The following is a 55514-nucleotide window of genomic DNA, read 5'->3' as shown; positions in this document are numbered from 1 at the left end:
AAAATCCTTTATTACAATGCGTTTACCGAAGACCTGTTCTATTGGGATAACGATTTAGAGCGTGATAACGAGCCAAAATTAAAAATTCAGCCTAACGATTTTACAAAATGGGTGCTTCAAGACCAAGGGCAAGATCAAAACATTGTTGCTCATTTTCAGCGCTATACTGATACAAAGTTGTCTCCGCGTTTTAGCCCAGATTTCTCTGAAGTCACATTCTCTTTGAACGCGGCAACGAAGAACAAACCGAAAACATCAAAATTTCAAAAGGTGAAGAAAGCAACTTTATATGGAGTGTATTTTATAGTCTGCTTGTGCAAGTGATTGATGTATTGAATGTCGCTGAACCCAGCGATCGTGAAACAGATCAGTTTGACCAGTTGGAATATGTCTTTATTGATGACCCTGTTAGCTCCTTAGATGAAAACAATTTAATACAATTGGCGGTAGACTTGGCACAACTGAGTCATAGTCGTTCAAAACTTAAATTTATTATCACGACCCATAACCCGCTTTTTTATAATGTGCTGCACAATGAGTTCAAGGACGCTAAATTTAAAAAATATCTTCTGAAAAACGAAGATGGGGAATATGATTTGAAGTCCCCAGGCGATTCACCATGTTTCGTATCATCTTTTCTCAAAGCAGAGATTGAAAAAGCGATTGAGACGGGTCAGCTGCATAAGTACCATTTTAATTTTCTCAGAAATATTTTAGAAAAACTCCACTTTTCTTGGTTATGAAAATGGGGAGATCTATTACCTACAACAGGATGATGGAAACTCTAATCCTTATGAGACACGAATTATTAATATCTCTATTTGAATACAAAGCCATTGCAGAATCGAATAACTTCATCGTCTTAGATAAGTACACCAAAGCCCTGCAGCTCAAGGAATCCTATCAAAGCGAATACGCTTTAGAGGCTGAGTTCCTCATCGATCTACAAAACCAGGGGTATGATTACCTGACCGATTTAACCACCCCCGAAAAAATGCTGGCGAACGTGCGGGTGCAGTTGCAAGCCATCAATCAGATGCAGTTTTCAGATGGGGAATGGCAACGTTTTGTTGAAAGCTATTTAGATAAACCCAGCGATAGCATTATCGATAAAACGCGCAAAATTCACGACGACCATATCCACGATTTTGTCTTTGACGATGGACATATCCAAAATATTTACCTGCTGGATAAGAAAAAACTTGCACGGAATAAAGTGCAGGTGATCAAACAGTTTGAACAAAAAGGTACGCATTCCAATCGCTACGATGTCACCATTTTGGTGAATGGTTTGCCATTGGTGCAAATCGAGCTCAAAAAACGGGGTGTGGCGATTCGTGAAGCATTTAATCAGGTGCATCGTTATAGCAAAGAAAGTTTTAATGCAGATAACTAACTGTTTAAATATTTGCAGCTTTTCGTGATTTCCAACGGAACAGATAGCCGTTACTTTGCCAATACCATCAAGCGTGATAAAAACAGTTTTGATTTCACCATGAATTGGGCAAGAGCAGATAACTCGTTAATTAAAGACTTAAAAGATTTTACTGCCACGTTTTTTCAGAAAAACACCTTATTGAATGTGCTGTTCAACTATTCAGTCTTTGACGTGAACGACACATTGTTGGTCATGCGCCCCTACCAAATTGCCGCGACCGAGCGCATTTTATGGAAAATAAACAGCGCTTATCAAGCAAAAAAATGGAACACCACCGAAGGCGGCGGCTATATTTGGCATACCACAGGCTCAGGCAAAACCTTAACCAGCTTTAAAGCGGCACGCCTTGCAACCGAGCTCGATTTTATTGATAAAGTTTTTTTTGTGGTCGACCGTAAAGATCTCGACTATCAAACCATGAAAGAATACCAACGCTTTTCGCCCGATAGCGTCAATGGTTCAGACAGCACCGCAGGGCTAAAACGTAACCTTGATAAAGATGACAATAAAATCATTGTTACCACAATTCAAAAATTGAATAACTTAATGAAAAGTGAAGGCGACTTGCCCATCTACAACAAGCAAGTGGTGTTTATTTTTGATGAGGCGCACCGTTCTCAATTTGGTGAGGCGCAAAAAAACCTAAAGAAAAAATTCAAAAAATTCTACCAGTTTGGTTTCACGGGTACGCCAATTTTTCCACAAAATGCCTTGGGGGCAGACACCACTGCTAGCGTGTTTGGGCGCGAGTTGCATTCTTATGTAATTACCGATGCCATTCGCGATGAAAAAGTGTTGAAATTCAAAGTGGATTACAACGATGTGCGCCCACAGTTTAAGGCGATTGAAACGGAACAAGACGAGAGAATACTCACGGCGGCCGAAAACAAACAAGCGTTATTACATCCCGTCCGTATTCGAGAAATTGCCCAATACATTTTAGATAAATTCAAGCAAAAAACGCATCGTTTACAGGGGGGGAGCAAAGGCTTTAATGCCATGTTTGCCGTGAGCAGTGTGGATGCCGCCAAACTATACTATGAATCGTTTAAGTATTTACAGAAAGACAGTAACAAGCCGCTTAAGATTGCTACCATCTTCTCTTTTGCGGCTAACGAAGAACAAGATGCCGCAGGGGAAATTCCTGATGAAAGCTTTGAACTCACGGCAATGAATAACAGTGCGAAAGAGTTTTTAAGTGCGGCAATTGATGACTATAACGCGATGTTTAAAACCAATTACGGCGTTGATAGCAATGCGTTTCAAAACTATTACCGCGACTTTGCCAAAAGGGTGATCAATCAAGAAATTGATTTACTGATTGTGGTGGGTATGTTTTTAACAGGCTTTGATGCGCCCACTTTGAACACCATATTCGTGGATAAAAACCTGCGCTACCACGGCTTGATCCAATCCTATTCACGCACCAACCGCATTTATGATGCGACAAAAACGTTTGGCAATATCGTCACCTTCCGCGATTTGGAACAAGCGACCATTGATGCCATTACTTTATTTGGCGATAAGAACACCAAAAACGTGGTGCTGGAAAAAAGCTACAAAGAATACATGGAAGGCTTTACCGATGTGGCGACGGGTGAAGCACGGCGTGGTTATTTGGACGTGGTGGCGGAGTTACAACAACGCTTCCCCAATCCTGATGAACTTGTTAGGGAAATTGATAAAAAAGAGTTCGCTAAATTATTTGGCGAATATTTACGTGTCGAGAATGCGCTGCAAAACTACGACGAATTTGCTGGCTTAAAAGCCTTGCAAAGGCTAGATATGACCGATCCTACAGCGGTAGAGGCGTTTAAAGCGAAGCACTATATAAACGATGAAGACTTAACAGCGATGCAAGCGATTAAGGTGCCAGCCGAGCGCATGATTCAAGATTACCGTTCAACCTATAACGATATTCTCGATTGGCTTCGCCGCGAAAAAGCGGGCGCTGAAACAGAATCCGCCACCATTGATTGGGATGATGTGGTTTTTGAGGTGGATCTGCTCAAATCACAAGAGATTAATCTGGATTACATTCTGGAATTAATATTTGAACACAATAAAAAGCTTAAAGACAAAGTGACATTGGTTGAAGAAGCACGCCGTTTAATTCGCGCCAGCCTTGGCAACCGCGCCAAAGAGAGTTTGATGGTTGATTTTATTAACCAAACCAACTTGGACAACATTCTAGACAAAGCCAGTATTATTGATGCTTTCTTTACCTTTGCTCAAACCGAGCAACAACGTGAAGCAAACGAATTAATTAATGATGAAAACCTAAATGCAGACGCGGCTAAGCGTTATATCCTTGCATCATTAAAGCGTGAATATGCTAGTGAAAACGGCACAGAACTCAATGCGCTTCTGCCTAAAATGAGTCCGCTTAATCCGCAATACTTAATCAAAAAGCAAACTGTTTTTCAAAAAATCGCCGCTTTTGTTGAGAAGTTTAAAGGGGTGTTGGCGGGCAGATTTAATCCATGTATTTATAAAATAAGAGAAGCAACAAGAGTCCGCATGCGGACTCTTTTTGTTGCCTACTACTTCGTAATTCTTCTCGCTTCCATATAAAACCGCTTCTTCTTCGCTTCACCCATCAAGAAGGTCTTGCGGGGCAGGGGCTCTCGCCTTGACTAAATAGAACATGTATTCTAAAATCTTTCACATCTTATAGGAGTGAGAGGAAACAAAAACATGACAACTCAAAACCCTGCACACCCCCAAATTGTAAGTAAAGATGAATGGCTGGCGGCTCGAGAAATATTGCTGACCCACGAGAAAGAACTTACCAAACATCAGGATAAAATCAGCGCTGAGCGCCGTAGATTGCCCATGGTAAAGGTTGAAAAAACATATACATTTAACGGTTCAGAAGGAAAGCGCAGCCTTTACGATCTGTTCGATGGGCATACCCAACTCATTGTGTACCACTTCATGTTCGACCCTTCCTGGACGGATGGTTGTATGGGTTGTACCGGGTTTGTAAATGACCTCGGAGATCTATCTGAACTGCAAGTGCGTAACACACAGTTTGTCATTATCTCGCGTGCCCCACTCGAAAAACTGCTTGCATATAAAACGCGTATGGGCTGGGAACGTCCCTGGTATTCAGCATTTGACACCGATTTCAATCAGGACTTCCAAGTGACAGTGGATGGCGGTGAAAGGCATGGGTTAAGTGTTTTCTTCCGTCTTGATGATGATATATTTCATACATACTCAATCTACAAGCGCGGCTGCGAATCATTAAGTGATGTGTATCGATTACTGGATATGACGCCTTATGGACGACAGGAAGATTGGGAAGACTCTCCCGCTGGCTTTCCGCAACGTCCAACCTACGGATAAAATTTCCCATGAAAAAAGAAATAACCATCACCCCCATCCACGTTGCCGACCTGCTCGCTGAAGGCGAGCGGATGCCGGTCTATGTACATGTTATCGATCATCCCAATGGGCGCGTACTGGTCGACACCGGTATGACGGAGCTGCACCCGGCAGTGGCGGATATGGATCCGCGCCTCAGCCCGCTGAACCAGCAGGACTTCGATCTTACAAGCGTTGATATCGTCGTCAACACACACCTGCACTTCGACCACTGCGGTGGAAACCACCTTTTTGCGGGCAAACCCATCTATGTCCAGCGTTTGGAGTTGGACGATGCGCGCAGCAAGGATGATTATACGATCCGCGAATGGGTCGATGCGCCCGGCGTGCAGTATGTGCCGGTCGATGGCGAGTTCGAACTGCTGCCCGGGCTGCGGCTCGTCCCTGCACCGGGTCACACACGCGGAATGCAAATGGTCGTTATCGAAACTGGCGAACGTCCGATCATTGTGGGTGGTGATGTGGCAGTATGGTTCGGCGAACTTGACGAGCCGCACACCGAAGGTCAGTTGCGAGTGCTTGCACTCGACCCTGAATTGGTCTGGCTCACACACGTAGATGAGCCGTGGCGACCTCATTAAAATGGGTAATGAAAAACAAGCGTAAAGACTAAAAAAGATAGAGTCCACACTGTGGACTCTATCTTTTTTCCTGGGATAAATCTATGGGTTGGGTGCGAGGCACCCTTTTGGGATTCTACTTCGTGATCTTTCTCGCTTCCATGTAGAAGCGTTTCTCTTTCGCTTCACCCATCGAGAAAGTCTTGCGGGGCAGGGCGCCATCCAGGATCACGGTCTTGAACAACTCGTTCTTGTGCATGCCCGCCAGATAAAAGCCGACGTTGCCGCTTTGCAGGGACAATCGCTCCACCACATCTTCGCCGTGGACGTAGTCAATTTTCTCCGCGCCGCCATTCTTCACGAACGGGTCGAGGAAGGCTTGAATGGTTCCCACCGCCAGATTGGTGGAAGGCTCGCTGATCTCAATTACGCCGAATTGCTGTCCGCCGCCGACCACGCCGATGAGTTGCTTTTCACCAGAAGCATTGTCTACGTGTTGAGTCATCTCCGCGCCGCTGGCAACGGGGGTGTATTTGTAATTCTCGCCAAAGAAAGACTTCATCTCGGCGAAGACATCTTTCTTCAAACCGAAGACCACGCGATGGATCGGCTCGAACTCCAACGCCTCATCGTGGACGTTCTCAATTTCAACCAAGGCATAACGCGCCGGGTGATCCATGCCCACTTCGGCTTTGATCTTTTCCCAAATGGCTTTGGCAGTCGCAAGCGAGTGATTGCCATCGCCCATGGCGAAGAGCAGCACCGGCAGATCTTTGCTGACGTCATATTTCGCGGCGAAGGTTTCCGGCTTGGCGAGTCCGCGCAGGGCTTCGACGACTTGATTCTCGAATTCAGCATTCACGGCATAACCCGCGAGATGACCACTGCCGAGCATGGTTTCAAAATCATATAACTTCTCGAACTTCGCTTTCGCCGCTGTCAACGGTTCGATGACGGTCTTGTTCGGGTCGTCGATCAACACCAGAATATGCGGGAATTCAAGCTGAGCGCCTTCGCGGATCTTGATGCGCGGAGGCAGGCGGTCCACGATCGTCCCTTCGGTGGCGCGGATCAGGCTGGAGGAGCCTTTGTTGTAATCATAGCGTTCGAGGTCGAGGCACAGCATCACACCTTTGCGGGTCTTGCCATGCAAAGTCTGGCGCTCGACATACACAAATCCATCATGCGGCTGGAGGATGCCTTCATCCATGTACTTCTTCATCGCCGCCTGAATGTTCTGGATGCGTTCCTCCCCGCCCGGTCCTTCGAGATAGACTTCGGGGAAGGTCAGGCGCAAGGTCGAAGGCGCATCGCCGACGATCTTTTCCACGTCGTTCCAATACTCCGGCTCGGACGTGAACTGGTCACACGCAATCACCGCCCACTTCTGCGGGTCAACGCCGGGTTTGGGAAGAACCACTTGCGGGATCTGAATGCCAATGTCGCTGATGATTTTCATAATAAAGGTCTCCTCTAAAGTATCCTGTCATTGCGAGGAGGGTGCTCTTCCCGACGACACTTGCACCGTAGTGCGGATGCAGTGCGGTGAGCAATCTCATGAGCATGGTTGGAGATTGCTTCGCCGCAAGAACAAGAGCGCGGCTCGCAATGACGGAGGTGGATGTATTATTTCTTCGCGAACGCGATCAACTTCTCTGCCACTTCCGCGCCGACGCGGGCTTGGGCTTCCTTGGTGGCTGCGCCAATATGCGGGGATGCGATGACGTTGTCGAGCTTGGCGAGTTTCCAGTCGGTGGGGGGCTCTTCGTTGAAGACGTCCAACGCGGCTCCTGCGACCTTTCCACTGGTCAGCGCTTCGTAGAGTGCTTCTTCGTTGACGATTCCACCGCGCGCGCAGTTGACGATGCGTACGCCGTTCTTCATCTTGGCGAACTGCTCTTTGCCGATCATGTTGCTGGATTCTTTGGTCTTGGGCAGGTGCAAGCTGATGTAGTCGGACTGGGCGAGCAACTCATCGAGTGAAACCAGTTTGACGCCAGCCATTTCTTTCACATACGGGTCGTAAGCGACCACGGTCATTTCCATGGCGAGGGCGCGTTTGGTGACTTCCTTGCCGATGTTGCCGATGCCGATCAGCCCGAGAGTCTTGCCGCCGATCTCATCGCCGTTGAAAGCTTTCTTTTCCCAGGTTTCTGCTTTCATGGTGGCGCTGGCTTTGTAGAGTGAACGAGCCATCATCAACATATAACCAATCGCAAGCTCCGCCACTGATTTGGAATTGGCGAGGGGAGTGTTCATGACCGTGATGCCTTTTTCCTTGGCATACTCATGGTCAATCGTATCAAGCCCGGCACCGCCGCGCAAAATGACCTTGAGGTTGGGGCACACATCGATCAGGTCTTTGCGGACCTTGGTGCGTGAGCGCACGACCATGCCGTCGTAGTTGGGCAGCTCAATCATCAACTGTTCAGGGGTGATGTCGTCGCGCACGTCAACGGTCAGCCCGGCGGCACGCATCTGTTCGATATATTCTTTTTCAGTCTTGTCGCAGATAATGATCTTCATTGGATTCTCCTGTTAATTTACAGTGTGAGAGTTTTCTCGCGCTGCATTGGTGGAAATTATTTTCGTAGGGGCGACCCTTCCGGTGGGGGAAGATTATCTGTTAAACCCGGGCGGGTCGCCCCTACGTGTACGGTAATTAATAACAGGAACCAAACCGCCGAAGCGGCTATGTTCCTGTTTGTGAATTCATGCGCAACACATCGGTCATTCTAACCATGCAAAATGCCTTTGTCAACGATGGAAATCAGCCCATATGGGTGCTTATTGTTCTTGTAGATTTGTCTGACAACTACTATAATGGGTTAATTGAATTTGTGCAATAATGAATTATCATCGCATAAAATTGTTTAGACATAAGCAAGATCGCAGTGTAGTGAAAAGTTTGTGAACGAAGAATCAAGCCCAAGTCTCAGAATGAGGCGTTTGTCATCCACTAGACTTCTTGTAAAAGTCTATTTTTCGCCCTGCTCAAGGCGGCGAGAGCACTTATGCAAGAGGTCTACTATATAAAACAGGAGTATAAATCCATGTCTGATTTAAAACGTGTCTATAATTTCAATCCTGGTCCTGGTGTGCTTCCTTTGGAAGTGCTGCAGGAGGCACAGGCAGAGTTGCTGAACTTCAAGGGTACTGGCATGTCGGTGATGGAGATCAGCCACCGTTCGAAGGAATTTGAAGCGGTCATTCAAACCGCTGAAGCGGATCTGCGCGAGTTGTTGGGCATTCCCTCAAATTACAAGGTGATGTTCCTGCAAGGCGGCGCGACCCTGCAATTTGCGATGTTGGCGATGAACCTGCGCCCTGCGGGTGCTTCGGCGGATTATGTTGTGACCGGTTCCTGGAGCAAGATCGCGTTGAAGGAATCCAAGAAGCTTGGCACAGCCCGGGCTGCTGCCAATACCGAAGCGGCGAATTTCAATTGCCTGCCCGAGAAATATGATTTTGACCCGAAGGCGGCGTATGTGCATTACACCATGAATGAAACCATTCACGGTGTGGAGTTCTTTTCTGAACCAGTGATCCCCGATGGGGTGCCGCTGGTTTGCGATACTTCGTCCAATTTCATCAGCCGACCGATCGATGTTTCGAAATACGCCTTCCTGTATGCGGGTGCGCAGAAGAATGCCGGACCTTCCGGTGTGACGGTTGTGATCGCCCGCGATGACATGATCGCTCGGACTCCCGAGAACCTGCCCGTGATGCTCGATTACAAAACCCTCGCTGAGAGCGGTTCCCTGCACAACACGCCGCCTTCGTTTGCCATCTACATGGTGGGACTGGTCTTCAAATGGGCCAAGAAAATGGGTGGTTTGGCGGCGATCGAGAAGATCAACCGCGAGAAGGCGGGTATTGTCTACAACGCCATTGATTCCAGCGGCGGCTTCTATCGCGGACACACCGTGCCCGCAGCGCGTTCGTTGATGAACATTCCCTTCCGCTTGCCGACTGAAGAATTGGAAGAGACCTTTGCCAAAGAAGCCAAGAAGAACGATCTGATCGGCTTGAAAGGACATCGTTCTGTGGGCGGCATGCGTGCTTCGGTTTACAATGCGATGAGCATTGAAGGCGCGAATGAATTGAGCAAGTTCATGGCGGAGTTCCAGAGGAAGAACGGCTAGTTATATTATTAAAAGAAAAAACTCCCCCGCGAGATTTAGATTTCGCGGGGGAGTTTTTGTATCCAGGCAGTGTTCATTAACTGGCTGGTGTAATTCGCCCTGCCATGATCTTTTGGAAGATCGGTACGATATCCGGGTCAAATTCCTTGCCTGAATTTTCCACGATGTAATTGAGCGCCATTTCAGGCGACCAGGCTACACGGTAGTCGCGGTCCTGGGTCAGGGCATCCCAACAGTCGGCGATGGAAAAGATGCGCGCGTGTAGGGGGATATCTTCGCCTTTCAAGCCGTTATAGCCGGAGCCGTCCCATTTTTCATGGTGATAACGCGGAATATCCAAAGCTGGGCGTAGAAAATCGATATCCTTCATCCATTGGAAGGCAAACTCGGTGTGCATTTTCATTACATCCCACTCCACTTCGGTGAGTGAACTGGGTTTGTGCAGGACGAAATCCGGGATGGCGATCTTGCCGATATCATGCAAAAGGCTTCCGTAGCGGATGTTCTTGAGTTCGGTTTCATCCTGAATACCCATTGCGAGCGCAATTTTAAGCGCCATTTCTGTGACGCGTTCACTGTGCCCCTCAGTTTCCTTGTCTCGCATTTCGAGCATTCTTGTCCAACCGCGCAGGCTTTCATCATGTGAGGCGATCAGTTGAATGTTCTTTTCCTGCAAGTGCAGGTTTTGAGAGTAGATCAGTTTTAAATCTTTATCGTAAGTGTAAGCGGTAAAGATCAGAATAAGCGCTCCGGTTCCCAGCACTGCCAGCATGCTGCCTAAACCTTCGAACGGCTGCTTATAAAGAAATAGACCCAAAAAGAAAAACGGAATGAGTGACACCCATAACATGGTGCGCCAGGATAGCAGTAATGGCATGGTCAGAAGTGGAAGAACCAGCCAGATCAAAGTGATCTCAGGGTGAGCGTCTCCACGGATGGCGCTAATAAGGGCAGTTTGGTACCCGGCAATGCACATCGTTATAACCAGGAAGATGGACCCAATCGAGTAGTATTTTGTGCGTGTAGTGAAGTAAGCAAAGAAGGATACGCCGAGAACGATCAGGTCAAGGGTAATCTCTAATCCCAGCGCCCAGCGAACCAGGACTGAAATTGAGATAAGGATGATCAAGATCAGGAGCACCTTGCTGGTTAGAGTGGCGCGTTTTTTGCTGAAAAAGGTCCGGGCTGTGTTGGCGATGTCTTCAATTTCTACGATAGTACCGGGCATGGTAGGTGGGTAGCCAGCTTTGTGAAACATATATCTATCCTTGAGTGGATACGAGCTGAACTGGAGTAATAATTCAATGATTTGTCCCCCGTTTTGGGGCTTTGTTTTGAAACTATAACACAAGTCTATATAATTAACTCACTCCCCCCCTGCTTTTTGGCATGTTGTAAAGAAAGCCAAAACCCCCCCAATTTTAGTGTTTTTTTTTGCGCCCCTGCGCCTTTGTAATTATTTCACCTTCTCTATAGCAATTGGGTCAGTTAAAAATCCCCTTGGCACTATTAACCTGATCGGTTAATAGACGACATCATTTCTTGTGTAACATCCTTGCCGCCTGTCAGGTTGGTATAGATCGTTGAGATGGTGTAGATCGGTCCCCAAGGAATACCCCACCACCCCAGAAAAAGCGAAATCAATATGTAACCTATGCCGGAACCCAGTGAACTCTCTCCAGCTTTAATGAAGTATATGCCTGAGTTTCTACGAAAGGTCATGATCAAAATGGAGATGCAATATGGGTAAATGACGAACTTCCCTCCTTGAGCGACCTCAGATTGAACTTGTGAGATCGTCATACCTTCGATGCCGTTGATTTTCATTGGATAGCTCCCTTTTTATTAGATTTGAATGCCAAAACTATCGACAATACGATTGTACTCAATACCAAAGCGAATAGGATCGATCTTGGTGAACCGCCTTGTTCGGGGTTCGTGAAGCCTTCACGTGCAAGGAAAACAACATTGAGAAGTAAATACGAGCCGATTGCACCGAGGGAGGAAATTAAAGGGGCTGAGTTGAAATGCCCGAAGAGCAGAACCGCCATCCATAAAAGGATGATGACATTCGCGGCGACTCGTATAAATTCCAATTGATCGGCGGCAGCGTGGATGAACATGTCTGCCATTTGGATAAGGATGAGGCAGATCCCGATCATTTTTGATGAGGTGGTTCCCATTTTTAATTCCTTTATAAAGTTTTTGCGCCGGTATGCCAATTATTGTTGCCGCATCCTACGCGGTTTGTTCCGCATTCTTTTCAAAAGCCTTCTTCATCAATCTCGAGATCGGAAGCAGGGTAAGCCAGCCCATGAAACCAATCGGGAACATATCCATGCGGCGGATCGTCAGCGTACCTGCGGCTGTCTTTTGGAATTCCCACGTTTCGATAAAGTGTGTGGCAAGGTGTTTCAATGGGGGAGTGAAATCCTGAAATTTCAAAACCACCTTCCGAGCGGTATCCCATTCCATGATCTCTTCCACATGCCCAGAGCCGTCCTTGTTCTGCACCTTTATTCTGGATCCGACATACTCTGGTGTTCGGACTTCAAACTGGGCGTGTTCGATGCCCGGTAAAATGGAATAGCCTTCGAATTCTGACCAACGCTCCGTATCTAGAAAGGCGGAGCATATCTCTTCAGAAGATCGCTTGTTTGTGCGTTGGATCTGGATGCTTATGGGCTTCATATTATTTTCTTTTCTAATCAGACATTGCGACCTGTCCACGGACCTACCCCTTCAATACGGGTAACTTTGACACGAGTGATATAACCAGACGGTGGATTATCCATTGGCGGAAATTTCACGCCGGGTCCGATATACACTTCGGCGAGTTTTTGCAGTAATTGCGGCGCGCCTCCCTGCGTGATGCGGGCTTCACCGTAGATAACAGCATATTCAGTCAATCCCAAGTCGCTTTTTGTGGAGGCTTCGAGTGAGATCACCACTCGCGAGTCACGCTCGATATTCCTTACTTTTTGGTTGCGCGGCAAATGCGCACAGACGATCTCGTCATTTTCCAGTCCGATCCATACAATGGTAACGTGAGGACTGCCGTCCTTGTTCATGGTGACAAGATGCGCGTCGCGTCCTGATTCGATCAAGTCTTTGAGAGGTTGAGGGATTTGCATTTAAACTCCTAATCTACCATGAAAGTATAAGCTGATTTGCTTTCGAAATAAAGCGCTTAAAATGACGGTGACTGCAACCATCCCACTCCCTAATGAAACTGTAATCCTCCCTTTCGAGCCAGCCCAAGCCCGCAGGGTATAATCGCTCGCATGGATTTTTTCTTTCCCGAAGATAACCTTACCCGTGCCGTGCCCGAAGAAACGCACATCACAACCTTATCCGCCGAAGCCTATCCCGACGGACGGCGGCTACGTGTCAACCTCGAAGTGACGCCATTCCAAAAGCGACCTTATATTGAGGTCGCCCTCAATGATGCCAATGGTGACGAGATCGCCTCTACCAGCATCGTTGAGCCGCTGAGCTGGAAGCTCGAATTTACCATGCACATCCGTGGCGAGCTGAACAATCCCTATACCTTGAATGCCCGCTTGTATTACCCTGATGACGGACCTTCCGATCAGCCGCGGCAGTTTTCTTTTGACGTAGTGCCGCCTCAAGATTCCCCTTCACTTGATTCCAATTAATTGACATTGTCCATGCCCTGGCATTTCACAACCTTTCGTTCGAAGACCTGGCTTCTGGCTTCACTTTTGAGTCTTGCACTCATGGGGTGTAACCAAAATCTGGAAGCGCCTCCCGCAACCGAAGCGGTCCAGCCTGTTTCAACCGATACCCCTATTCCAACACCAATCGACCCTGCCAGTGAATCTGCTTTCCTATCCATCGAAGAGAACGGCTACGCCCATCTCTTTCTCTTCCGTTCGCTCAACATGCAATTGACACGCATCACCACCGGCTCATGGAGCGACATCGCCCCTGCGCTCAACCCGCAGCGTACCCGCCTTGCATTCGCCTCCGATCGCGATGGCGACTGGGATCTGTACGTCATGGCATTGGAAACTGGCGAAGTAAAACAAGTCACCAACACGCCGCAATATGACTCGGCTCCATCCTGGTCACCGGATGGACAATGGCTGGCGTTTGAAACCTACGTGAACGACAACCTTGAGATTGCCGTGGTCAATGTTGATTCCGGTGAAACGGTTCCGCTTACACAACACCCTGCCTCAGATCACTCGCCTGCCTGGGCGCCTGATGGACGTAATGTTGCCTTTATCTCTACTCGCGGCGGGGATAGCGACGTCTGGCTGGCGAATCTCGACCTTGCCGGAGAAGATCGCTATAAAAACCTGAGCAACACGCCTTTTGCCTCTGAGAACTTTCCGCTTTGGAACCGCGATGGTTCCCAGTTATTGTGGTCATCCATATCACAGACGATTGGCTACAGCGGCTTGTATGCATGGAATGTTGCCACTCCAGATCGTAATGCATATTGGATTGGGGATGGGAATGTTGGCTCATGGAACGAAGCAGCAAATCGTGTTCTGGCTGCGGTAAGTGCCCCAAATCAGACTTTCCTTACTTCCTATGACCTCGAAGGGAATATTCTTTTCTCTTCCATTCCCTTAACCGGACGTGTCCGCGGCATTGCCTGGGGCAGCCTGGATCTGCCTGCCCAACTGCCTGAGACTTTCATCCAAGCCGCTGCGGATGTCCCGGCTGTATTATGGGCGCCCATTATCACCCCTGCGGGCGATGTGCCCAACCAGCGTTTCGCCGTCGTGCCGATCAATGATGTGCAGGCACCTTTCCCGCAACTGCATGATCTTGTAGATGAATCATATAACGCCTTACGTTTGCGCATTTCACAAGAAGCCGGGTGGGATGCACTTGCCAGTTTGGAAAATGCTTTTGTTCCATTGACGACCAGCCTTGAACCCGGTATGGATGAAGACTGGCTTTACACCGGGCGCGCATTTGCGATCAACTCTTTGATGGCGAATGCAGGTTGGATGGTGACCCTGCGTGAAGATATCGGAGCGCAAACCTATTGGCATGTTTACATTCGCTGCGCCGTGCAAGATGGTTCGATGGGGGAGCCCATTCACAATGTGCCCTGGAATTTGAATGCACGGTATGACCTTGATCCGCGCACCTATGAACAGGGCGGTGATTATGCGCCCGTCCCTGCCGGGTACTGGGTGGATGTGACTTCTCTTGCGTATGCTTACGGTTGGGAGCGTCTCCCTGCCTTGCCAACCTGGCGAACGTATTACAAAGGCGCGCGTTTCACTACTTTTGCCGCGACCGGCGGTTTGACTTGGTACCAAGCCATGCAAGAGTTGTACCCGGTGGCGGCGCTCACCACACCCACGCGTGTTTTGGCGCCTAGTCTGACTCCAACCAACACTCCGACCTTAACACCAACCATCCGCCCTACACGGACGCCGCGTAATACACCAACTCCGGTATATACACCAACGATCACGTTGACGCCCTCTGAAACACCGTTCCCGACTCTGACGCCCACACCTCCAACAGTGATTCCTGGTGGGTAGCCGCTGGCGAGTTATCTACTTTGAATCAAACCATGTCATTTAAAAGAACACTCGCTTCGTTATTCCTCTTATTATTGTTGTCTGCTTGTACTTATGGGGTAAGTAATCCCACGCCTACGCCAGTGATCGCTGTCGAAGCGCAGGACCAGCCTGAAGTCCAATTTGAGGCGTTTGTTACTCCGTCACCTCAACCTTTCCAATTTAGTTTGCCTACGCCAGGGGCGGAACCTATTACAAACTGGCGTCCACCTTTATACCCAGTGCCATGGGCGATCGCGCCATATGATCACTTTTTCTTCAACCGCCCTATTGCTGCAGATCAGACCAACTGGCCCATCGCGGATTATCGTTATGGCGGCGTATTTTTTGGCCGTAACATTGTGCATACCGGTGTAGACATTCCCTCGCCTGAAGGAACACCCATCCTTGCGGCAGGACCCGGTACCGTGGTTTGGGCAGACTGGGGTTTGTTTCTGGAGATCCCCGGTGATGAAACTGACCCCTATGGCATGGCGGTGGCGATCCGCCATGATTTTGGATATAACGATCAGCAGCTTTATACCATCTATGCTCATATGAGCCAGATGAATGTGATCAAAGGTCAGCATGTGGATACGGGCGAAGTAATAGGGTTGGTCGGCTCGACTGGCGCTACCACGGGTCCCCATGTCCACTTTGAGGTGCGCTTCCCATATAATTCCTTCTTTTATACCTATAACCCCGAGCTGTGGATCGCACCACCACAAGGCTGGGGCGTACTGGCTGGGCGCATAATGAATGAAAAAGGGGAGCTGATCCAGCAAATGGAGATCCTGGTTGCACCCGAACGTGCCTCGCGCACCTTCACCGTGCGGACCTACGGAAAGAGAGGCGCTGCCAATTCTGACCCGTATTACCAGGAAAATTTTGTACTTGGTGACCTTCCAGCCGGCATTTATAAAATTTCATTTAAATACGATGATGAACGTGTGCAAACCTGGGTGGAGATCTTTCCCGGACAGGTGACCTATTTCACCTACAAAGACAAAACAGGTTTTAATGTAGCCCACCCGCCCGCACCGACATTGGACTTTTTGCCAGGCAATTTACCTGCCACTCCCACGCTTCAGCCGTGATTCTGTAACCGATGGTTTACCCATCTTTAACCCCTTGACGGTCAGAACATCTGTGCTATACTCTCGAAACCTTAACCCACTCAACCTTTGTTTTGAAAATACCTTTCGTGGTTAAGCATATACAAGGAGATCCACTATGGCTAGAAAACCCCGCGCAGCAGCTTCAGACTCTGCCCCCTCATCAAATATGGATAACGCCAAACGGGCTGTTTTAGACAAAGCCGTTGGCGATATTCTCAAACGCTACGGCGACGGTTCCATCATGCGTCTGGGCGAGGCTCATGCCATGGTTACCGAGATCATCCCAACCGGCTCGCTCTCCCTTGATATTGCCCTCGGCGTCGGCGGTGTTCCGCGTGGACGCGTGGTTGAAATTTATGGACCTGAGTCTTCGGGTAAGACCACCCTTTGTTTACATATTGTTTCTGAAGCTCAAAAGAGCGGCGGTACCGCGGCCTTCATTGATATGGAACATGCGCTCGACCCCGTCTATGCCGCCCGCCTCGGTGTGGACATTGATAACCTGCTCGTTTCCCAGCCCGATACCGGCGAACAGGCGCTCGAAATTACCGAGACCCTCGTCCGCTCCGGTGCTGTCGATGTTGTCATCGTCGACTCCGTAGCTGCCCTGGTTCCGCGCAACGAAATCGAAGGCGATATGGGTGATGCCAGCATGGGTATGCAGGCACGTCTCATGTCTCAGGCGCTCCGCAAACTCAGCGGCGCCATCAACCAGACCAAGACCACTGTCATCTTCACCAACCAACTCCGCCAGAAGATCGGCGTCATGTTCGGCAACCCCGAAACCACCACCGGCGGTCAGGCGCTCAAGTTCTACGCCTCCCTGCGTCTCGATGTGCGTCGCATCCAGTCCATCAAGATGGGCGAGGAAGTCATCGGTAACCGCACTCGTGTTAAAGTCGTCAAGAACAAGGTCGCGCCCCCGTTCCGCACCGCCGAGTTCGACATTATGTTCAACGAAGGCATCTCCAAGAGCGGCGACGTGCTCGACCTGGCGACCAAGTTCGAAGTCATCACGAAGCGCGGCGCATTCTTCTCTTATGGAGATATCCGCATTGGTCAGGGACGTGAGAACGCCAAAGATTATCTGCGCTCCAACCCCGATCTGATGAACGAGATCGAAGGTGTCATTCGCCAGAAATCAATGTCTGGTGAAATCGCCCTGCCGATCGATTTGGGCGATGGCGGCGGTGGTGAAGATGCTGCCGCGGTCGAAGAAGAAGCGTAAAATAGAGTGGACACGGAAACGTGTCCACTTTTTATATGAAAAAACTACGCATCATCTCCCGCCCGGTTCTGTTTCTTCTCTCGGTCTTTTTTCTCGTTGTTGGTTGTGCCCCCCAAGCGGCGCCGACAGCTTTCCGACCACCAACAGCGGCTCCACCGACGCTGATCCTCCCAACAGCGACGCCTCTATCCATTACCGCCACCATCGCGCCGACCCTTACCGCCACAGTGGATGCTGGTCCATGCACGAATCTTCTGACCTTTCTTGACGACCTGACCGTGGAAGACGGTACAACTTTTGCCCCCGGTGCCGACATCGATAAGCAGTGGCTTGTTCAAAACGATGGCACCTGCAACTGGGACTCAACCTATAAATTGAAATGGGTAGGCGGCTATACCCTCGGCGTGACAGAAGAACAACCCCTTTTTCCAGCTGCTTCCGGGGTTCAGGTTACGCTGCGCATTGTCTTCACTGCGCCGGAAGAACCTGGCACATATCAAACCACATGGCAAGCCACAGCCCCGGATGGGACCCTTTTTGGGGATACCGTTTACATGGAAATCGTGGTGCAATAAGAATAGTTTCTGAAATGATCGATCAAGAGATGCATGTAGAGGTACCTGGAGGAGAGTAGTAGTATTTTCCACCCAGCACGGGCGGATAAAATGGAGAAAGTAATGAAAACAGGTGTGCGTTTCCTGGTGCTTAGTTTGGCACTAATACTGGCCGCGTCTCTTACAGCTTGTGGTCCCATCCATTGCGGCAACGATCTCAACGATGACTGTTTACGGGTTTTATTTGTAGGAAACAGTCTGACCTTTGTGAATGATCTCCCCACAACATTTTCAGAGTTGGCGCGTTCAGGCGGTCATAAAGTGGAAGTGGCAATGGTTGTTGAAGGCGGCGCGCATTTGTACGACTTTGTTTCTTCCCCTGAACTTTCCAATACACTTTCCTCGAGTCAATGGGATTATGTTGTCCTCCAGGAACAAAGCCAGCTGCCTTCGGTCGAATACTGGCGGGTTAATGATATGTACCCGGCAGCGAGGACCCTCGTCAAGAAGGTGAGGGCGAATGATGCCCAACCTATTTTTTTCGAAACATGGGGACGCGAGTATGGGTTTCCAGAAAATGGAATGCCAGACTTTGAATCGATGCAATATGAGATCGATATGGGCTATCAGCGGATCGCGAATGAGCTTAACGCTCCCATCGTTCATGTGGGCATGGTCTGGTTCCGGGCTTTGAGGTCAAACCCCGATCTTCAGCTATGGCAGGAAGATGGCAATCATCCCTCTGAGATGGGCACCTATCTTGCAGCTTGTGTTTTTTATGCAACTTTGTTTCAGGAAAGCCCGCTGGGGTTGGCGTATCCCGGGAATATATCGAAAGAGGTCGCACTTAAGTTACAGGAAGCCGCAGCAACAGTATTGATCAAATAATAAAAGGATAAACATATGCCAGCTCAAGATGAATTCCCGCTGATCTTTGAACAGCTAAAAGTCATCCTTGTCCCTTATGGAAAAAAATTGACCATCAAGATAGATGTCCCCGGGCATTATATTCTGGATGGCGCCTACAGCGAAAAGTGGAAGAAGGAACTCTTCTTTGCCTCGGTGCAGATCAAGAAGAATTACATCTCGTTCTATCTCATGCCGGTTTACATGTACCCAGACCTGCTAAAGACTATCTCGCCAGAACTCAAGAAGCACATGCAGGGAAAATCCTGTTTTAATTTTAAGAAGCTGGAAACAGGTCTTTTTGCTGAGTTGGCTGATCTCACGAAGCAAGGGCACGAACGATTTATAAAGGAAAATTATTAATAACATTCCCAGGTCAGCAAAATAAAACTCACCCATGAGTTGTTTTTCAGGGTGAGTTTTATTTATATTGATCGAGCAGCACTAGTTCATGTTCATGAAACCGAACAATTTCCACATGCTGCGCATGAATTTGTGACCACCATCAGGGGTGAGGAATTGGTTGGGGCAGGAGCCGGGAATGACGGAAATGCCGTTGGCATTGCAGACATCGACTGCGGAAGGGGATACACTGGTGGTGCCCGCTGCGAGACCGGGCTTGATGCCCATCATACAGTGCATCCACACGTGTTTGATGCCAAGGTCAACGCATTGGCTGACGATCTGGTCGGTCACTTTGGGGTTGGCGAGGATAAAGACCGCATCCGGCTTGGAAGGCAGAGAGGTCAGGTCGGGGTAACAGATGTCGCCTTGGAAGGAAGCGATACGCGGGTTGACAGCAAATACCTCGTAGCCGCTATCTTTGAAATTCTTATATGCTGCATTACAGCCAGTTTCACGTTTGTCTGAAACACCTACTATGGCGATTTTCTTTTGTGACAGGAAATCCTGTACCAGGTTATCGAGTTTTGACATTGAAACTTCTCCTTTACTTCTGTTACATACGTTCGCATAGGTCGAAGGTAGCGTTCAATGAAGAGTATAAGGAGAAAGGTTACGCCTTCAAGATGACGAATATCATTTATTTGGCATCTTTTTCACGGGCCAGGGAGCCAGTGGGGCAATGACACCATATCCGGCTTGCGTTGCCAGTGTTTCGAACAGGACGCGGGTGGCATCATCAAGGGGGAGATATTGGTTGAGGAACAGCTCTCCGTGTGGAGTTATGGATGTGGTGGTGGAGGTGGCGTAGTAAAGGTGTCCGAAATCTGCGTGAGTGTAAGCAAACAGGTCTACGTTGGCTTCGCGGTCTTGTTCAAAGGATGAGACCATTCGCCAGTATCGTTCGAATAAGGGAAATTCTACCGGGTTACGAAACGCCTTCATGAGATATTGGAAGTAGGGTTTGGGGCGGTATCGCAAACTATTTTCACGGATAAAACGCATAGATCCAACAGCATATTGTTCCCAGTTGTCGAGCACTTTGGAGCGGATGGAAAGATCCTTGCCAAACATCATGCGGGCAGTACTGTATCCTCCGGGGAGGAGGGGAGCGGTTTCAAGAATTTGTGGAGAGACTTGAAAGAACACGGCAGCATTATGGTTGATCGCGAGCACATCCGAGTAAACATCCATAACAAAGGCGGGGACGCGCAGTTTTTCGATGATCTGAACCATTTTCCCGAGCACTTTTTCAGAATTGATCGTGTCAGTTGCCAGGGCTGCAGAAGGCTGGCGGATAATGCGTTCCTCATTAATGCCGCTGGCTGCCAGAAAAAATTCACGGCGCTCAATCGTAGTCAGGTGCAGAGCGTTGGCAAGTTTAAAAAGCAGATCTGGGTCAAAAAATTTTTTTACGCCCCGTTCGATCTGACTGATGACCGCAATATCGATCTCGGCGTATTCTGCCAGTTTAAATTGGGTCAGATCCAGATCCTGCCGGAGTAGGGAGATGAGAAAGCCAAATTCTTTACGATCCATGGGAAATTACACCTTTACGACTCAAAAAAATCTTTGAGTAAAGTGTAAACTCTTTTACTGGACTTTTCAAGTCTAAGTTGTAAAATAATTTAATTATTTTTGATATCTACCCGCCTCATGTAGAGACGAGAGGGGAACTACATTTGGAACCTCAGCCGCACAGGCTGAGGTTTTTCATTCTCTTATAAAATTTTTACGCACACGTACTATAAATAAGAAAAAACCTCGTTTTCAGGAGGCAACATGACAGATACAAGCACCCAGCAATTTACTTTCAAAGCAGAGACCAAACAGCTTCTGCAAATCCTCATCCACTCGCTGTATAAGGACCGCGAGGTCTTTTTGCGCGAGCTGCTCTCGAATGCGTCGGATGCGATCAATCGCCTGCGCTTTGAGATGTTAACGAACCAAAACGTACTTGACCCTGATGTGGAACTAAAGATCCATGTGACAGTGGATAAGGACAATCGCACCATTGTCGTTCAAGACACCGGCATTGGTATGACACAAGATGAGCTTGTGGATCATTTGGGAACCATTGCCCAATCCAGTGCGCGTAAATTTTTGGAAACAGCGAAGGAAAAGAATCAAGACGCCTCCGGCTTGATCGGTCAGTTTGGCGTGGGCTTTTACTCGGTTTTCATGGTGGCGGAGTGGGTACGTGTTACCTCTCGTTCCTTCCGCCCGGATGCTCAGGCGGTGACTTGGTTTGCCACAGGGGATGATACGTACCAAATCAGCCCGGCAGAGATGTCTGAACGCGGTACACGTATTGAAATTAAACTGAAAGAGGATGCGGCGGAATTTGCCGAGGAATACCGCCTGAAGAATATTGTCAATAAACATTCGGATTACATCGGCTTTCCGATCTATGTGGGCGAGGATGAGAAGCCGGTCAATAAGCAGTCTTCGCTGTGGCGTACGGCTCGTAATGAGATTACCCCTGAGCAATATAAGGATTTTTACCGTCAGACCACGCTTGATTTTGAAGACCCGTTGATGCATGTCCACATGGTGACGGATGCACCTGTGCAGTTGTATGCGCTCTTATTCTTCCCTGCCAAATCGGAACGGAATATGTTCTCGCTCCGCAAGGAAGACGGACTAAAGTTGTACTCTCGTAATATTTTGATCGACGAATACAACAAAGACCTGTTGCCCGAATATTTACGCTTTGTACAAGGCGTAGTCGACTCGGAAGACCTGCCGCTCAATGTCTCACGTGAGACGGTGCAATCCAGCGGATTGATGCCAAAGTTGAAAAAGGTGATCACCAACCAGGTCATTAAAGAGCTGGAGACGTTGGCGAAGAAAGATGCGGAGAAATATGCCGCCTTCTGGAGCGAATTTGGTGTTTACCTCAAGCAGGGCATTGCTGCTACTCCTGCGGATACAGACACCATCACGCCATTACTGCGTTTCAAGACCAATACCAACCCCGAAACCTGGTCTTCGCTTGATGAGTATGTTTCAAGAATGAAAGATGGGCAGAAGGTTATTTACTACATTGTAGGTGAAGACCCCAAAGCGGTGTTGCGCAGTCCGCATCTGGATGCGTTCCAGGCGAACGGCACTGAAGTGTTGCTGCTCACCGAGCCGATGGACTCATTCATGTTGATGAGCTTGCGCAAATTCAAGGATTATGAGCTGAAAAGTATCAGCGGGGCAGAGGCGGATGGGACAGAACAGCCCAAGGCAGAGTCTGAGGCGGAGAAAATCCCCGAAGGTGACTTCAATTCTCTCGTTGAAAAATTCAAGCAAGTGCTTGGCGAGCGCGTTACTGATGTTCGTGCCAGCAGCCGTCTGGTTACATCTGTTGCACGCTTGGTGGATGCAGATGAAAATTCCAACCCGGAACTTCAACGTGTGTATAAATATTTGGGCAAGGAATATGAAGTGCCGAAGAAGGTGCTGGAGTTGAATCCCGCACATGCGATGTTAAAGAGCTTATTGAAAACAGATGGAGAGTTGCAGACCATCATTATTGAGCAGGTTTTTGATAGTGCCTTGCTCGTGGAAGGTTTGCATCCTGATCCTTCGAGCATGGCAGCGCGCGTGCAGCAGATTATGGAAGCGGCATTGAAAGGGCAAAAATAACCCCTTACTGGTGAGGTTAATCACGTTTGCAAATACCTATCAAATTATTGCGCTGCAACTATTCTGTAAGGAGAATCAATCGGATGTGCATGTTATAGTACATGCACATCCGATTAAGGCAAAACCGGTGAAAGCCGGTGACGCAAAGCTATGGGTCTACCGTCATCATAATGACCATGACCGCCAGGCCGCCGAAGATACCACTGTTGCATAGTTCTATCAGCCTGGCTTATTCAAGCCAGGCTTTTTTATTCGGATGGCTGTTTCGGACCGTTTTTCATTTGTTTCTGAAAAGGAGAAAAGCCATGTTTAAATTTTTGAAAGTTGTATTTGCAGTTGCCGCTGTTGTTGCGATCGCGGTAGCGTCTTATGCGTTTGCTGCTGCCAATGTAGTTCCTGATACGAAAGCCGGTGAAGGTTTGGGGGATGTCACCGGTTATACCGTGACGGATGTTGCGTACACCCTTAATGCCGCCGACCCGTCCAAGTTGGACAGTGTCGCTTTTGATCTTGGCGCCGCTGCTCTTGCGGGACAGGTTAAGGTTCAACTTGTAGCCAGCGGCACCTGGTATGGTTGTACCCTCGATACCGGCACGGTTTGGGAATGCACCACAACCGGGCTGGATGTTTCCACGATCAATCAGTTGCGTGTGGTCGCTGCCAGTAACTAAGCTCATCTCCTCTTGATGCCGGGCTTGTTCCCAAACGCACCCTTTGCTGGTTGGCAGGGCGGCAGTGGGAACAAGCCCGGTACTTGTAAAAGTTCCCGGCATTCCTCATGATTAAGGTCAGTAAAGAGCAATCCATTCTATTTACAGGGTCAAGCCTGTTTTTCCTTCTGTTGGTGTTTTGGCTTACATTGGCGCCCACCCAGCTTGGCGGACCTCTGACGTACGTGATCGTGAACGGCAATAGTATGGAACCAGGCTTCCTGCTTGGAGACCTTGTGCTTGTGCGGGCAGAAACCGTTTATACGGTGGGGGATGCGGTCGTCTACAAAGATCCGAATATCAGGCAATTCGTTTTCCATCGCATTGTTGGCTTGGAATTCGACCATTTTATTATGCAAGGGGATAACAATAGCTGGCAGGATACGCATCAACCGACACAAAGTGAAGTTGTCGGAAAGCTATGGATACACATCCCTAAACTGGGGAAAGCAGTAGATTGGTTTCGAAAACCGATGAATGCGGCGATAACGACTGGATTGTTTGGAGTGCTGCTTATGTTGGACATGTTCAAAAAAACGCCTCGAACCAAACGGGAGGGCGGATTCCCGTCCATTCAGTTTGGTGAACACTCCCAGGGATTATTTTGGGGATGCGGGTTGATGGCTGCGCTGTTTCTTGCGTTGGGAATCTATTCCTTCGTTCATCCTCTCAACCAGCCCATGGAAAGTATTCCCTATGAACAAACGGGAGATTATTACTATTCTGCCACGGGCACGCCGGGGGTTTACGATCTGGATGTAGTCCGCTCGGGTGAGCCAGTCTTCCCCAAGTTGACATGTTTTCTTAACGTCGGCTTCAACTACAACATTGGCGGCGGACGCCTGCAAGGCATTATCGGCAGCCATAAAATGTATGCCCGCATTCTGGACGAACAAAGCGGCTGGCAGCGGACCATTCCGCTGTATAACGATATGGCTTTTTCCGGCACCTCTTATTTCAGCACTGCTACCTTGGACTTGTGCCAGGTGGAAGCGATCGTTAACCTTGTAGAAGCCGAAGCTGGGTTAAAGCAAACCGCCTACACTCTGGAGATCATTACGGAAGCCTCATTTGTTGCCAATGCAGAAGGGAATCCGGTTCAGGATTCTTTCTCACAAGCATTGCTCTTTCAATACGACAAGATCCATTTTTACCTGAGCGAAGTCCCATCCCAGCCTGACCCTCTGCATTTTTCGAAGACAGGTACTGTTGGAAGTTCCATTCCGCGCTTGAACAGCCTTTCCTTGTTTGGGTTGAGTGTGCCGGTTTGGAGTTTACGGTTTATAGCGGTATTTGGGTTTGCCATATCAGGGTTGATCACCTTTGCTGTGGGTGTTGGTCTATATCAAACCGCCAGCCAAAGTGAAGAAGCATTGATGCGATTAAAGTACAGCGCGATGATCGTCAATATTCATGATCAGACTTTGCCGCCAGCCGCTGCGGTTGTAGATGTTGATAGCATGGATGATCTGGCGCGGCTTGCAGAACGTAACGATACGATGATCCTGCACATGCGGCGAAACTTCCTGCATTTTTATTTTGTGCAAAGCCACGGGGTAACCTATCGCTATGTGATCACAACCGGTAGACAGGGCATTGCCGTGATTGATGAATGTGCAACAGAGATGGAAAGAGCCACTGTTGCAAACGTTGGCATGCCCCTTGTGCTTCCTGTCTCGCGAAATTCTCAGGAAGCTGAAAACCAGCCCATTCGAGTCCGTGATCGCCTGATCTATACGTATCCTCCTCAAAAAGAGATCTTGGGGTTGGATGAACTCCAGCCTGAATCGGAAGCACGATCAGAAAAGACATGGACAGGCAGTAAACCTCCCGAGTATGTAACCGACGCCAGTCAGGTATTTGATGCAGCCCAATTGGATACCACGATGATGCATAAAGTAAAGATATGACCCATGCGAACCCTGCTTCGTTATTCCGTGTTTCTTCTGGCTGTTCTGCTTATCTTTACCTCACTGACTGCGGTGGCGGCAATGAATACCGTGCCGCCCACGCGGCTGGATATTAATGCTATTTCATTTCAAGTGAACCATTTGCGTCCCTCTGCCTGTGCAGGACTGACGGTATCCAATCTTGTTACGGGTTCCGGCACATTGGTTGGCACCGAAGGGAATGACCTGATCCTCGCGAGTTCTGGCATGGATACGATCGATGGGTTGGGCGGCAGTGATTGTATCGTTGGCGGCAGCGGAGACGACATCATCACTGGCGGTAATGACGCTGATATCTGTGTCGGCGGCGATGGCAATGACCTATTCACTGGTTGCGAGGGCGAGCTTCAATAATCTGATATAAACGGGGGCATGAATATTCAAGATGCCTATAACGAATGGTCAACTATATACGACTCGAATATCAACCGCACCCGTGATCTGGATGCTGAAGTGACGCGCCGCACCCTTAAGGGACGGCACTTCTCGTCTATTTTAGAGATCGGCTGCGGGACGGGGAAGAACACCGAGTTCCTGGCAGAGATCGGCGATGCAGTGCTGGCATTCGATTTTTCTGAAAAGATGCTCGCCAAAGCCCGCCAAAAAGTGACGGCGAGTCACGTCCGCTTTGCCTGGGCAGATATCACTCAGCCGTGGAATTGCGAGTCGGATTCGATTGACCTAATCGCTTGTAATTTAGTCTTGGAACATATTGAGGATCTAGATCATATCTTTACCCAAGCCGAGCGGACCTTGCGCAGTGGGGGATGGTTTCTCATCAATGAATTACATCCCTTCAAGCAATATGGCGGGACAAAAGCCCGCTTTGAGCGCGGTGAAAATATTATTGAGGTGGATGTGTTTATCCATCACATTTCAGAATTTATCCACGCAGCCGAGAAGAATGGACTGAAATTATTGAAGCTTGATGAAGTCTGGCATGAGGACGATGCAGGCAAGCCGCCCAGATTGATTTCATTCGTATTTGGCAAGTGAAACCTGACGTAAAATATTCTGAGGGGGGGTGTTTTTCTTGTATAATTTGCCGAGGTAATGGGAAGCAAATCAAAATCCGACTCGATCTTGAGGAATTTACATGGCAAAAGTTTTTATTTCTTATTCACGCAAAGATACCGAGTTTGCCAGGAAACTCACCGATGAACTGAAAAAAAGCGAAATGGATTTTTGGGTGGACTGGGAGGGAATTCCGCCCACTGTGGATTGGTGGAAAGAGATCGAAAAAGGAATTGAAGAGGCGGATGCTTTTCTGTTTTTGATCAGCCCCGATTCTTCTGCTTCCAAAGTCTGCGGGGAGGAGATCGATTGCGCAGTTAAGAATTCGAAGCGCATCATTCCATTGGTAGTACGTGAGGTGAGTGGGGCTGGGGCTCCAAAACAATTGAGTCACCTGAACTGGATCTTTTTTCGAGCCCAGGATGATTTTGATGCAGCCATCCAAAAACTGCTGACTGCCATTCATACCGATTACGAGTGGCTGCAGGCGCACCGTAAATTGCAAAACAAGGCGCTCGAATGGGAACGAGGCGAAAAAAATCAGTCCTATTTATTGCGCGGGGTGAATCTGACTCAGGCGGAAACCAATCTGGCGGTTAATACTTCCACGGCACCGCACCCTACCGATCTGATGCGTGAATATGTTTTTGCCAGCCGCAAGGCGACGGATAGACAACGCGGAATTACCACCGGGCTTTCGATCGCGGCAGGCATTGCACTGGCGTTGCTGGCGGTCTATGGATTTGTGCAAGCTGGGCTGGCAAAAGCAGAGGCGCGTCGTGCCACAGCGGGACAGTTGGCATTGGAGTCTAAAAGTGCGCTGGAGAAATATCCGCAGCGGGCTTTGTTGCTGGCGTTAGAGTCAGTGCGTATTAGTCAGGATGCGGATGAGCCGGTTCTCACGGAAGCGGAAGAGGCGCTGCGCCTGGCGAATGAACGGGTTTCAGGCTATGGATTGGCAACATTTACCAAGGAACCATCGATCATTCAATTTACAAAAGATGGCAAATGGCTGTTGGCAGGTACACAGTATGGTGGCGAAGCAGCCATTTGGAATGTTCAAAAATTACATGAAGACCCTGTATATGAGCCTTTTTCCATTTCATTCGAGGTTGACATGGATGATGACGACTCCTGGAATGTTGAAAACGGACTTATTAAATTCAGCGCGAACGAGACCTGGCTCATGGTAAATGCCACAAAGAGCGGTTCCGGTTTGTGGAAGGTGGATGTAGAGGATGAGAACCGTACTCCCATCCTTTTTGATGGCAAGATCGAATTTCTAAATCCGGATGATGAAATGGTCATCCTGGAAAAACAAGCTGATGCTGTGGTGCTCTGGCAGGTGGACGCTGTGGAAGTATCCAAAAAAGAGATTCAACGATTGCCGGGCAAATATGTTAGGCGCAGTGAAAATGGTCAATATATTTTGACCAATGACCCTGAAACCGGCATACAGATTTGGGATATTTCTACAAGCCCGGCTACTATGATGGCAACACTTACTGAGCCTGGTTTCTTGGCAAAGTCCGCTTTTTTTGACGGTGACTATCGCTGGCTCGTTTTGGTGCAGAACGAGGAACACCCAGATATTCAGGTGGATAATGGATATATGGGTGAGGCGGATACTTGGGTGACTGTGATGGAACCGTGGGCATCGAATAATTTTTTGGTGTACTCCATGGATGATCTCAATGCAAAGCCCGTTCTTCTTGAGATTGGCACGATGCTCTACGAACAGTATTACTCTGATAACGGTGTGGTGTTGAACAGTCCCAACCGCGAAGGGTTCTTCTACTATGGTGAGAAACTGAATGTAAATATGGATCGTTCCGTTGTTGCGGGGTATCTGGATTTAAGCGGTGATATTCCGGTAAACACTACTTTGGGTGAAGGGTTTTCCCCAAGTGGGTTTATTAGCAATAATTTTATACTTGTAGACTTTTTAGAAAATGAAAATGCGAGCTATGAGGAAAAATTTCTAGACTTGCGCGACATGAGTTTGGTGGATAACCCGGGTGAAAATTTCAATCAGTATCTCGAATTTTATGTTTCAAAAGATGGAAGATATGCTGGTACTGGCGTATTAATGCTGGATATTAAGGCGCTAGAGGAAGACCGCGAAGTTAAGATCATGCCCATCCGCCCGGCATTGTTTAACCTGCCTGAAAAAGCAGAGCAAAGCAAATTTGAAACCTCCCTTTGGGCAGACCCGAAGGCTTTCGGGATGGAAGATTCCATTACGATGACTTCCACCAGCCCCGATGGACGCTGGTTCGTGGCAGGCGCCTACGACGGTTCCCTGCGGCTTTGGGATAACAATAGTCCCCTGGGCGATACACAGATCACAATTTCTGTGGAGGAGAAGCTCTGGTCCAGCGTCACTTCATTGAGCAATGATGATCGCTGGCTGTTCATTGATAATACCCTTTGGACGTTGGGGGATGGCAGACCAACCCGTGCCTATTCACCCGCTCCCAAGGATGAAAATATTGTCATGTCAGTCTTCAGCCCGGATGCGCGCTGGCTGGTGACCGGTTCTATGCCCACCGAGTATACGGGCAACGAGAATATTCATTTTTCATTGATTGATTTGCAGAAAACGCTGGAAACCAGTGAATTGGCTCAGGAGGAGGTCAAGTCTATTATTGCTTTGGGTGGGTCGCTTCAATTCTCGGCAGATAGCCGCTGGTTCTTTGTCAACCACGCCACCTCGTTCCTGTACAACCTTGAAACTGGAGCAATGTACGACTTTCCCTATACCCCGTCACAATCGGTTTTCCATGAAGACGGGCGGCATTTTGTTCTTCTTAACCTTGAATATGATGGTGAGGGATATATTGGAAGCGAGGCAAAGATACTTACCCTGCCGGATGAAAGTGGAAATGTTGAAACTGCTGGCAGCCTGAAAACAGATGATCAGTCTCGCTTGTATGCCAGCCAAAATGGACGCTGGTTGGTGGCGGTCCCATACGATTCAGATAGTGTAAGTGACGTCAAGTTATGGAGTGTGGATTGTATTTTGGAAAAATCCGCTTGTGAACCATTGGTCTTCCAAACCAATCGTGCCGCTTTCAGCCGTGACTCACTGACCTTTTTAACTGGGATTGAACAGGGAGATCAACTCAATTACGAGGTTTGGAGCCTTTCCACAAGGACGCCCAAAAGAACTTTTTCCAGCAGTGCCGCATACTCAAGCCTGATGATGGGTAATACTGCCCAATGGATGGTTTTCAGCGATTCTGCCAGCGAAGGCAAGGCATTCCTATCTTCATCGTGGGTTGATACCCCCTATAATTTTATAACCACATACGATGGGTACGGCACATACTCACTGTCTGGTGGCGGCGGAGGAGGAGGAAACATTGGTACTTATCAAAAAGATTATGCGGTTCAAGCTTTCGCACCGTCTGAAGAGCAGTACATCAATTTGCGCGGACACGAATCGAATATTTCTTTGAATGTCATCAGCCCCGATGAACGCTATCTTATTACCTATTCCGGTGGCTTGCAGGACGATGACGGTGCAAGCGAAAACGTTCTTCGTTTGTGGGATATGAACGCCATGCAGGAAAATCCCAAAAAGCGCGGCGTGATTCTGCCGTATGTTGGTGAAGCAAGTGAAGAGTACCCCGATCTAACGTTTGGGTTCTCCTCTTTCTTCGCCCCCGGCGGCGATTGGATCTATACCATCGAGAGCCGCTATTACTATGTGTCTGAAGTCAATAACGGGTATATCGAATCCATTCTTCATTACACACCCACATCCATCGAAGTGCTAAAAGAACAGGCATGCCAGAAGGTTGGACGCAACTTCATCATCAACGAATGGGAGCGTTTCTTCCCGGATGATGCATACCGCAAAACCTGCGAAAACTTTCCAGAACATCCTTCAGCAGTAGCTACGCCCTAAAAGAAAGCTCCCCAGTGATTTATCGCTGGGGAGCTTTCTTTTATAGGATCATTTTTTTCGTTTTGGCAGATCTTTTGCCAGCAACACAGGGTATTCTCTATCTTTCACTTGTTCGCGATACGTACAGTGGAGCATGAACTCTTCGCCAGGGGTCTGCCAGGGGTGAGATAAAAAACCGCCGCTTCGTACAACATTTGGAACGTCTCGCGGCTCCCAAGCGGACCCATCCACTGGGGCATTCTTATAGCCCAAATGCCAGCCGTCTTCCACCCAGGTGCCCCAGCCCAGCCCGCAGACTCCAAATGGATGATCGTCTTCGAGTAGTTTGGCTGAGAGGATGCGGCTTGTATACTCTTGTGGGTCTTCTTCGCCATTGAGCCATGTGCGTACAGCGCCAGCCCGGGCGATGTATTCCCATTCAGCTTCGGTGGGCAATCTGGTAGCGCTTTGTTCGGTGAGTTGGAGGGCGGCTTTTGCGCCATACCAGTAGATGTTGTGGTTGCTTTCCAATAACTCCGCCGACTTGGTGAACTTCTTACCTTGCGCACCCGTGATTGGCGTTTGGGCGCACAAGAACGGCGGGAGTTTTACTTCGTGCGCCGGGCGGGCGGTTTCGGCAATATCACGCGCAAAATATTTGGCTTCTTCAATTCCATGTTTTTTGGCGAGGCGGGTCAGTTCTTTCTTTTCGTCGTCGGTCAGACCCATTGAATACTTCCCGCCGGGGATGGCGATGAAGTGTAGTTTGAAGGCGGTGTGCTGAAAGCGCATCAACTCGTGCGGACCGACCAGATCAACGAAGGTGAAACCATCGCCCAAGGATCTGGCAAGGGATTTCGCAACTTTGGTTTTTTGCGAAGCCTCCAGCTTGGACCAAGCCTTCAGCGAAGCCAGCTCAAGCCACAAGTCTGCATGAGAGGCGTTACGAGCGGACGTCCGCACTGGACGTTGCACAACTCCATAACTTTTGCGGGTCATATCTACAAAGACGGCATGGTCATAATCAAGGTAGGGACGGTTCCATGTTTTGCGGTCGCCAATGGAATTTTTTTGCCCGATGATGTCGAAGTCTTTGGGGGTGAGCAGGGTTTTGAGTTCATCGAAAGATTCGATGTGCTTGAGGATGGATTCAACGATCTGTCCATAAAGACCGGGTTTGATGCTTTTCAGCGAAGCGCCTGCTTTATTTGCGATTTCGATCAGGCGCGCTTCCGGGAGGTGACAAAGCCCGTGATAAACCCGTGGGTACTCTGTAATGTCATAATCCATGCTGGTCTCCGTTGTAAAAATTAAAGTTGGCAGATTGTACCTGTTGGGTAAAAGATTTTTACATCCCCCAATTGTTGGACTGATATAAAAGAGACGGTCACCTTTGCGAGTGACCGTCTCTTTTATGCTGGCAGCGAATCGTTCGCCAATGTTTTAGCGGGTTGCATTGCCCAGAAGAAACCAAGCAGGATGATGCCAGCCACTGGAATGAGCAGACCGAATAACCACCACGGGCTGTTGCCGCTATCACGCAGGCGACGAGCGCCGACTGCCAGAAAAGGCAGCAGGGTGGCGATGGAGTAGATGCTGCCTGCGGTTTCACTTAAGTAGGTGAATGCCGAGGCGGAGAGCAAGATAAAGAGGGCAAACCACCAAAATTCAGGGCGTGAGGCGCGACCTGTAAAATCTGCATATTTGACGAAGCATACACGGATCGCATTTTGAAAGTTGACGGGTTCCGCTTCGTTGAGCGGGGTTTGAGTAGGCGTGTTCATTTCTATCTCCTTGCCGATTCGAAAGACGGCTTCTTTGAACGTGGATTTCGCCCAGCTCCATAGACTGGACGTGCCGCTATTTTCGATGCTTTCGCCTTCCGCCGCAACTGTGGATTGCCTCAGGTGCAGCACCAGCTCCATGCGCGAGTTGACTTGATGCTTGGCGTAGATGTTCTTCAGGTGGAATTCGACCGTGCGTTCGGTGATGCCGAGCGCGTGAGCGATCAGCTTGTTGCTTTTGCCTGCCAGTAAAAGATCGAGCACGTCTTGCTCGCGTTTGCTGAGTGGAGTTTGAGATGTCATATCGATTTCCTTTTAAAAATATGCCAGTACATTTTTAAAAAATGACGAAGTATTTTGCCAGATGGGACGGCAGGGATTTCTGTAGCTGTATTTTGGGATAAGCGCAAGTATCTTTTTTAAATCTTATCGCTGCACTGCCATATGCGCGTCGTACTTATATATTCACAGTAATCCCCATCCATGCTGATGCCTACATCAAAGGAGATCGTGAATTCATCTCCATTCGATAGAAGTTCATACTCATACTGAGCCCCTCTGGCAGGTTGGGGGATGGCGCTTAAATAATTTGGAACAAGTACCTCTAGCTCTGATGGATAGCTCCCTGTATCCGCCTTGTATTGTTCCAGGGCTTTTATCAATTCATTCGCCCTTTCTTGCCCTTCTTCAGCTGTGGGTTGATCGAGCACGTTATATAGCTGAGGAGATACCGTAAAAATACACCCAAGGCATAAACATGTGCCGAGCATAAATGTTGCCAAAACGATAATGATCTTGTTTGTTTTCTTCATTTTATTTGACCCATGTTCTGCTCCACCTGCTATCGCAGGCACCTCCCCCAAATCCGACAATTTAAAATCTTTATTACTATCCTAACTTTTTTGCGTCGGTTTTGGGGGAGGATGGGTGGGGGTGGTTTAAAACCCTTCTGCCACGTACTCGCCCCAAACGCCTCTCAGCGTATTACAAATTTCGCCGAGGGTTATGTCATGTTCCACACATTCAATGAAGAGTGGTTTTACCAAATTACTTCAACTTCATACTTTCGAATTTCTGAGTCTGCAGAAAGCAATGGCATTTGCTCAACTTGACTTTGTGCAATCAGCATTCTGTCAAATGGATCATCGTGATGGTGAGGGAGATCATAGACACGTGCAGCGTGGCTTACCTCAATAAGTAGAGGTTGAAAGCGATAAAGCCCCATGCGATTTGCGATATATTGAGCAGGGGGCTCAGGTAATACAAGTTTTCCTTTGGCGGCTTTAATGGAAATTTCCCAAACGCTGGCGGCAGATAGGAAAATTTCATTCTCCCCATTTGAAATGATTTCTCTTGCAAGTGGCGAAAGCTGTGGGGCTTCCATATTCCACCAAAGGAAAGTGTGAGTATCCAACAATATTCTCATACGTCAAACTCAGGCAAGGGCGCGTCGAAGTCAGGCATGATGAATACCTTACCTTTGTCAATTCCAGGTACACGTGGAGAAAAATCCTGGGACTCAAAAGGCAAAAGCCGCGCTACTGGCTTTCCTGCCTTGGCAATTACCACTTCTTCACCATTCTGCACAAGATCGAGCAGCTTTGAAAAGTGGGTTTTTGCATCATGAACGTTATAAATGGTCATTTTGCACCTCTAAACGCATTGTAGACTAACTAGTGGACTAAGTCAAGCCTAAAATCCTTCCGCCACGTACTCGCCCCATACCCCTCTCAGCGTATTGCAAATCTCGCCGAGGGTCACGTCATTTTCCACACATTCAATGAAGAGCGGCATCAGGTTCTCGGTGCCTTTCGCGGCTTCTACCAATCGTCCGCGCAGCCGTTCTACCGATTCCCGATTTCTCGATTCCCGTAATCTCTTCAACTCCTCACGCTGTCCCAACTCAATAGACGTGTCAACCTTCAAACGTTCCAACGTGAGAACTTCATCCACTGTGAATTGATTGACACCTACGATGATCTCTTCTTTCCTCTCGATCGCCTGCTGTGCCGCATATGCCGCGTTCTGGATTTCGTTCTGCATAAATCCGCGTTCGATGGATTGCATCGCTCCGCCCATTTCGTCGATCTTGGCGATGTACTCCAGCGCGCCTTTTTCAATTTCATCGGTGAGATGTTCAATGAGATACGAACCCGCCAACGGGTCAATCGAGTCCGCTACGCCGGATTCGTGCGCGATGATCTGTTGAGTCCGCAAGGCGACCCGCACCGATTTTTCAGTCGGCAGCCACAGGGCTTCGTCCATGCTATTGGTGTGCAGAGACTGAGTCCCGCCGAGGACGGCGGAAAGAGCCTGTAACGTCACACGCACCACATTATTTTCCGGCTGTTGGGCAGTCAGGGTCGAACCTGCCGTCTGCGTATGGAAGCGTAACTGCCATGAAGACGGCTTCTGTGCTTTGAAGCGTTCGCGCATGATGCGTGCCCACATCCGTCTCGCCGCGCGGAATTTGGCAACTTCTTCCAGCAGATTATTGTGCGCGTTGAAGAAGAACGAAAGCTGACCCGCGAAATCGTCCACGTTCAGTCCGGCTTTGAGCGCGGCTTCCACGTAAGCGATTCCGTTCGCGAGGGTGAACGCCACTTCCTGCACGGCGGTCGAACCGGCTTCGCGGATGTGATAGCCCGAGATCGAGATCGTGTTCCAATACGGCACTTCCTTCGCGCAGAACTGGAAGATGTCGGTGATCAGTCGCATCGACGGCGCAGGCGGGAAGATATACGTCCCACGCGCCACATATTCTTTGAGGATGTCATTCTGGATCGTGCCGCGCAGTCCGCGCATGTCCGCGCCCTGGCGTTTGGCAACCGCAATATACATCGCCAGCAAGACTCCCGCCGGTGCGTTGATGGTCATCGACGTCGAAACTTTATCTAATGGAATCTGATCGAATAACTGCTCCATGTCTTTGATCGACGAAATGGACACGCCGACCTTACCGACCTCTCCCTGCGCGATGGGATCGTCCGCATCATACCCAATTTGAGTTGGCAGGTCGAACGCAACCGATAGCCCCGTTTGACCTTGTTCGAGCAAATAGCGGTAGCGCTTGTTCGATTCTTCTGCCGTCGAAAAGCCCGCATACTGGCGCATCGTCCAAAAGCGCGAACGATACATCGTCGGCTGCACGCCGCGAGTGAAGGGGTATTCTCCGGGGTAGCCCAACTTCTCTTCGTAAGCAGGACCAGGCTCGAGCGGAGTCGCGAGGCGCGGCACTTCGATCCCCGAAGAAAATTCAAAACGTTCCTTGCGCTCTTTGAATTTTTCCAAAGACTTCTTGAGCGTGGTTTCTTTCCATTGGTTGTAGCGATCTTTGGATAGGTCATATAGAAAATTTGTTAAACACAACAATATCCAAAAAAAAAGGGGCGGGGGGGGGAATTTTTTTCCCCGGTTTGGGGGCCGCAGGGTTCAAAATCCTCTAAATTTGAATATGGTAATATGGGAAAAATTAAGTTTTTTTGGCAGACCTTGGCGATGAAGAAGTTGATGCCAGTGAAGTTGCTACAGAGGAATTTGTCACAGACGTTGCAGCAGAAGAGGCTGCGACCGAAGAGGCTGTTTCAACTGAAGCGCCGGTTGAGGTTATAGAAGGTGCAGTCTGTGTTGATGTTACTGGTCCGATCATCGAGTCTGTCAATGCCGTGAGTGAAAGTGATGGCGGGTCGGAAACCGTGTTGGAAGAAACGCCTCTTGTCACCTATGTGGTGAGCGGGGATGAAATTTCTGATCCCGCTTTGGAAACGGTTCCCTCCGAACTAGAAGATCAACAATTGGATGAAGCTACCCAACAGCAGGTTTGGGAGTATTACGCAGCACTGATCCCGGCTGAGAACCGCGATACCATCGTTGAGTATTCCGTCTTTACCGACGGGGTGGATAACACACTGGCAATGGTCACCCAAACCAAGACCGACCCTGCTGCCTGGTCTTTGCAAGTGGATATTGCCGACACAGCTAATTATTACAGCCTGACCTACACTCTTGTTCATGAATATGGTCACTTGCTTACATTGGGACCTGACCAGGTCACTCCCAGCGAAGCTGTGTTCAATGACCCTGAGAATGTTGATGTGTTGAATGAAGAAGTCGCGGCTTGTCCCGATTACTTCCCCGGGGAAGGCTGCTCGAATCCTGATTCCTATATCAACGCTTTTTACAATCAATTCTGGACCGAGATCTACGAAGAGAATCAGGAGATTAGCTACGAGCAGGATCCAGATTTGAATCAGCAGATGTTGACCGAGTTTTACGACAAGTATCAGGATCAATTTGTTACCGAGTACGCCGCTACCAACCCTGAAGAAGATATAACCGAATCCTGGGCATTCTTCGTATTGGGCGATAAGCCAACGGGTGATAGCATTGCTGATCAAAAGGTACTCTTCTTTTATAACTACCCCGAGCTTGTTGAATTGCGTTCTGCCATCCTTGGTAACCTTTGCACAGCCTTTCCTCAATAAGCAGGTCAGGGCAGGGAAAATCTGGCAGGATTTTCAAATAATTGCAAAACTAAAAACAGAACGGGCGATGTGTATACATCGCCCGTTCTGTTTTTGACATCCGGGTCTGTGCTACACTTAAGCAGATACATAAGGAATAGTTTTATGGACATCTGTTATTTGATCGCCTTTCCCGATATCGAATCGAAAATTGCCCCCAAAAAAGAATCCATTCAGGGCTTGAAGGATGCACCGTACTTTCAGCCGGTGGATATTGACGTCATCAGCCTTGGCGATGAGACTGTGTTGATCGAAGGGCATGCGGTCGCTGTGGTGCGTCATCAATACGATGAACGTGTGCAAATGGTTGAGGCTCGGTTTTCATTGAAAAACCCCTTCGACCCTACTGCTTTGCAGGAACGCGCCAAGATCGAGAACGCTTTACAAAGCAAGTTCATTCCAGTTGAGCATCGCCAGAGCGGACTTTATGAGGAATACACCATTCTTTTGGTGGATGATGCGAAACCAACCCCGGATAAATGGATCGACAAGAACGCGCTTGAGATTTCGCGCTTTATCCGTTCTCAGCGTGACAGCTTCGACAAGAACGAGATCAGCGAAATATTGGTCTCGCGCACACGCTACTCCGCCACCGAGTTGACTCTGGTGGATTGGGAAGGCGCAGTCATCATCGCCCCGAGCGGCGATTACGATTCGGATATTGTCCTCCTCAAGATCGGTAATTATCAGCTTTTGCGTTATCGCGTGCTCGACCATTCCATTGAAAAACTGCTCGACAAGATCAATGAATCGTTCTTTGAGAAAAAACGCCGTCCGCGTGCCACACGCGGGTTGATCCGCCAGATCGCCGAGCATAAACTGGAAGTGATGTTAAACTTCGAGCGTACGGAGCAAACCCTGCTGCTCATCGGTGACTGGTACACTGCCAAACTCTATGAAGCCATTCAGTCTGAGTTCTATCTCAAAGACTGGAAAGAAAGCGTGCGCAGCAAGCTGGATAATCTGGAGAGTATCGTCCAGACCATCAAGGATAACCTTTCCATTTCGTGGGAAAACCTGATGGATCAGATCCAATTGTTCCTTTGGATGGTCATGCTGCTTGGATATCTTTATTTGTATTTGTTAGATGCCGGTTGGATCACCATTCCGGCAAATTAGGGTTTCGTGTTGTGGAGGCATCATGTCTGGGAGAGTTACTTTTATTGTTGTTTTGCTGGTGCTTGTTCTGTCACTGTTTGCGGGGTACTTCATGGGAAGAGGGACTGCAAATGATCTCGGCGTTGAATACCATGCGTTTTGCACCATATCTACCGATCAGGTGTTCAAAAGCGGGTTGGGGGATGTATATGATTATGAAGGTGTCACGGATTTTTCCGAACCAGATTTCCATTATCTTGTCTCCTATATCGTTGAAGGGAATGCTCTGAAAGATCCCAGTCTGGTGAACGTCCCAGCTGATCTACAGGATGAGCAAAAAGACATGGCTTTGCAAAATGAGGCATGGGGACTTTTCACCGCTTTGATCCCCGCACAAGATCGCAGCATGGTAACGCAGTTCAATGTCTTTACGGATGGGTATTCAAATACACTTGCAGCGGTCGACCAATCCAGTGTGGAGCCTTCTCAGTGGATGCTCGAAGTGGATATCGCCGACCTCGAAGATAGGAATGCACTCATCTTTACCATGATCCATGAATATGCTCACTTGCTCACGCTCAATGCTTCACAGGTCACACCAGACCTTGAGATCCTGAAGGCTCCTGAAGATATTGAATTGCAAAAAGAAAAATCCGCCGCCTGCCCCAATTATTTTACGGGCACAGGTTGCAGTCATGCGGATTCGTATATTCAGGTTTTTTATACCCGTTTCTGGGTCGATATCAATGATGAGTGGGCGCAGGTCGATGCGATGCAGTATGACTCGGAAGATGATGTGCCCTACTACAACGCCCTCTATGATTTTTATCTGGCGCATCAAGACCAGTTCGTTGGAGATTATGCGGTGACGCACCCCACCGAAGACATAGCCGAGTCCTTCACACATTTTGTCTTCAGCCCCAGACCCAGCGGTAATTCCATTCGGGAGCAAAAGCTCGCCTTTTTTTATGAATTTCCTGAATTGCGTCAATTGCGCGAGGATATTTTGAATGGAGCTTGTAAGCTCAAATAAAAAAAATCTGAATGAGACACTATGGTATCCTTGGAAAAAATTTCCAGGGATATTTTTTATGCCACGCTTGAAACTTTTCTTTGCTGTATCTGCGCTGCTTTTCTCGACCCTTGCCTGTGTCACTCTCTTTGGGGAGCCTTCCAACTCTCAGGGCGTTTCTGCCTCAGGCGAAAGCATACCGGAATTTGTTCTACCCTCCGATGTTCCAGCCGAGGCGGCTTCATGTCCGGCGATCACCGACCAGATCGTTGGCGCGAATACGTCGCTTGACCTTGCCAACGACCTTGCCAAAGATTTTAACTACATCCCGGCAGATGATGGAGAGACCAGATATCTGGTCACTTACCTTGTATCCGGTGACGAGATCCAGGACCCGTATTATGAAAATGTCCCCTCAAGTTTGGAGGATGAACAGAACGACACAGACGCCCATCAACGAATTTGGAACTACTTTACTGCGTTGATCCCGCTTGAGTATCGACAAACCCTGTCAGAATTTTCGATCATGACCGATGGCGAAGACAATATCCTTGCCGCCGTGGCACAGACGTATGATGACCCGAACCGCTGGGGGCTTGAAGTGGATATTGCCGACACCAGTGATTACTACTATCTGTCCTTTACACTGGTTCATGAGTTTGCCCATCTCTTCACACTCGCCCCTGACCAGGTGACCCCAAGCATCGCTATTTTCAATAACCCCGAAGATGAAACCCTGTACATGGATGAAGTGGCGGCTTGTACCACCTTCTTCCCCGGTGAAGGTTGTTCGAACCCTGATTCATATATCAACGCTTTCTACGAAGAATTCTGGACCGATATCTACGACGAATGGAACGAGGTCAACCTCATAGAAGATGAAGATCTTTACTACGAAAAACTCGATGATTTTTATTACAAATACGAAGACCAATTTCTGACAGATTACTCCGTGACGCATCCTGCCGAAGATATCGCCGAGGCATTTGGTTTCTTTGTCTTTGCCGATCAGCCTGATGGTGACACGCTCGCGGAGCAAAAGATCCTGTTCTTCTACCGCTATCCCGAACTTGTTCAATTGCGCTCGGAGATCCTGGCGGGTCTTTGCTTGAATTTCCCGGAATAATGCCGCAAATGCCAAAACTCCCCATTATCGAGTCCTATTGGATTGAAGAAGGTCTTTTCATGGCAGGCGAATATCCCGGCAGCCACCATCCCGAAGATATGCGCAGACGTATGGACGCTTTCCTTGAAAGTGGCATCCGCACCTTCATCGACCTGACCCAACCACATGAGTTAGTGCCCTATGAGCCGATTCTCAAAGAAGAAGCCCGCCTCTACGAATATATGACCGTCTACCATCGCTTCGCCATTCGCGACCACGGCATTCCTTCCGTGCCGACCATGTCCCTCATCCTCGATACGATCGATTCTGCCATTCAAAGCGGCAGCCCGGTGTACGTCCATTGCTGGGGTGGGGTGGGGCGCACAGGCACAGTGGTGGGGTGTTATCTCGTGCGACATGGCATGTCGCACCGGCAGGCACTTGAAAAAGTGGATGCGTTATACAAAACACGCCCTCATAATTATTTTTTGGCTCGTTCGCCAGAGACAGAAGAACAAGCTGATTTTGTGCGCAAATGGCGCGAAACTCCTTCTGGGCATAAGACCAAACAACGCTTTTGCGAAGGTTGATCGATTGACAACGAACGAATACAGCTGAGAAAAAGCTCAAAGTTGTCGAGTCAAATTTTGATATGAACAAGAAGCGCTATATTCGCAAATAAAATGTAAGTAAGTATGGGAGGATAGCCTCAAAATTAGAAGTATAATTTCAGCGTAATCGGAGGCATTTTGGAAACATATAATCAAGAACCGTTGGCAGATGAAAACATGCCTGCGGAGGAGGGGACGAACTGGAAACGATTTTTCCTCGACGTGGTCGAGACGTTGGTCTTGGCTGTCATTTTGTTCGTTGGCATCAATGCCGTTTCAGCTCGTGTACGTGTGGACGGATTCAGTATGCGCCCCACTTTGGAAGATGGCGAGTTTTTACTGGTTAGCAAACTGAGCTATAAATTTGGGGAATTCAACCGCGGTGATATCATTGTGTTTCATTTTCCGCTAAACCCTAAAGAGGAATTGGTCAAACGGATCATAGGTTTGCCCGGCGATAAGATCACGGTACAGGATGGTCAGGTGTTTTTGAACGGTCAGCTGCAGAGTGAAGACTACATTGCCCAATTACCGTTGTACAATGGTGAGTGGACAGTGGCAGAGGGTTTTCTCTTTGTGCTGGGCGACAACCGTAACAACTCGAACGACTCAAAGGATTGGGGTTTGCTTCCTCAAGAGAATGTAGTAGGTAAGGCAGTCTTGATCTATTGGCCTCCGCCCATGTGGGGCACACTCACTCATTCTCAATTGGCAGCCTCTCAATAGGTTTTATGGATACGATCAACGAAGACCCGATTCCCTGTGTTGAATGCCATGCCGGTGTTTTGCAACCGCGCCGGGTAACCTATTTCACCTGGCTGGGCAGGGAATTGATCACAGTGCCACATTTCCCCGCCTGGGTTTGCGATGTATGCGGGCGGCGAGAATATGATGAACGTGCCATTCAGTGGCTGAATATTTTGCTTGACCCGAACGCGGGCAAGCCTACACCTTCAAACCGACGTACCCCGCCTCACCCCCGACCTCAAACTGGCATCCATCCCCCGATGCCAGAATCTTAAATCGGACCTTTTCCTCATGTCTCTCGAATCGTCAACATCACCTCGTACGTATCGTTTTGTCCTAGCCGACATTCTGACATCCGGTTACCGGGTGGCTGGCAAAATGTCTGTGACAGCTCATGGAGCCATGGGGTTTCTCAACGACCCAACTCATTCCACCCTTGAGATTCACGATGCGCGTATGGCACGTCTGCACATGCCGACCAAGTTGGTCGATCATTTTGAACTTGTCCGTACGATGAAGCGACAGATCCACGCGGTTTGCCTGCCGCGGCGTGAAGATCTGGGTCCGCAGGCGATTGTGCGCGGTGGTTACGTTAACGTAACCGAGTATTCAGTGCGCCTGACCACCTCCATGTTCGAAGTAGACGGAACGATGGAATTGCCGGGTCGTTTTGACTTTGCCAGCCTGGTCTCAGAAGGAACGCGTGAGTTTGTGCCTATTTTCAACGCCACACTGACTGCTATTCTCATTCCAAGCCTGCGAGTGCAAAGCGCGGGTATTCTGGTTAATCGTAAAATGATCGATCTTGTGGCGCTTTTAACCCAGCGAGTAAAACCTGAAACGAATTCCTGAAACTTCTTGACGCTTGTACAAGTGGGTGATAAAATTCGCCCGCTTAAGAAATGCCCCCATCGTCTAGTGGACTAGGACGCGGCCCTTTCACGGCCACGACCGGGGTTCGAATCCCCGTGGGGGCACAATTTAGCAGCAATTAACCGCCTGAAAAGGCGGTTTTTGTTTTAATCGTTTAATGTCATGCTGAGCGGTAGCGAAGCATCTCTACAATAATCTTAGAGACCCTCGCCGCTGCGGTGTATGTGTCGCTATCATTTAGGGCGAAAATCTACCCGCTTCATTCTTTCATTGGTATAATCCCGCCAGTTCGATATCAAAGACAAGCGCAAAGACAAGTAATTCAGCAACGGTACAGAGAGCCGCCGGTCAGTGCGAGGCGGACCGCCAGAGAATGAAATCCACTTTGCCCAGTTGTTCTCGGAGAGACGCAAGTCATAAGAGAATCGGGAGCGCCCGTTAGCGCGCATCCAAGGTTATCCCTCACCCTTCCCTCTCCCGGGGGGAGAGGAGATAGCGAAAGCAGGTGGCACCACGAGACGCCCCTCGTCCTGCAAACGGAATGGGGCGTATTTTATTTAACACCTTTCAAGGTGTTACGCACTCGGAGGTGCAACATGCTCGATATCAATTTGCTTCGTGAAAATCCAGACATCGTCCGCAAGGCATTGCAAGACCGCCAGGACAACCCCGCACCTGTCGACTCCATTTTGCAATTGGACGAAAAGCGCCGCGGTCTGCTCAATGAAGTGGAGCAGCTCAAAGCGGAGCGCAACGTCGTCTCGAAAGAGATCGGCAAAATGAAAGACGCAACCGAACGCCAGTCCAAGATCGAGGCGATGCGTGTGGTGGGCGATAAGATCGCAGACTTGGATAAGGTCGTGGCAGAGGTCGAATCCGAATTGAACTACCTCATGTCCACGCTGCCGAACATCCCAGATCCGCGCACGCCTTACGGCAAGGATGACAGCGAGAACATCGTCATCAAGACGGTAGGGGAGCCGCGCACGTTTGACTTCACTCCGCTTCCACACTGGGACCTCGGACCTGCGCTCGGCATCATTGACTTTGAACGCGGCACCAAGCTGACCGGTTCCCGTTTCTATGTACTGCAAAAAGCAGGCGCACGGTTACAACGCGCCCTGATCGCATGGATGCTTGACCTGCACATCCGTCAGGGATATCAGGAAGAGTATCTGCCGTTCATGGTCAAGACCGCCACGGTGTATGGCGCGGGTCAACTGCCCAAGTTTGCCGATAATCTCTACAAAGACCATGAAGAAGATTTATATTTTGTGCCGACGGCAGAAATTCCGCTGACTGGCTTGCACATGGATGAGATCCTTGATGAAGCCGCTTTGCCACGACAGTACACCGCATACACACCTTGTTTCCGCCGTGAGAAGATGAGCGCCGGGCGCGATGTGCGCGGTATCAAACGCGGGCATCAATTCGACAAGGTCGAGATGTACATTTACTGCAAGCCGGAAGAATCCGAGGCGATGCATCAGAAGATGTTGAAAGACGCTGAAGAGACTTGTGCGCAGTTGGGCATTCCGTACCGCGTGAAGCAACTCTGCACCGGTGATATCGGCTTCGGCGCGACCATGACCTACGACCTCGAGTTGTGGGCTCCTGGCTGTAACGAATGGCTCGAAGTTTCATCGGTCTCAAATGACACCGACTTCCAAGCCCGCCGTGCCAACATCAAGTTCCGCCCAAGCGATGGCGGTAAGGTCAAATTCCCGCACACGCTCAATGGCTCCGGCTTGGGCTTGCCGCGTGCTCTCATCGCCGTGATGGAAAACTATCAGCAAGCCGACGGCTCCATCGTGGTCCCAGAAGTTTTGCGTCCGTGGATGGGCGGCATCGACGTCATCAAACCGTGACGGTGAAGAACCAAACGGGTTAATATCCGTACATATATAAACTGTAGGGGCGACCCATCCGTTGGGAGTGAATAATCTCAATGAAATGTGCAGGGTCGCCCTTACTATTTCCGGTGTCTTTTCTTATCAAAGGAGAAACGATATGAATCCCGCCGATTGGGAATTGTTCGGGCAAGTCATGTTGGAAGTGATCACGTTTGCCGTTTTGGTGTTTGGTTTGTTGGGCTTGTTAATGCCAGTTTTCCCCGGTCTGGTTGTGATGTGGATCGCTACTCTGATCTATGCCATCATTCAGGCGGGGCTTGGGAATATGACCTGGGTGGGTTGGACCTTGTTCGTGCTGATCACCTTATTGATGATCGGCGGCAATGTCGTGGATAACATCATCATCGCCAAACATATGCGTGACAAAGATGTGCCATGGAGTTCCATTCTATGGTCTTTCGCTGCCGGGATTCTTGCCAGCCTGATCTTTACTCCCATTATTGGGATCCTTGCCTCACCGGTTGGGCTTTTTCTGGCGGAATGGTACCGCCTCAAAGACCGCCCCGCGGCTTTCTCCAGCACCAAGACCTGGCTTACCGGGTGGGGCTGGTCTGTCGCCGCACGGATCGGTATCGGCATCGTCATGATCGCCTTCTGGGGGCTGTGGGCGTGGAACGCAGGTTAATAAATAGGAGAGTCCCATCATTCCATTTGTGTTGAGTGAGCCTGGTCAACTGCTTTTGAATGGTTTGACATTGATCGCACTCATCTTTAGTTTGCTGAGCTTATTTTTCCCGCTCTTCCCCGGTCTGATCGTGATGTGGCTTGCTCTGTTGCCGTACATTAGCATTCAAGCGCTGATGGGGAACATGCATGGGTCAAGTTGGTTGGTCTTCGCCATCATCACGGTCTTGATGTTAGGCGGCAGTGTCGCGGATATTTTCATTATTGATGATCATTTACGCGAGAAGCAAGTGCCGGGCAGTTCGGTCTTCTGGTCTTTCATGGCGGGGATTATCGTCAGCTTATTCTTTACTGCTTTGATCGGTGTTTTGGCATCGCTTGTTGGTTTTTACATGGCGGAGTTGAGCCGCTTGAAAAATGAAAACAAGGCTTTTGACTCGACCAAAGCCTTGCTGATCGGATGGGGACGTTCGATTGCCTTGCAAATGGGAATCGGGGTTGTAACGATCGTGTTGTGGGGAGTTGTAGTATGGACAGTGACCTAGCATGGTTTTGGATTATCATTCAATAAAAGGAGAAACAAATGGATACCTTTCAACAAGTCCTTTCCACTTTTGGATTTCTACTTCGCGCGCTTGGGTTTCTGGTGTTGGGTTTTGGCGTCACCCGCTTCATGTTAGATGCTTACTACAAAGCCGCCTGGCAGGCGCAGATCGCTCTTGCGGTTGGATTTTTCCTTCTGCTCATTGGGCTGACAAATTATGCCAGCCCTGCTTCCATGGGAACCTTTGCCCTCGCCGCAGGCGCGGCGCTTGTGATGCAGTATATGGGGAAGAAGGAAGAGTCAAAAGAAGAAGAACACGTCAAAGAGACGAAGAAGAAATAGGAAAGATAAATGAAAAAGGCTTGACCTGTACTGGTCAAGCCTTTTTTGTGTTGTACACCACGGTGAGCAATCTCTACTACGTGTATAAGCAACCACTTCGCCTACCCGCTCAGGGTGACAATATGAATTTATACCTTTGCCTTTTGCACCGCCTCGACCAAAGCGGACTTGAACTTTTCTCCCGTCGCGTCTTTCCCTAGCGGCAAAAATATTGAACCCAATTCGCTGGCATCGGTGAAACGTCCATTCACGTTCATCCCGGTATCGGGGATCATTTTGTAGAACGAACTTTTCTCGTAATCTTCCACCGTAATATCTCTTAACTGCATAGACTTGATGTACAGCGCATTCTGGTCCACATTATCGGCGAGGATGAGCCAGCGGTCGGTCAGGATCGCTGTTTGCACAAGTAATTTTGGTCCCGCCCCGCTGAATAGTCCCTTCTTGAGCTTTTCTGAAGTTGAAACGGTACACATCACAGGATTGGCAAGGATATTCCCAAGGTTGTGTTTCTCGATATAGGTCTGAACACTTTTTATCACGTTGACTGGAATTTCCCCAAAATCAATTTCTTTTGTAGCTCGGTTGTAATCACTCATACTTTATGCCCTTAAATCTGTGGGGCGACCCGCCCGGTTTTAGCAAGATGACTTGCTCCCACTGGAAAGGTCGCCCTTACAATAAATTAGAACGAAACCGGTCTACTTAACATGGCGGTGAGCAATTTCACCGAGTTCTTCAAGTCGTCGTAGTCCACCATCTCTGAGGCAGAGTGGATGTAGCGGCAGGGGATGGATAGCGCTCCTGCCATGACACCGGCGCGAGTGACCTGAATGGCACGCGCATCGGTGCTGCCGACGAGCAGGACTTCACGCTGGTAGGGGAGTTTTGCTTTTTCGGCAGTGCTTGCCATCCACTCGACCACACGCAGGTCTGCGAGCATGCCAGGGTCGCGGACCTTTACACACGGACCCTTGCCCAACTCCATGGACATTTTCAACGAAGCGGGGGTGTCACCCGTGCCGGTCACATCAATGGCGATGCCGATCTCGGGGTCAATGCTGAAGGCGGCTGTGCCTGCACCCCGTGTGCCGACTTCCTCCTGAGTGGTGAAGACGAAGTAAAGGTCGTGCGGTGTGGCTTTGATGGACTTCAAGGTTTCGATCAGCACCACCACACCTGCACGGTCATCCATGGATTTGGCAACGAGGCGGTTGCCCATTTCCATGTAGGAACGTTCGAATGCGCCAAAATCGCCGACCTTCACCGGGCAATTGCTGCGGCTGGTTGCGCCAACGTCAATGTACATCTTGCTCAATGAAGGCGCCTGGTCAACTGATTCCAATTTATCGAAACCGACCACACCGGTTACACCGTTCATGAAGCGGATGCGCGCGCCAAGCGTATACCGCCCGAACACGCCGCCGTTGCTGGCAAAACGCACATAGCCGTTCTTATCCACATGGCTGACAATCACGCCGATCTCATCCATGTGAGCTGCGAGCATGATGCGTTTGGAGTTCTTGACCGCCGCTGTCGGTTTTTTGCGCACAATTAAGCTGCCCATCGCATCCACACGGATCTCGTCTGCATACGGTTTGACTTCTTTTTGGATGATCTTGCGCACCGCATCTTCGTACCCGGATGGTGCAAATGTTTCAGTGAGTGTCTTGAGTAATGATTTCATTGGTTATTTTCCCAAAGTGAATTTTTCACCAGCAGCATAACTCTTGCTGTCGTTCTTGGTAAAGACATGTGCTTTTGCTTCGCCCATTACACTCCAGGCTCCATCAGTTTTGCCGATGATGGCAGTGTTCTCGTCGATGCCAAGCATTACTTCTTCGTCATGCAAACGCTTACGGGTGACACTCAACAATGGCTTGCCGAAGATCGGAATGGCGTCAAAGTGAGGCAGGATAAAGGCGGCAGGTACCAGCCCAAAGACCGGATTGGTGCGCGAGCCTAACATCCGAAAATCAGGCACTTCGCGTCCGAGGATCATCGCGCCTGCTGAGCAGCCCGCATAGACTCCGCCGCGAGCCCAAACTTTTTCGGCAGATTTCCAGACCATGCTGTCTTTCATCGTTTGATACAGATACATGGGGTTCCCGCCGGAAAAATAGACGATATCTGCCTCTTCCACTGCGGATGCATGATTCAGGTCGTTGGCGGTTTCATGGTTGATAACGGGCACTGCTTGAACATCAGCGCCGAGTGATGTGAAGTGATCCACGCCCATTTTCATCCAACGGTTGATACTGGAGTCGCCTTCCTGTCCTGCAGCTGTTGGCAGGCAGACAACGCGTGGTTTGCGTCCATTCGCACCGCAATTGGCGAGCAAATAGGCATCCACTTCATTCATTACGGGCAGATATTCGCCGGAACCGAGTAAAGCGATTAGTCCATTCATATTCATCTCTTCAGTAAAGCCGGGGTCATTTCTTGTAGGGCAACGTGTAAAAGATTCAAGGTATTCTTCCAGTCATCCACTCGTGATACGCTGATGGGACTATGCGTGTAGCGATGTGGTACTGAAACTGAAACTACAGGGATGCCTGAACGTGCTTGCTGGATCGCACCGGCGTCTGTGCCGCCGCCGCCGGGTTGGCGGAATTGGTATGGGATGTTGTGTTTGGTGCCAACTTCAGCAAGAAAACCAACGAGACGCGGGTCACTGATAACAGGGGAATGGGCAGGGTAAATGGCTGGTCCCGATCCTAACTTTGTGTTGTAGGTGTAATTTTCCCTGCCTTCATAATCTGGCAGGTCACGTGCGGGTGTTGAGTCTATGGCGATGGCGAGGTCGGGGTTGAAATAATATCCAGCCACGGTTGCGCCGCGTAAGCCGATCTCTTCCTGCACACTAAAGGCGAGGCAAAGCTCGATGGCATCCGGCGCGTTCTTGAGCAGTTCGATCAAGATCGCGACACCGATGCGGTCATCAATTGACTTGGACATTATGGATGGACCGACGCGTTTAAACTTGGTCGCAAAGGTGGCGCGGTCGCCAGCCTTGGCTTTGCCTTCGGGTCCCAGGTCAATGCGCATGGATTCGATATCTACCGGATGGCTGCGCTCGCTGGAATCCGTCAGGTGAATGGGTTTTGCACCGATCACGCCGGGGGTGTGGTCTTTGCCGACGATGACCTGTTTGCCAACGAGATGGCGTTCGTCAATGCCGCCAACGGTTCGAAATTGATAGAAGCCGCCTTCATCATCCTTCACGATCATGAAACCAACTTCATCCATGTGGGCATCGAGCAAAACGCGCAACGGTTTACGCCCTGCACCTTTTTTACGCACAAGCACGCTGCCAAGTGCATCCACTTTTACTTCATCGGCATAGGGCTTGACTTCTTCCAAGACAATACGACGCACTTCGCCTTCGTCGCCGGAAACCGACATGGCGTTGCAAAGTTTTTCGAGTAATTTGATTTGAGGGGAGCCAATGGAAAGCATCAATTAATCCCAAACGATTCTTTCGATAAAATCTTCTTCAAGAGAAGCGACAAACTCTGCCAGTAAACGTCCTGCGCGTTGGATATCTTTCAGGGCAACCAGTTCAACGGCAGTGTGCATGTAACGCTGCGGAATGCTCACGACCATGGTTGGGATCCCTTCTGCGGTCAGTTGCATGGCATCGGCATCTGTGGAGGAATACTCAGGCATCAGATCGTCGGAAACGGGGATCTCAAACCGTTCGGCAACTTCTTTGAAGCGTTTGTAAAGAAATGGATGAACGCTGGGTCCGATGCCCAAGGTTACGCCTTTGCCGAGTGGGAAGGTTTGGTACCCGCTAGCGCCCGCGCCTTTGCCGAAGGTCATATCCAATGCAATGGCTATGGTGGGACGAAGCTGAAAGGTGCTGGTGTACGCGCCGCCGAAAACGGTCTCTTCCTGCACGGTTGCCACAGCCCACAGATCCCAGCTATGAGATTTGGAGCGCAGTTCTTCGAGGCAGATGGTGAGCGCCGCGACGGATGCACGGTTATCCAGAGTGTGACCGCTGACGGTTCCTCCGGACATTTCAATGGGTTCGGTGCCAAAAGAGACTCTGTCACCGACACGGACTCGCTTCGAGACTTCGGCAGGGGTGAGTCCTGTATCAATGAAAAGATATTTCATGGATACTACGCCACCACCTTCACCATCCGGCAGCAGGTTGGCAGGCGGCATGACGATGACGCCGTAAAGCTCTTCCTTGCTCGCCGAGGCATGGACCGTGACTGGTGTGCCGGGCAGGACACGTGAGTCAATGCCCCCAATATTTGTAATGTATAAAAAACCATCCACGATACGGGTGACCATCATGCCGATGGCGTCCATATGCGTGGCGATCATCACCGAAGGGCGCACGCCTTTCTTTAGCGTACCTCGCTTCAATCCGTGGACAGAGGCGAGGCTGCTTTGGGAAAGCTCATCTACCAGTGGAGCCCACTGTTTTTTGATGAGTTCTGCCGCGGGCGTTTCATCTCCGGAAAGACCAGAGACAGAGATCAGAGATTTTAGGAATGGGAGGATATCGCTCATGGACCACCGAATGCGGTTGGAGATGCCGTGGGTGTGGCTGTTGTTGTGGCTGAAGGTGTAAACGTTGGTGTGGCACTGGGTACGAATGTGAACGTGACCGTGGGTGTATTGGTAGGTGTAAAGGTGAATGTACTTGAGGGAGTCTGTGTGGGCGTATAAGTGAAAGTAGCAGAGGACGTACTTGTGCTGGGCATGAAGGGCGTCAGTGTAACGGTGGAGGTGGAACTTGCCGTAGGAGTGTTTGTGATGCTGGGAGTGAAGGTGATGGAGGCGGTGAGAATGGGTGGCGTGCCACTGACCGTGGCTGTGGGAGGTGTGCCGGTCACTGTAAGGGTTGTGGTTGGGGTGAGGGTCACATCGCGCGGGTTGGGTGCGAAGGAAAGGCAGATAAACCCGGCGCAATAACAAGGAATCGAGGCGATAATGATTGCAAGAAGCCGCATACGGCGGCGTGTTTGGGGTGTGTCGGCGTCCAGCATAATGGTTCGATTATAATCCATGAGATTGGGTAACTATTCATGATTCCTCTACATCTGCGTATTGCTGGCTTTCTTTCATATCATGATCCTATTGATTTGGATTTTGAAGCGGTAGATCTTGCCTGTATCTCGGGTCATAATGGGGCGGGCAAGTCTTCTCTGTTGGATGCGTTCACCTGGTCGTTATTCGGTGAGGCGCGCGGCAAGGGCACAGATGTTATCAATCTCAGTCAGGATGTGAAAGCGGCGGAAGTTGCTTTGACCTTTGCTTATGAAGGCAATATTTATCGAGTGCAGAGGACATTGCCGAGAAATAAGAGTACGGTCTTGGAATTCCAAGTGCTTGATGGCGGACCGCAGACGGCAGACCATGGTCAATGGTCGGTGGTCGATGGTCATTGGCGACCGCTGACGGAAAAGACCACTCGCGATACCCAGGCTCGTATTGAGCAGACCTTACGGCTGGACTATGAGACCTTTACCAATGCTTCCTTCTTTTTACAAGGCAAGGCAGATCAATTCACGCAGAAGAAATCCAGCGAGCGGAAGGCGGTGCTGGGTTCGATCTTGGGGTTGGAAATTTGGGATACCTATAAAGAACGTACGGCAGAGCGCCGCAAAGAATTGGAAGCTGAAGTCGCAGAGATCGATGGACGCGTAGCGGAGATCGATGCGGAGTTGGGGGAAGAGGACGAAAGAAGGCGTCGGTTGGCGGAACTGGAAGGGTCGTTGAAGCAGTTGTCGGCGGCGAGAGAGGCGCAGGAGTCGGCATTGGAGAATATCCGCCGGAATGCGGCTCTGCTCAATGAACAGCGAAAAACCGTTGCTTCGATTCAGACTCAGTTAAAACGTTCACAGGATGCGCTAACTTCGAGCGACGCGAGAATTGCCGCGAAAGAAAATGAACGCGCAGAATATTTGGATCTGGTGGAACGCGCCAAAGAGATCGAGTCGGCGTACAAAACCTGGCAGAAGACTCGCAAAGAATTGGAAGCGTTCGATGCCAATGCGGTAGAGTTCCGTGAGCATGATGAGAAGCGTCAGCCGTTGTTACGTGAGATCGAAGTGGAGAAGGCGAAGTTGGAACAGGAGGGGGAGGAGCTTGAAAAACAGTTGACAGTTGTCAGTGGACAGTTGTCTGCGGTGGATGAGTTGGAGAAGCAGTTGAGTTCGGCTCAGGCTGCTTTGAAAGAAGCGGAAGCGAAGATACAGGAACGCGCTGAGTTGGAATCTCGGCGTAATGAGTCGCGTGAGCGGCAGGCGGCATTGAAGGTGGAGAATGAGTCGCTGCGGCGTGAGATGGATGAGTTGAAGACGCGCATTGAGGCGTTGAAAGTTGCCGACGGCGCGGAATGTCCGTTATGCGGGCAGGAGTTAAGCGAGAGCCATCGCAAGTCTACGCTCAAAGAATTGGAACGAACTGGCAAAGATAAAGGCGATGCCTTCCGTGCGAATAAGAAGGAAGCCGATGATCTGGTTGAGCAGATTGCAAATTACGAATCACGGATCACGAAATTAACAAACGCAGATAATGAGCGCCTGCGCTTCTCAAATTCCATTTCACAGTTGACTTTGCAATTGGATTCGGTTCAGGCGCAAAGCAAGGAATGGGAAAAGACAGGCGCGAAACGTTTGAAGGAAATTACAAAACTGTTGGAAAGCGGCAAGTTTGCCAACGATGCACAGAAGACGCTTGCCAAATTGGACAAAGAACTCGCCAAGCTTGGCTATGATGTTTCTGCGCACGAAGCCAAGCGCAAAGAGGAAAGTGAACAACGCAGCGTGGAAGAAGAGTCGCGTAAGTTAGAGTCTGCGCGTGAGTTGAGTAAACGGATAGGGAAAGAGATCGAAGAGCTCGAAATCGAAAGTGGAAAGTGGAAGGCGGAAGTGACAGAGCATGAAAAGAATCTGTCAGAGGTAGAAAAGGTTCTGGCTGAATCTGAGACAGGCGCGCCAAACTTGCAGGAAGCCGAAAGCAGGCTCTTTGAATTGCGTGAAGATGAAAACCGGGTACGTGATGAAGCTGGGGCGGCGCGTCAGCGTGTGGATGTGTTGGCTACGTTACGCACTCGCCATGCAGACTTTGACCGTCAGCGTGAGGCGCTTAATCAGAATATTGTCCGCCATAAATCGCTGGAACGCGCCTTTGGCAAAGATGGTGTGCCTGCCTTGCTGATCGAACAGGCACTTCCGCAAATTCAGCAGAAAGCTAACGATATTTTAGAGCGTCTTAGCGACGGCGGCATGACGATCCAATTCGTCACACAGGCAGAGTATCGCGATAAAAAACGTGACGACCTGAAAGAAACCCTCGATATTCACATCAGCGATTCTTCTGGCATGCGCGATTATGAAATGTATTCCGGCGGTGAAGCCTTCCGTGTCAACTTCGCGATCCGATTGGCGCTTTCGGAGATCCTTGCCCAGCGTAAAGGCGCGCGTTTGCAAACTCTCGTCATTGATGAAGGCTTTGGCTCGCAGGATGCGCTTGGGCGTCAGCGTTTGGTCGAAGCCATCAATGCGGTCAAGAACGACTTTGCAAAAATATTTATCATCACCCATCTAGACGAACTCAAAGATGCCTTCCCGAATCGCATTGAGATCGAAAAGACCGAGCGGGGAAGTTCAGTGCGGGTGGTGTAATTCAAGAGATTAGTAATTGGTAAATAGTAAGTATCAAGCTCTAATTACCAATTACTATTTACCAATGTCCTACTTCATCTTTTCCACTATTCTTTTTGTCCTCGCTTTCATTATCATTTATTGGATTCATAACCAATATCATCTTGATATCGTCGTCGTACCTGCGCCGCCGCCCATGTCCGCACCGTTGGTGTCGGTGTGCATCCCGGCTCGCAATGAAGAGAACAACATCCGGCGCTGTGTTGAGGCGGTTCTGGGTCAGGATTATCCAAACCTCGAAGTCATTGTGTTGGACGATCGCTCCACAGATGCGACTTCCGAGATACTTCGCCAACTTTCGGCTCAGAATGACAAACTGAAAATTATCAGCGGTTCAAATCTACCCGAGGGCTGGGCAGGCAAACCCCATGCCTTGTACCAAGCCTCAGCCATCGCCCGTGGGGAATGGCTATGCTTTGTAGATGCAGACACCTTCCTCGCGCCGAACGCGCTTGCTTCGGTGTATGCCAAAGCGATCGAAACGCAAGCCGATCTTTTCACCATTATGACCAAACAGATTCTCGGCTCATTCTGGGAGCGGACCGTAATGCCGTTGGTGATGACCGCGCTTTCAGTGGGATTCTCGCCGCGCAAGGTCAACGACCCGTCACGCCGCGATGCGGTTGCAAATGGTCAGTTCATTTTTATCAAGCGCAGTATTTATGATCTGGTTGGCGGGCACGAAAAAATCAAAAACCAAATCGTGGAAGATAAAGCCCTCTCTGAAAATGTGAAGTGGAATGGTCATCGCCTCGTGGTGGCAAATGGAATGCAAGTCGTCAGCACGCGCATGTATGTATCGCTTGAAACCATGTGGGAAGGCTGGACGAAAAATATTTACCTTGGCTTACGAGATCATCCTTCATTGTTATTGTTGGGTGCCTTCGGCGCGACGTTAGCATTGCTGGTAGCCTTGTTCCTGCCTGCCTGGCCCGTGTTGGGGCTGACATGGTATTTCAACCAAGGCGGATGGATGGCAGTTGCTGTAATGTTTGAGTCTTTTGCAGTGTGGGGATATCTTGTATACATCCGCTCACGGGTGGCGAATGAGATGAACATTCCGCGTTGGTATGCGCTGACTACTCCGCTGGGGGCAGGGGTGTTTGCCGCGATGATGTTGACTTCAGCATGGAAGGTGTTGACCGGGCAGGGGGTAACCTGGCGTGGACGAAAGTACCGCCCAAAATAGTGACAAATGTCCTCTTGATAAAATGGGGTCAAATTTGTTATATTTCGTCATCCTGTGTTAAAGGTAACAAAATATAACAAATGGCTGCCAACTCATTAGACCGCGAAAAACAGATACTAGAGTACTTGCACAACAACGGAAGTGCCTCCATCCAGCAATTGGCGGAGGCTTTTGGCGTTTCCAATATGACCATTCACCGTGACTTGAATAAATTGGCAGAGTCAGGGCAGGTATTAAAGAAACATGGTGGGGCAGTTCTCTCTTCCTCAAGCGGCAGAGCGCAGGAAGAAGCGTCTGTGTGTGCCATGTGCAGGAAGCCGGTGTCTCAACGGACAGTTTTCATTGTCAAGTTGGATAACGGGGAAGAACTACGCGCCTGCTGCGCCCATTGTGGTTTGATGCTTCAAAGCCGATCACAGAATGCATGGCAGTCATTGACGGCAGATTATTTATTCGGTCACATGATCAGCGCAGGACAGGCTTTTTACCTGATCGGAAGTGAATTGAATGTTTGTTGTGTGCCTAGCGTATTGGTATTTGGTTCCGGATCAGATGCAGAAAAGTTCCAAAAAGGTTTTGGCGGTCAGATTTTTAACATGGATGAAACATTGAAACATCTCAGTGGAATGATGCACATGCATTCAGGCATGTGATTCAGAAAAATCAAATTTTGTGAGGACAAGAGAATGAAAAAAATTTTTGCTTTTCTTTTTGCCAGTGCGCTTTTGTTGAGCGCTTGTGGGGGCGGTATGGCGGGTGGGGAAGAACACACCGATGGGGAAGGTGTGGAGGCGCATGATTACTGGGCTCGCGCCGCTATGGCTGGTGGCAATAGTGCTGCTTACATGCTCATCCATAATCATGGTGGAGAGGCAGATGCTCTCATCAGTGCCAGTTCTGACGTGGCAGATGCAGTCGAATTGCACCTGAGCCAGATGAACTCTGATGGCACCATGGAAATGAT

The 55514-nt window shown here is 49.4% G+C and carries 53 protein-coding genes, 1 tRNA gene, 2 pseudogenes and 1 riboswitch (1 of these 57 cut by a window edge); of the genes and pseudogenes, 35 read left to right on the top strand and 21 right to left on the bottom strand.

Features of this window, described 5'->3' with window-relative positions; genetic code table 11:
* The 4 genes and pseudogenes from IPG80_RS06060 to IPG80_RS06045 all read left to right on the top strand — a co-directional run.
* A pseudogene (locus IPG80_RS06060) lies at positions 1-825 on the top strand (AAA family ATPase); the annotation flags it as partial.
* A pseudogene (locus tag IPG80_RS06055) lies at positions 794-3901 on the top strand (type I restriction endonuclease subunit R); the annotation flags it as partial. The pseudogenes IPG80_RS06060 and IPG80_RS06055, both read left to right, overlap by 32 nt.
* A gap of 234 nt (positions 3902-4135) precedes the next feature.
* The gene (locus IPG80_RS06050; RefSeq protein ID WP_345103841.1) at positions 4136-4789 is read left to right on the top strand and encodes a DUF899 domain-containing protein; all 654 of its coding nucleotides are present in this window, start codon (positions 4136-4138) and stop codon (positions 4787-4789) included.
* 8 nt (positions 4790-4797) lie between these two features.
* A complete protein-coding gene (locus tag IPG80_RS06045) occupies positions 4798-5409 on the top strand; it encodes an MBL fold metallo-hydrolase (protein WP_345103839.1) in 612 nt (203 codons plus the stop codon).
* A gap of 115 nt (positions 5410-5524) precedes the next feature.
* On the opposite strand, the gene IPG80_RS06040 is transcribed toward IPG80_RS06045, so the two are convergent.
* Positions 5525-6847, bottom strand: a complete 1323-nt coding sequence (locus IPG80_RS06040) for a DUF1015 domain-containing protein (RefSeq protein ID WP_345103834.1) — start codon at positions 6845-6847, stop codon at positions 5525-5527.
* 167 nt (positions 6848-7014) lie between these two features.
* Positions 7015-7914: a hydroxyacid dehydrogenase gene (locus tag IPG80_RS06035; protein ID WP_345103831.1), complete on the bottom strand. Its 900-nt coding sequence runs from the start codon at positions 7912-7914 to the stop codon at positions 7015-7017.
* Between the two features lie 527 nt (positions 7915-8441).
* On the opposite strand from IPG80_RS06035, the gene serC reads away from it, so the two are divergent.
* Positions 8442-9533: a 3-phosphoserine/phosphohydroxythreonine transaminase gene (gene serC, locus IPG80_RS06030; protein WP_345103828.1), complete on the top strand. Its 1092-nt coding sequence runs from the start codon at positions 8442-8444 to the stop codon at positions 9531-9533.
* A gap of 76 nt (positions 9534-9609) precedes the next feature.
* Here the strand turns inward: serC and IPG80_RS06025 are convergent, their stop codons facing one another.
* The 5 genes from IPG80_RS06025 to IPG80_RS06005 all read right to left on the bottom strand — a co-directional run bounded on the left by IPG80_RS06025 (position 9610) and on the right by IPG80_RS06005 (position 12667).
* Positions 9610-10791 (bottom strand): HD-GYP domain-containing protein, encoded by a 1182-nt coding sequence (locus IPG80_RS06025; protein WP_345103825.1) that lies wholly within the window; start codon positions 10789-10791, stop codon positions 9610-9612.
* A 251-nt stretch (positions 10792-11042) separates the two neighbouring features.
* On the bottom strand, positions 11043-11360 hold the full coding sequence (locus tag IPG80_RS06020) for a hypothetical protein (protein ID WP_345103822.1): 318 nt from the start codon (positions 11358-11360) through the stop codon (positions 11043-11045).
* Entirely contained in the window at positions 11357-11716 is a 360-nt protein-coding gene (locus IPG80_RS06015) for a hypothetical protein (RefSeq protein WP_345103819.1), read from the bottom strand. The genes IPG80_RS06020 and IPG80_RS06015 overlap by 4 nt, the downstream gene beginning before the upstream one ends.
* 55 nt (positions 11717-11771) lie before the next feature.
* On the bottom strand, positions 11772-12224 hold the full coding sequence (locus IPG80_RS06010; RefSeq protein ID WP_345103815.1) for an SRPBCC family protein: 453 nt from the start codon (positions 12222-12224) through the stop codon (positions 11772-11774).
* Positions 12225-12241: 17 nt separating this feature from the next.
* Positions 12242-12667: a TIGR03618 family F420-dependent PPOX class oxidoreductase gene (locus IPG80_RS06005; RefSeq protein WP_345103812.1), complete on the bottom strand. Its 426-nt coding sequence runs from the start codon at positions 12665-12667 to the stop codon at positions 12242-12244.
* 150 nt (positions 12668-12817) lie between these two features.
* Between IPG80_RS06005 and IPG80_RS06000 the strand changes: the two genes are divergently transcribed.
* The 7 genes from IPG80_RS06000 to IPG80_RS05970 all read left to right on the top strand — a co-directional run bounded on the left by IPG80_RS06000 (position 12818) and on the right by IPG80_RS05970 (position 19254).
* Complete coding sequence (locus IPG80_RS06000; protein WP_345103810.1) at positions 12818-13192, top strand: hypothetical protein; 375 nt, start codon at positions 12818-12820, stop codon at positions 13190-13192.
* Between the two features lie 12 nt (positions 13193-13204).
* Positions 13205-15067 carry a hypothetical protein gene (locus IPG80_RS05995; protein WP_345103808.1) on the top strand — a complete coding sequence of 621 codons (1863 nt, stop codon included), beginning with the start codon at positions 13205-13207 and terminating at the stop codon, positions 15065-15067.
* 32 nt (positions 15068-15099) lie between these two features.
* The gene (locus IPG80_RS05990) at positions 15100-16182 is read left to right on the top strand and encodes a M23 family metallopeptidase (RefSeq protein ID WP_345103805.1); all 1083 of its coding nucleotides are present in this window, start codon (positions 15100-15102) and stop codon (positions 16180-16182) included.
* A 187-nt stretch (positions 16183-16369) separates the two neighbouring features.
* Complete coding sequence (recA, locus tag IPG80_RS05985) at positions 16370-17431, top strand: recombinase RecA (protein WP_345103847.1); 1062 nt, start codon at positions 16370-16372, stop codon at positions 17429-17431.
* Positions 17432-17466: 35 nt separating this feature from the next.
* The gene (locus IPG80_RS05980) at positions 17467-18006 is read left to right on the top strand and encodes an NBR1-Ig-like domain-containing protein (RefSeq protein WP_345103802.1); all 540 of its coding nucleotides are present in this window, start codon (positions 17467-17469) and stop codon (positions 18004-18006) included.
* Positions 18007-18108: 102 nt separating this feature from the next.
* On the top strand, positions 18109-18873 hold the full coding sequence (locus tag IPG80_RS05975; protein ID WP_345103799.1) for a DUF4886 domain-containing protein: 765 nt from the start codon (positions 18109-18111) through the stop codon (positions 18871-18873).
* Positions 18874-18888: 15 nt separating this feature from the next.
* Positions 18889-19254 carry a hypothetical protein gene (locus IPG80_RS05970; protein WP_345103796.1) on the top strand — a complete coding sequence of 122 codons (366 nt, stop codon included), beginning with the start codon at positions 18889-18891 and terminating at the stop codon, positions 19252-19254.
* Between the two features lie 81 nt (positions 19255-19335).
* Here IPG80_RS05970 and IPG80_RS05965 read toward each other — a convergent pair whose 3' ends face one another.
* Positions 19336-19827, bottom strand: a complete 492-nt coding sequence (locus IPG80_RS05965) for a CoA-binding protein (protein WP_345103792.1) — start codon at positions 19825-19827, stop codon at positions 19336-19338.
* A 102-nt stretch (positions 19828-19929) separates the two neighbouring features.
* The gene (locus IPG80_RS05960) at positions 19930-20832 is read right to left on the bottom strand and encodes a helix-turn-helix domain-containing protein (protein ID WP_345103789.1); all 903 of its coding nucleotides are present in this window, start codon (positions 20830-20832) and stop codon (positions 19930-19932) included.
* A 243-nt stretch (positions 20833-21075) separates the two neighbouring features.
* Between IPG80_RS05960 and htpG the strand changes: the two genes are divergently transcribed.
* From htpG to IPG80_RS05930, 6 genes are all read left to right on the top strand, one after another.
* Complete coding sequence (htpG, locus tag IPG80_RS05955; protein ID WP_345103786.1) at positions 21076-22929, top strand: molecular chaperone HtpG; 1854 nt, start codon at positions 21076-21078, stop codon at positions 22927-22929.
* A 107-nt stretch (positions 22930-23036) separates the two neighbouring features.
* Positions 23037-23125: riboswitch (cyclic di-GMP riboswitch) on the top strand.
* 109 nt (positions 23126-23234) lie between these two features.
* Positions 23235-23600, top strand: a complete 366-nt coding sequence (locus IPG80_RS05950) for a hypothetical protein (protein WP_345103783.1) — start codon at positions 23235-23237, stop codon at positions 23598-23600.
* 107 nt (positions 23601-23707) lie between these two features.
* Positions 23708-25549 carry a signal peptidase I gene (locus tag IPG80_RS05945; RefSeq protein WP_345103781.1) on the top strand — a complete coding sequence of 614 codons (1842 nt, stop codon included), beginning with the start codon at positions 23708-23710 and terminating at the stop codon, positions 25547-25549.
* Between the two features lie 3 nt (positions 25550-25552).
* Positions 25553-25942, top strand: a complete 390-nt coding sequence (locus tag IPG80_RS05940; protein WP_345103779.1) for a hypothetical protein — start codon at positions 25553-25555, stop codon at positions 25940-25942.
* Between the two features lie 18 nt (positions 25943-25960).
* Positions 25961-26584: a class I SAM-dependent methyltransferase gene (locus tag IPG80_RS05935; RefSeq protein ID WP_345103776.1), complete on the top strand. Its 624-nt coding sequence runs from the start codon at positions 25961-25963 to the stop codon at positions 26582-26584.
* Between the two features lie 100 nt (positions 26585-26684).
* Positions 26685-30515 (top strand): TIR domain-containing protein, encoded by a 3831-nt coding sequence (locus IPG80_RS05930; protein WP_345103774.1) that lies wholly within the window; start codon positions 26685-26687, stop codon positions 30513-30515.
* A gap of 48 nt (positions 30516-30563) precedes the next feature.
* Here IPG80_RS05930 and IPG80_RS05925 read toward each other — a convergent pair whose 3' ends face one another.
* The 6 genes from IPG80_RS05925 to IPG80_RS05900 form a co-directional block, all read right to left on the bottom strand.
* Positions 30564-31784, bottom strand: a complete 1221-nt coding sequence (locus IPG80_RS05925; RefSeq protein WP_345103771.1) for a hypothetical protein — start codon at positions 31782-31784, stop codon at positions 30564-30566.
* A gap of 122 nt (positions 31785-31906) precedes the next feature.
* On the bottom strand, positions 31907-32581 hold the full coding sequence (locus IPG80_RS05920) for a LuxR C-terminal-related transcriptional regulator (RefSeq protein ID WP_345103768.1): 675 nt from the start codon (positions 32579-32581) through the stop codon (positions 31907-31909).
* 116 nt (positions 32582-32697) lie between these two features.
* Positions 32698-33090: a hypothetical protein gene (locus IPG80_RS05915; RefSeq protein WP_345103765.1), complete on the bottom strand. Its 393-nt coding sequence runs from the start codon at positions 33088-33090 to the stop codon at positions 32698-32700.
* A gap of 227 nt (positions 33091-33317) precedes the next feature.
* A complete protein-coding gene (locus tag IPG80_RS05910; RefSeq protein WP_345103762.1) occupies positions 33318-33692 on the bottom strand; it encodes a type II toxin-antitoxin system VapC family toxin in 375 nt (124 codons plus the stop codon).
* Positions 33693-33700: 8 nt separating this feature from the next.
* Positions 33701-33922 carry a type II toxin-antitoxin system Phd/YefM family antitoxin gene (locus IPG80_RS05905; protein WP_345103759.1) on the bottom strand — a complete coding sequence of 74 codons (222 nt, stop codon included), beginning with the start codon at positions 33920-33922 and terminating at the stop codon, positions 33701-33703.
* 48 nt (positions 33923-33970) lie between these two features.
* Complete coding sequence (locus IPG80_RS05900) at positions 33971-35647, bottom strand: methylmalonyl-CoA mutase family protein (RefSeq protein WP_345103756.1); 1677 nt, start codon at positions 35645-35647, stop codon at positions 33971-33973.
* Positions 35648-35760: 113 nt separating this feature from the next.
* On the opposite strand from IPG80_RS05900, the gene IPG80_RS05895 reads away from it, so the two are divergent.
* From IPG80_RS05895 to IPG80_RS05835, 13 genes are all read left to right on the top strand, one after another.
* A complete protein-coding gene (locus IPG80_RS05895; RefSeq protein ID WP_345103753.1) occupies positions 35761-36762 on the top strand; it encodes a hypothetical protein in 1002 nt (333 codons plus the stop codon).
* A gap of 144 nt (positions 36763-36906) precedes the next feature.
* On the top strand, positions 36907-37920 hold the full coding sequence (locus tag IPG80_RS05890; RefSeq protein WP_345103750.1) for a hypothetical protein: 1014 nt from the start codon (positions 36907-36909) through the stop codon (positions 37918-37920).
* Between the two features lie 22 nt (positions 37921-37942).
* Positions 37943-38932: a hypothetical protein gene (locus tag IPG80_RS05885; protein WP_345103747.1), complete on the top strand. Its 990-nt coding sequence runs from the start codon at positions 37943-37945 to the stop codon at positions 38930-38932.
* A 58-nt stretch (positions 38933-38990) separates the two neighbouring features.
* A complete protein-coding gene (locus IPG80_RS05880; protein ID WP_345103744.1) occupies positions 38991-40037 on the top strand; it encodes a hypothetical protein in 1047 nt (348 codons plus the stop codon).
* Positions 40038-40045: 8 nt separating this feature from the next.
* A complete protein-coding gene (locus tag IPG80_RS05875; RefSeq protein ID WP_345103742.1) occupies positions 40046-40606 on the top strand; it encodes a dual specificity protein phosphatase family protein in 561 nt (186 codons plus the stop codon).
* Positions 40607-40765: 159 nt separating this feature from the next.
* Entirely contained in the window at positions 40766-41353 is a 588-nt protein-coding gene (lepB, locus tag IPG80_RS05870) for a signal peptidase I (RefSeq protein WP_345103740.1), read from the top strand.
* 5 nt (positions 41354-41358) lie between these two features.
* Positions 41359-41649 (top strand): YgiT-type zinc finger protein, encoded by a 291-nt coding sequence (locus tag IPG80_RS05865; RefSeq protein WP_345103738.1) that lies wholly within the window; start codon positions 41359-41361, stop codon positions 41647-41649.
* Positions 41650-41665: 16 nt separating this feature from the next.
* Positions 41666-42226: a hypothetical protein gene (locus IPG80_RS05860; RefSeq protein ID WP_345103736.1), complete on the top strand. Its 561-nt coding sequence runs from the start codon at positions 41666-41668 to the stop codon at positions 42224-42226.
* Between the two features lie 52 nt (positions 42227-42278).
* A tRNA-Glu gene (locus IPG80_RS05855) sits at positions 42279-42351 on the top strand.
* Between the two features lie 492 nt (positions 42352-42843).
* Positions 42844-44115 carry a serine--tRNA ligase gene (serS, locus tag IPG80_RS05850; protein ID WP_345103733.1) on the top strand — a complete coding sequence of 424 codons (1272 nt, stop codon included), beginning with the start codon at positions 42844-42846 and terminating at the stop codon, positions 44113-44115.
* 142 nt (positions 44116-44257) lie between these two features.
* Positions 44258-44785: a DUF456 family protein gene (locus IPG80_RS05845; protein ID WP_345103730.1), complete on the top strand. Its 528-nt coding sequence runs from the start codon at positions 44258-44260 to the stop codon at positions 44783-44785.
* Positions 44786-44813: 28 nt separating this feature from the next.
* Complete coding sequence (locus IPG80_RS05840; RefSeq protein WP_345103727.1) at positions 44814-45329, top strand: DUF456 family protein; 516 nt, start codon at positions 44814-44816, stop codon at positions 45327-45329.
* Positions 45330-45367: 38 nt separating this feature from the next.
* Positions 45368-45670, top strand: a complete 303-nt coding sequence (locus IPG80_RS05835) for a hypothetical protein (protein WP_345103724.1) — start codon at positions 45368-45370, stop codon at positions 45668-45670.
* Between the two features lie 128 nt (positions 45671-45798).
* Here the strand turns inward: IPG80_RS05835 and IPG80_RS05830 are convergent, their stop codons facing one another.
* From IPG80_RS05830 to IPG80_RS05805, 6 genes are all read right to left on the bottom strand, one after another.
* Entirely contained in the window at positions 45799-46269 is a 471-nt protein-coding gene (locus IPG80_RS05830) for a hypothetical protein (protein ID WP_345103721.1), read from the bottom strand.
* Positions 46270-46355: 86 nt separating this feature from the next.
* Positions 46356-47357, bottom strand: a complete 1002-nt coding sequence (locus IPG80_RS05825; protein ID WP_345103718.1) for a M42 family metallopeptidase — start codon at positions 47355-47357, stop codon at positions 46356-46358.
* Positions 47358-47360: 3 nt separating this feature from the next.
* Positions 47361-48080 carry a Type 1 glutamine amidotransferase-like domain-containing protein gene (locus IPG80_RS05820; protein WP_345103716.1) on the bottom strand — a complete coding sequence of 240 codons (720 nt, stop codon included), beginning with the start codon at positions 48078-48080 and terminating at the stop codon, positions 47361-47363.
* A 2-nt stretch (positions 48081-48082) separates the two neighbouring features.
* The gene (locus tag IPG80_RS05815) at positions 48083-49129 is read right to left on the bottom strand and encodes a M42 family peptidase (RefSeq protein ID WP_345103713.1); all 1047 of its coding nucleotides are present in this window, start codon (positions 49127-49129) and stop codon (positions 48083-48085) included.
* A gap of 3 nt (positions 49130-49132) precedes the next feature.
* Complete coding sequence (locus IPG80_RS05810; protein WP_345103710.1) at positions 49133-50200, bottom strand: M42 family peptidase; 1068 nt, start codon at positions 50198-50200, stop codon at positions 49133-49135.
* Positions 50197-50700 carry a hypothetical protein gene (locus tag IPG80_RS05805; RefSeq protein WP_345103707.1) on the bottom strand — a complete coding sequence of 168 codons (504 nt, stop codon included), beginning with the start codon at positions 50698-50700 and terminating at the stop codon, positions 50197-50199. Before IPG80_RS05805 ends, IPG80_RS05810 begins: the two co-directional genes overlap by 4 nt.
* Positions 50701-50718: 18 nt before the next feature.
* On the opposite strand from IPG80_RS05805, the gene IPG80_RS05800 reads away from it, so the two are divergent.
* The 4 genes from IPG80_RS05800 to IPG80_RS05785 all read left to right on the top strand — a co-directional run.
* Positions 50719-53322, top strand: a complete 2604-nt coding sequence (locus IPG80_RS05800) for an SMC family ATPase (protein ID WP_345103704.1) — start codon at positions 50719-50721, stop codon at positions 53320-53322.
* 64 nt (positions 53323-53386) lie between these two features.
* Complete coding sequence (locus tag IPG80_RS05795) at positions 53387-54550, top strand: glycosyltransferase (protein ID WP_345103701.1); 1164 nt, start codon at positions 53387-53389, stop codon at positions 54548-54550.
* 80 nt (positions 54551-54630) lie between these two features.
* On the top strand, positions 54631-55203 hold the full coding sequence (locus IPG80_RS05790) for a DeoR family transcriptional regulator (RefSeq protein ID WP_345103698.1): 573 nt from the start codon (positions 54631-54633) through the stop codon (positions 55201-55203).
* 33 nt (positions 55204-55236) lie between these two features.
* Positions 55237-55514, top strand: partial view of a copper chaperone PCu(A)C gene (locus IPG80_RS05785; RefSeq protein ID WP_345103695.1) — the 5' portion only. Its footprint extends 262 nt past the window's final position; 278 of the gene's 540 nt are visible here — the first part of the coding sequence; its start codon is at positions 55237-55239; its stop codon lies beyond the right edge, outside the window.

It is taken from the genome of Candidatus Villigracilis vicinus (genome assembly GCF_016702885.1).
In the GTDB taxonomy this organism is placed as follows: domain Bacteria; phylum Chloroflexota; class Anaerolineae; order Anaerolineales; family Villigracilaceae; genus Villigracilis; species Villigracilis vicinus.
Note: the sequence above shows the minus strand (reverse complement) of the source record. Positions and strands in the feature narration are given on the sequence as shown.

Coding starts and splice junctions, on each gene's coding strand:
- recA (WP_345103847.1), top strand. CDS start 16,370: ATGGATAACGCCAAACGGGCTGTTTTAGACAAAGCCGTTGGCGATATT.
- IPG80_RS05860 (WP_345103736.1), top strand. CDS start 41,666: ATGTCTCTCGAATCGTCAACATCACCTCGTACGTATCGTTTTGTCCTA.
- IPG80_RS05950 (WP_345103783.1), top strand. CDS start 23,235: ATGTTTAAATTTTTGAAAGTTGTATTTGCAGTTGCCGCTGTTGTTGCG.
- IPG80_RS05970 (WP_345103796.1), top strand. CDS start 18,889: ATGCCAGCTCAAGATGAATTCCCGCTGATCTTTGAACAGCTAAAAGTC.
- IPG80_RS06000 (WP_345103810.1), top strand. CDS start 12,818: ATGGATTTTTTCTTTCCCGAAGATAACCTTACCCGTGCCGTGCCCGAA.
- IPG80_RS05990 (WP_345103805.1), top strand. CDS start 15,100: ATGTCATTTAAAAGAACACTCGCTTCGTTATTCCTCTTATTATTGTTG.
- IPG80_RS05975 (WP_345103799.1), top strand. CDS start 18,109: ATGAAAACAGGTGTGCGTTTCCTGGTGCTTAGTTTGGCACTAATACTG.
- IPG80_RS05800 (WP_345103704.1), top strand. CDS start 50,719: ATGATTCCTCTACATCTGCGTATTGCTGGCTTTCTTTCATATCATGAT.
- IPG80_RS05845 (WP_345103730.1), top strand. CDS start 44,258: ATGAATCCCGCCGATTGGGAATTGTTCGGGCAAGTCATGTTGGAAGTG.
- IPG80_RS05790 (WP_345103698.1), top strand. CDS start 54,631: ATGGCTGCCAACTCATTAGACCGCGAAAAACAGATACTAGAGTACTTG.
- IPG80_RS06005 (WP_345103812.1), bottom strand. CDS start 12,667: ATGCAAATCCCTCAACCTCTCAAAGACTTGATCGAATCAGGACGCGAC.
- IPG80_RS05885 (WP_345103747.1), top strand. CDS start 37,943: ATGTCTGGGAGAGTTACTTTTATTGTTGTTTTGCTGGTGCTTGTTCTG.
- IPG80_RS05880 (WP_345103744.1), top strand. CDS start 38,991: ATGCCACGCTTGAAACTTTTCTTTGCTGTATCTGCGCTGCTTTTCTCG.
- IPG80_RS05980 (WP_345103802.1), top strand. CDS start 17,467: ATGAAAAAACTACGCATCATCTCCCGCCCGGTTCTGTTTCTTCTCTCG.
- IPG80_RS06040 (WP_345103834.1), bottom strand. CDS start 6,847: ATGAAAATCATCAGCGACATTGGCATTCAGATCCCGCAAGTGGTTCTT.
- IPG80_RS05865 (WP_345103738.1), top strand. CDS start 41,359: ATGGATACGATCAACGAAGACCCGATTCCCTGTGTTGAATGCCATGCC.
- IPG80_RS05830 (WP_345103721.1), bottom strand. CDS start 46,269: ATGAGTGATTACAACCGAGCTACAAAAGAAATTGATTTTGGGGAAATT.
- IPG80_RS05810 (WP_345103710.1), bottom strand. CDS start 50,200: ATGAGCGATATCCTCCCATTCCTAAAATCTCTGATCTCTGTCTCTGGT.
- IPG80_RS05905 (WP_345103759.1), bottom strand. CDS start 33,922: ATGACCATTTATAACGTTCATGATGCAAAAACCCACTTTTCAAAGCTG.
- IPG80_RS06045 (WP_345103839.1), top strand. CDS start 4,798: ATGAAAAAAGAAATAACCATCACCCCCATCCACGTTGCCGACCTGCTC.
- IPG80_RS05825 (WP_345103718.1), bottom strand. CDS start 47,357: ATGAAATCATTACTCAAGACACTCACTGAAACATTTGCACCATCCGGG.
- IPG80_RS05805 (WP_345103707.1), bottom strand. CDS start 50,700: ATGGATTATAATCGAACCATTATGCTGGACGCCGACACACCCCAAACA.
- IPG80_RS05940 (WP_345103779.1), top strand. CDS start 25,553: ATGCGAACCCTGCTTCGTTATTCCGTGTTTCTTCTGGCTGTTCTGCTT.
- IPG80_RS05925 (WP_345103771.1), bottom strand. CDS start 31,784: ATGGATTATGACATTACAGAGTACCCACGGGTTTATCACGGGCTTTGT.
- IPG80_RS05960 (WP_345103789.1), bottom strand. CDS start 20,832: ATGGATCGTAAAGAATTTGGCTTTCTCATCTCCCTACTCCGGCAGGAT.
- IPG80_RS06010 (WP_345103815.1), bottom strand. CDS start 12,224: ATGAAGCCCATAAGCATCCAGATCCAACGCACAAACAAGCGATCTTCT.
- serC (WP_345103828.1), top strand. CDS start 8,442: ATGTCTGATTTAAAACGTGTCTATAATTTCAATCCTGGTCCTGGTGTG.
- IPG80_RS05930 (WP_345103774.1), top strand. CDS start 26,685: ATGGCAAAAGTTTTTATTTCTTATTCACGCAAAGATACCGAGTTTGCC.
- IPG80_RS05835 (WP_345103724.1), top strand. CDS start 45,368: ATGGATACCTTTCAACAAGTCCTTTCCACTTTTGGATTTCTACTTCGC.
- IPG80_RS06025 (WP_345103825.1), bottom strand. CDS start 10,791: ATGTTTCACAAAGCTGGCTACCCACCTACCATGCCCGGTACTATCGTA.
- IPG80_RS06050 (WP_345103841.1), top strand. CDS start 4,136: ATGACAACTCAAAACCCTGCACACCCCCAAATTGTAAGTAAAGATGAA.
- IPG80_RS06015 (WP_345103819.1), bottom strand. CDS start 11,716: ATGGGAACCACCTCATCAAAAATGATCGGGATCTGCCTCATCCTTATC.
- serS (WP_345103733.1), top strand. CDS start 42,844: ATGCTCGATATCAATTTGCTTCGTGAAAATCCAGACATCGTCCGCAAG.
- IPG80_RS05875 (WP_345103742.1), top strand. CDS start 40,046: ATGCCAAAACTCCCCATTATCGAGTCCTATTGGATTGAAGAAGGTCTT.
- IPG80_RS05935 (WP_345103776.1), top strand. CDS start 25,961: ATGAATATTCAAGATGCCTATAACGAATGGTCAACTATATACGACTCG.
- IPG80_RS05815 (WP_345103713.1), bottom strand. CDS start 49,129: ATGCTTTCCATTGGCTCCCCTCAAATCAAATTACTCGAAAAACTTTGC.
- IPG80_RS05915 (WP_345103765.1), bottom strand. CDS start 33,090: ATGAAGAAAACAAACAAGATCATTATCGTTTTGGCAACATTTATGCTC.
- htpG (WP_345103786.1), top strand. CDS start 21,076: ATGACAGATACAAGCACCCAGCAATTTACTTTCAAAGCAGAGACCAAA.
- IPG80_RS05820 (WP_345103716.1), bottom strand. CDS start 48,080: ATGAATGGACTAATCGCTTTACTCGGTTCCGGCGAATATCTGCCCGTA.
- IPG80_RS05920 (WP_345103768.1), bottom strand. CDS start 32,581: ATGACATCTCAAACTCCACTCAGCAAACGCGAGCAAGACGTGCTCGAT.
- IPG80_RS06035 (WP_345103831.1), bottom strand. CDS start 7,914: ATGAAGATCATTATCTGCGACAAGACTGAAAAAGAATATATCGAACAG.
- IPG80_RS06020 (WP_345103822.1), bottom strand. CDS start 11,360: ATGAAAATCAACGGCATCGAAGGTATGACGATCTCACAAGTTCAATCT.
- IPG80_RS05995 (WP_345103808.1), top strand. CDS start 13,205: ATGCCCTGGCATTTCACAACCTTTCGTTCGAAGACCTGGCTTCTGGCT.
- IPG80_RS05945 (WP_345103781.1), top strand. CDS start 23,708: ATGATTAAGGTCAGTAAAGAGCAATCCATTCTATTTACAGGGTCAAGC.
- IPG80_RS05965 (WP_345103792.1), bottom strand. CDS start 19,827: ATGTCAAAACTCGATAACCTGGTACAGGATTTCCTGTCACAAAAGAAA.
- IPG80_RS05890 (WP_345103750.1), top strand. CDS start 36,907: ATGGACATCTGTTATTTGATCGCCTTTCCCGATATCGAATCGAAAATT.
- IPG80_RS05795 (WP_345103701.1), top strand. CDS start 53,387: ATGTCCTACTTCATCTTTTCCACTATTCTTTTTGTCCTCGCTTTCATT.